The organism is Virgibacillus sp. GM2-2 (assembly GCF_055329585.1).
Map to the genome: position 1 here is coordinate 1 of NZ_JBUZWC010000019.1, position 57,671 is coordinate 57,671.

The window sequence follows — 57,671 nt, forward strand, 5'->3', positions numbered from 1 at the left end:
CTCACCAGCCGCCCGCGGAAAGCGACTGCCCGCAGCGGAAATCAACGTTGCTGTTCCCCTAACGTGAATTTTCACTAGTTCGCACTTTACCAAGAAAACGATACTAAAGGGTTCGTTGCTAATACGTTTCATAATTATCTAGCTGGATGATCACATTCGTCACATAAATTACCATAGCAATCTGCTTTTTCATTCATGTCATTTCCGCATTGGTGACACTTTTTCTTTGGTAATGTTCTAAAAAACTCAATGACATTTTTCATGTGTATCCTCCTTTAAGTTGATAAGTGTATTGTATTATAACAGTATGCAAACAGTCAATAGTGTGTTACAACAATTTATAAAAAGAGGTGTTTATCTAATGAAATGTACAGTAATTGGTTTTTGGGGTGGATTTCCCGCAAAAGGCGGAGCCACATCATCGTATTTATTCGAAAAAGATGGATTTTCGTTAGTAGTAGATATGGGGAGTGGGGCATTATCTACTGTACAAAACTACAAGCATGTTATGGAGATAGATGCTGTTATATTGTCACATTACCATCATGATCATATTGCTGATATTGGTGTGCTTCAGTATGCTTGGCTTGTCCATTCCTATCTTCGCGAGGAAAAAGAAATTCTGCCAATCTATGGTCATCAAGAGGACATGGAAAAGTTTAAATCGTTGACACATGAATGCACAGAGGGAATCCCATACGATCCAAACAATGATTTAAAAGTTGGTCCGTTTAACATAAGCTTTCATCGTACCAACCACCCAGTACCTTGTTTTGGTATGCGAATAACAGATGGTCAGGACATTGTTGTTTACACTGCAGATACATCGTACAAAACGGATTGGGTTACCTTTGCGAAAGATGCAGACTTGTTAATCACAGACTGTAATTTTCACGAAAATCAAGATGGCAGTGCAGCGGGACACATGAACAGTAAAGAAGGTGCGACCATTGCAAACGATGGAAACGTAGGCGAGTTGTTATTGAGTCACCTTCCACAATATGGTGATACAGCAGATTTAATTAAAGAAGCAAAAAAATATTATCCTGGTAAAATTCAACTAGCAACAACAGGGTTAGTATGGGAGAAAAATAGGAGTTAACCTTTGAACAGATAGGACTTTTCCATTACAATTAACGATAGAAAGAAACAAACGGGAGGTATTTTCGACATGAAATTTATTGATAATAAAGGAATAACAGATCCAAGTATTAACCTCGCTTTGGAGGAGTATGTATTACAAAACTTTGGTGAAAAAGATACATATTTATTGTTCTACATTAATCGACCATCGATTATCATTGGTAGAAACCAAAATACAGTCGAAGAAATAAACACAGAGTACGTTGACAGCAATGGAATTAAGGTTGTTCGTCGTCTTTCAGGAGGGGGAGCAGTCTATCATGATGAAGGCAATCTAAACTTTAGTTTTATCACGAAAGATGATGGGGAAAGCTTCCACAATTTTGCAAAGTTCACGAAGCCTGTTGTTGAAGCGTTAAACAAGCTTGGTGTTCCAGCAGAATTGAAAGGACGTAACGATTTAGTTGCAGATGGTCGTAAAATTTCAGGAAATGCACAATTCTCTACAAAGGGACGCATGTTTAGCCATGGTACCTTAATGTTTGATTCCGAAATCGAACACGTAGTTTCCGCACTAAATGTAAAAAAAGAGAAGATCGAATCAAAAGGAATCAAATCCATCCGAAGTCGTGTAGCGAACATTTCCGAATTTCTTGAAGAAAAGATCGAAATGGCTGAATTCAAGGATCTCATTTTACGTTATATTTTCGATGTCGAGGATGTAAAAGATGTACCACGTTATGAGTTAACAGATAAAGACTGGGAAAATGTACATCAAATCTCTAAAGAACGTTATCAAAATTGGGATTGGAATTATGGTAAATCACCAAAGTTCAATACGCAGGTTTCTCATAAATTTGATTCTGGACTAGTTGATGTACGTTTAGAGGTTAAAAAAGGAATCATTGAAAACTGTAAAATCTATGGCGATTTCTTTGGTTTGGGTAACGTTGAGGAAATTGAAAATAAATTGATTGGTGTAAGACACGAACGAAAAGCAATCGATGAGGCATTAGAAGGTGTCGATATTCCACATTATCTAGGCAAGATTTCAAAAGAAGAATTTATTAACTTAATTTATTAATTTAACGTCGGTTAAGCATGCTTACATGTTTATCCGGCTTTTTTAATGAGCAAAAAGTGTATGAGCTGATTAATTTTTGAAGTTACCACAGAGCTTGATAATTGCTTCTAGCGAATAAATTTAGGTAAGCGGACACCATGGCCCTTATTCGTTCAAAAATAGGCAGAATACGAATGTTCGCGGACACACGAGACCTTATACGGTCAATAAGTAGTAATTTTATCTTGTTTTTACTTAAATAAGGTATTCTGTGTCCACTATCGAACTTTCACCAGGAAAGACTTGTCGCAGCATAGTTCTAAATGGACCTAGTGACGACAAAGTCTTTCGCCATTAAAGTGGCGATAAGTCAGACAAGTTTTACTTGAAATTTATTTGTCTGTATTTTATAATAAATATGAATTTTAACATAAAAATGAATGACTATTCATTCATAAATCTAGGGGAGGCATGAAGGTGAATTTAAGTAATCAATTAACAAGCATTGCCGGGCAACAACCTAATAAAACTGCGTTTGTTTTTCAAGAAAAAGAAACTACATATATGGAGCTTGAGGGTGCGGTGACAAAATTTGCGTCACGTTTGCGTGATTTAGGATATAAAAAAGGTGATCACATTGCATTAGTAGTTGGTAATAGCCCATATTATGTAATAGGTTTATATGGTGCTCTGCGACTTGGTGCAGTTGTTATTCCGATCAACCCATTGTACACTCCTCATGAAATGACATATATACTTCAAAATGGTGATGTAAAAGCGGTTATTACAATGGATGTCTTGATGGAAAAGTTTGAAGCAATCGCTGATCAACTTCCTTCTGTGGAACACTATATTTCTTGTGAATCTGGAAAAGAAGTTTTATTTGATGGCTTTTCATTATTACCTAAATTGAAATCGTTTTCAAAATTAATTGCTGAGGGTAGCTTGGAATTTGATGCTCCAGAACTTGATCAGCAAGAGACAGCTATTATTTTATATACATCAGGAACTACTGGAAGCCCTAAGGGTGCAATGTTATCCCATGAAAATTTGTTTTCAAATGCAAAAGATGTAGCTGATTACTTAAAAATCAACGGTAATGACCGTGTAATTGCTGCACTACCGATGTTCCATGTCTTTTGTTTAACTGTTGCATTGAATGCTCCATTGATGAATGGTGGTACCGTGCTAATAGTTCCGTCCTTTTCTCCGCAAGAGGTGTTCCGCATTGCTAAGGAGCAAAAGGCATCTGTGTTTGCTGGAGTACCAACGATGTATAACTATTTATTACAAACTATTTCTGGTCACGAATCCGATTTCTCCGGTATTCGCTTATGTATTAGTGGTGGTGCGTCGATGCCGGTTGCATTATTAAAACAGTTTGAGCAGGCATTTCAAGTTAAGGTATCAGAAGGCTATGGTTTATCAGAAGCTGCTCCAGTTACCTGCTTCAATCCGCTAGATCGTCCGAGGAAACCTGGTTCAATTGGCACGAACATTGTAAACGTTGAAAATAAAGTTGTCGATGAATTTGGCGAAGAAGTTCCTGTAGGAGAAGTCGGTGAATTAATCGTTAAAGGTCCTAATGTGATGAAAGGTTATTACAAGATGCCAGAGGAAACAGCTGCAGCTTTAAAAGATGGCTGGTTGTATACTGGGGACATGGCTCGGATGGACGATGAGGGATATTTCTATATCGTTGATCGGAAGAAGGATATGATTATTGTCGGTGGTTATAATGTCTACCCAAGAGAGGTTGAAGAGGTACTTTATTCACATCCAAGTGTTTCTGAGGTAGCAGTAATCGGTAATCCCGACTCGAATACAGGTGAAGCTGTTATTGCTTTCGTTGTGTGTAATGATCCAAGCTTACGTGAGGATGTCCTTATTGAATTTTGTACTGGCCATTTAGCAAAATACAAAGTGCCGAAAGAAATTGAATTTCTTGATGAGTTGCCGAAAAATACAACTGGAAAAATACTCCGGAAAAACCTTCGTTCCAAAGAGAAAAGTGAATAGTATTAGTAAATCATGCAGGTATTGGACTGCATGATTTTTTCTTCATATAGTATGAAGGTCTCTTATTTCAGGCACAATAAGTATCAAAAGCGGAAGCGCCTGTTTAATGAAATAGAAGCCATAACCGCATTTTGGCAATGGGTGTTGAAGCTGATGTGAGAAAAAGGAGGACTAATTAATGAAGAAGAAGAGAGAGGAAATACCGACATACACCATTTTAAATCCAGAATTTCATGCTCCGGAAAATGTGACAACCGATGTAGGGGAACTTCAGCAATCTGATGAAGAAATTTCTCCACAAAATGACAACCTTCAAGGATAAGATATTTTTTTCATAACGTCAGAAATTATAAATTATGGTAAACCTTATAAGGAAAAACTTCGGCATCCGCTATTAAGGACGAGGCGAATGTCGAATTTTTCTAAAAAAAATGTATTTTTTTAGTTACTTATTCCTAAAAATTTGGTAAATTAAGTTATAAGCTTCTTTCTTTTCGTTTTTACCATTGAGAGGATGAAAAAAATTGAGTAACTACTATTACCCTTCATATGAAATTACTCCATTTACAATGGCTGTTTTATCGAATTATGGAAAAAGTGAGGAGTACTCTACATGTGTGTTAGAAACCCAAGAAGAATTTTTTGTAGAGTCTTCTCCTACCAAACTGATTGACTACGCGTGTAAGTCATTCGGCTCCAGTCTAAAAGGCAGACAGGAAGGTACTAGAGACATTAGTAACATTACACACAAAGCACCAATTGCAATTGATCCAAGCAGCGGCATGTATTTTTTCCCCACCATTTCTCCTACAAGCGCTAAATGCTCCTGGATTGCCCATTCTCATATCGATCAAATGAAAATGGCGGATAATCATGATACAGAAATTTTGTTTAAGAATGGCAAATCCATTATCGTCGATGTTTCCTATGGTTCGATGCTGAACCAAATTCAACGCACAGCTCAATTTAGGTATATTCTTGACAATAGGATTAAGTATTTGCGGAGACAAGGTCCTGCTGCTGATATGGTGGCAGAGCCTTATGCATAAGTTCCTGTACGATCGTTTCTACTTTTTTCCGGATGGCGGGGTTAAAGTAATTGCGTTTTTCTTCCCGACCATGACAAAGAAATAAAAAGGACGAAAACGAATCATTCTTATTTAGCGTAACAACACGAATTTTTTTATTGTGCATGGTTTTTCGTAATTCTTTTCGTTCATTGAGTGCTGCAGTATTCATTTTTTCTAATAGCTCGATATAGGGTTCTTTTATTTTAAAAGCTCCTTTCTGGACGTGATGAATATCTTGTTGAATGACAACTATTGCCATCGAAAGAAACAGAAACCGTGATGCTAACTGAAAATCCTCATCATTAAGGTAGCGCATCGTATCTCCCCCTTTAAAAACGAACATTTGTTCTATTTTTATTATATGCCAGGTAAAGCAAAAAATACACTATTAAATTTTGGAATTTATAAAAATGAAAAGATGGAAGCTGATAATTGATTTATCTATGCAGATTTGTTAGTTTACTTTACAATAAAATTAGTTAGACTAGGGTATACAGAAAGATAAGCATTTGTTTGGAACGAGGGGACAGTATACATGCAATTGCAATTTTCGGATTTCAGTTTAGAAAACTTAAAACTACTAATGGAGCAGGATAAGTTAGACGACTTTATACAAGGCATGTTAAATAATTATGAAAGCTTAGGACCGTTACCAGGTCTGTTATTTCCATTCCTTGAGGCATTTTTGCCATTTCTACCTTTAGTCGTATTTGTCTTCGCGAATTCAGCGGCATATGGACTACTAGAGGGCTTCTTATTATCATGGGCGGGATCGAGTGTAGGTGCAGTATTTGTGTTCTTGCTCGTACGACGGCTTGGTGATAAGCGCATATTTAAAGCAATACGAAGAAATAAGCAAGTTCAAAAAGTAACAGCATGGTTTGAGAAACATGGATTCGGACCATTATTTCTATTAATGTGTTTTCCATTTTCACCATCGTCTATTATTAATGTTGTAGCTGGTTTATCAAAAATAAGCATCCAACAATTTGTACTAGCTGTTTTGCTAGGGAAATCAGTAATGATTTTTACGATGGCATACGTTGGAGCAAGTATCGCGTCCTTTGCGCAAAATCCAACGAAAACCATTGTTGTAGCAATATGTATTACAGCTTTTTGGTTGATTGGAAAATATGTTGAAAAACGAATACAAAAGAAAACGTTGGAAAAAGAAGCGCGTGAACAAGCATCAAATGAGGATTAAATACAATTCACTTCGGGTATAGTTTAAGGTAAATTAAACCTTGGAGTGAAACGTATGAAACAAATAAATTATCGACGCTTGCTACCAGTAGCATTTTTTGCTATCGTCATCGCGTTACTATTTAAATCATATCTGTTTACGAGTTACGTAGTTGATGGTGAGTCAATGGAACCAACGTTACATGACGGTAACTTGATGATGGTGAACAAAGTGGCATATGATTTGCAGGATGTTGAACGATTAGATGTGATTGTTTTTCACAAAAATAAGGAAGCAGATTATGTGAAGCGAGTCATCGGCCTTCCAGGCGATACCATAGAGTATAAAAATGATAAACTTTACGTAAACGGAAAATATGTAAAAGAAGATTTTTTACATGAGTTAAAAAAGAAAAGTGATGTAAGGCCATACACGAAAGATTTTACACTAGAAGAAGTTACTGGAAGAACAACAGTTCCAGACGGAAAACTTTTTGTAATGGGAGATAATAGACCAGATAGCTTGGACAGCCGATCGTTTGGGTTTATCTCGAAAGAACAACTGGTTGGTAAGGTTGACATAACCTATTGGCCGATTACGCAAACAGAAATGGGACTCGACAAATAGCTATTATAAAAGCTCTGCCTTTGATAAAATAAAGGTAGAGCTTTTATTTTTAGAAGTGTGCGGTGTTACTTAGGGATGCGTGCGCAGTTATCGGACAGAGGATTCGCTATTTGCTCAGAAAACACTATTTTTAACATGCTATCGGACTCCAGATACGCTATTGCATGAAAAAAGCAATAAATCACCTATGAAATCGTCTATTAGCGAATCCTCTGTCCGTTAAATCGATAATATCACGAGATTTAGCCGAATAACAGATCCTGAGTCCGCATGAGGCGTACCGATCCGGCAGAAAATAAGTAATTTCATTACTTTGCATTCTAAAATGGTTTAAAATCATAAATCAGTAAGTCTCGGCGTTGTACGGCAACCCTCTACATAGCCGATTTTGATGTTAAAGCTGAGAGGAGAATTCACATGGGATTACGGTTCATATTAGGACGATCCGGTACGGGTAAAAGTGGTCGAGTCATCGACGAGATCAAAGACAAATTAATTGATGATCCACAGGGACCGCCCATTTTTTATATTGTTCCCGATCAAATGACTTTCCAGCAGGAATATGAATTATTCCAGCAGGAAGGTATCGAAGGAAGCATTCGCGCACAAGTGGTTAGTTTTTCTCGACTTGCTTGGCGTGTGTTACAAGAAACTGGTGGAGGAACACGTCAATTTATCAGTTCGCTCGGTATCCAAATGATTCTCCGTAAGATCATTGAGGAAAAGGATTCGGATTGGAAAATTTTCCAGAAGGCATTAGAGAAGCACGGTTTTTTGGAACAGCTAGAGAATGTGATTACGGAATTCAAACGTTATCAGGTAACGCCTGAAGTATTGCAAATGCAAATTGAGCATCTCAATCAGTTCGTACATAAAGAACGTGGTGAGGAGGCGTTAACCAAAAAGCTAGAAGATTTACACTACATCTACCAGGAGCTTGTCTATGCGTTACAGGGGAAGTATGTCGATAGCGAGGATCAGCTACAGCTATTAGCTGAAAAAATCTCGGAAGCTACGTTTCTAGAAAATGCGGAAATCTACTTGGATGGTTTTCATCGTTTTACACCGAAAGAGCTTCAAGTGTTGGAAGCATTGATGAAGAAATGTGCTTCGATCACCATCACGTTAACTGCTGATCGTGTGGAGGAATCGGAACTGTCCGAGCTCGATCTGTTTTATCAGACTACGGAGACGTACCATGTGATAACAGCAATCGCAAAAGAGAATGGTATTTCGGTAGATGAGCCCACGATACTTGACCCGGCTAACGGTAAATTCAAGGATCGAGCCTATTTTGCTCATTTGGAGCAACAGTTTGATAAGCGTCCAGCACCTGTTTATCGCGGTGAAATTCCGATCATGATTGCCGAGTCGGTTCATCCACGTGCAGAGGTTGAAGGGGCGGCCCAGGAAATTGTTCGCTTAGTGCGTGAAGAAGGCTATCGCTACAATGATTTGGCGGTTTTTATCCGACAAACGGATGTGTACCACGATCTTATTGCAACGATTTTCGGGGACTATGATATTCCTGTATTTATTGATGAAAAAAGAACGATGCTGAATCATTCGTTGATTGAGTTTATTCGGTCAGCACTTGAAACGGTGGACAGTAATTGGCGCTATGACACGATCTTTCGTATGTTAAAAACAGGGTTTATTCCGGCTTCAGACGAAGAATATCCACTTACAAACGATGCCATTGATGAATTAGAGAATTATGTGTTGGAATATGGTATCCGCTCACGTGAGCGTTGGTTTGGGGAAAAGGAATGGATTTTTCAACGGTTCCGCGGGTTCGATAACCTTGCACAAACCGATAAAGAAAAAGGGATGCAAAAACGGATTAACGCCTATCGAAAGCAGGTAGTAAAAGCAGTACAAGCTTTTGATGAGGATATACGTGAATGCGAAACCATCCACGATCGCTGTACAGTCATTTATACCTGGTTAGAAGGACTTCGTGTACCACAACGGCTAGAAGCGATGCGCACGCAATTTGACGAGTCTGGACAGTTGGAAAAAGGCAGGGAACAGGATCAGGTGTGGAATGCTGTGATCCAGTTGCTCGATGAAATGGTTGAAATTGCTGGAGATGAGAAGATTACCTTAGCCATATTTCGTTCCACATTAGATGCAGGATTTGATTCGTTAAAATTTGCCCACGTACCACCGAGCATGGACCACGTGACAGTTGGTACGATTGATCGTTCCAGAATTAGCGGGATTAAGTGTACCTTTTTATTAGGGGTGAACGATGGCATCTGGCCGATGAAGCCACAAGCGGATGGTATGATCAACGAGCAGGAAAGGGAACTATTATCTGGACAAGGGCTCCAACTAGCAGAAAGTAGTACACGCAAGCTACTCGATGACTGGTTTTACATGTATATCGCCTTTACATCGCCGAAGGATCGATTATGGATCAGCTATCCTTTGAGTGACGAAGAAGGTAAAGCAAAAATGCCTTCGCAAATGATTAAGCGTGTCGAGGATCTTTTCCCATATTGCTGTGAACACGTCCTATTGCAGGACCCGGATGAATTATTCCATGCCGAACGATTCATCACGACACCAATCAAAACCCGATCAGCGTTAACGTCACAATTAGCGCGGAATCGAAAAGGCTATCCGCTGAAGCCGATTTGGTGGCATGTGTTGAATTGGTATATTAAAAACCACGAAAAATATAGTACAAGCTATATGACCTTACAAAGCTTGTATTATCAAAATAAACCGGTGAATCTATCGACTGAAACAATAAACGAACTGTATCCGAAGCAAGTGAAGGCGAGTGTTTCAAGACTCGAAATGTATTATCGATGCTCGTACCAGCATTTTGCCAAGTACAGTCTAGGACTCGATGACCGTAAAACATATAAGCTTGACGCTCCAGATATTGGTCAGCTTTTCCATGAAGCTTTGAAGAAAATTACCGAATGGGTGCAAGCGGAAGGTAGAAATTTTGCCGAGTTATCGAAACGAGATACGGATGGCTACGCCCACCGAGCGGTTACGAATCTAGCACCAATTTTGCAGCATCAAATCTTGCATAGCTCGAATCGATATAAATATATTCAACAAAAATTACAAGAAGTGATTGCACGTGCAAGCTTTATTTTGAGTGAACAGGCACGGCAAAGCGCGTTTTCACCAGTGGGTTTAGAGCTTGGATTTGGTCCGAACCAAACGTTGTCGCCAATTACGCTGCCTCTTTCAAATGGCTTTGAACTGATGCTAAGAGGAAGAATTGACCGTGTGGACCAAGCGTTGAACCAAGAGGATTTGTTTTTGCGAATCATAGACTATAAATCTAGTGCAAAAGGGTTAAATCTAGTAGAGGTTTATTATGGGTTAGCGTTGCAAATGCTAACATACCTGGATGTTGTGTTGTCACAGTCGGAACAATGGTTGGGTAAAAAAGCGACACCAGCGGGCGTACTCTATTTCCATGTCCACAACCCAATGATCTCTGGTAAACAACGCATGCCAGATGACGAAATTGAGAAAGAAATTTTGAAGAAATATAAGATGCAAGGCTTGTTATTATCGAGCGAAGATATTGTAAAGCTTATGGATCAGTCGCTTGAATCTGGTTCGAGTCAAATTGTACCAGCAGGCGTGAAGAAGAACGGTGGATTTTATAATCACTCCAAAATTGCTGACAACGAGACATTTGCAGGTTTGCAAAAGCATGTCCATCAATTGATTAGTCAGGCGGGTATTGATATGACGAATGGTGGGGTTCATCTCAATCCGTACCAACATAGTCAAAACATCGCATGCACATTTTGCGACTTCCGATCCGTTTGTCAATTTGATCCAATATTGGAGGAAAACAATTATCGTAAGCTACAGGATTTCAAGGAAGAAGCTATCTTAGCAAAACTTCGCAACGGAGAGGGGGAGAATAATGGTTAATTGGACAAAGGAACAAGAGCAAGCTATCTATACAGCAGGAAGTGATATGCTTGTTGCCGCAGCGGCTGGTTCTGGTAAAACCGCTGTGCTTGTCGAACGAATTATTCAAAAGTTAATTAACAAGGAAAAGCCAGTCGACATCGACACGCTTCTCGTTGTGACATTCACCAATGCAGCGGCACAAGAAATGCGAAACCGTGTTGGGCTAGCACTAGAAAAGGCATTGGCACAAGATCCTGCCTCTAACCATTTGAAAAAGCAACTATCGTTATTACAACGGGCATCAATCTCCACTCTCCACTCATTTTGTTTGGATGTAGTACGGCAATACGCGTATTTATTGGATATTGATCCAGCTTTTCGGATCGCGAACGACATGGAAATTGACTTGATCAAACAGGACGTTATAGCGGATCTTTTTGAAGAATGGTACGGAAAAGAAGGAGACGAACAGCAACACTTTTTCGATGTAGTGGATCGTTTTTCTAGTGACCGAAGTGACGTCGAAGTGGAAAATCTCGTCCTGGATTTATATACATTTGCCATGCAGAATCCGTGGCCAATGAAGTGGCTTGATCAACTGGCAGATATATACGATGTACCCGAAACATACGAGGAGAGTGACCTTGCCTGGTTGTCGATTATTAAACGAGAAGTGAAAAGCCAGCTTGAAGCTGTTGAAGCGGAAGCGAATAAGGCACTAGAGCTTACCAACCATCCGGAAGGTCCGTATAACTATGCGGAGGCGATAGAAGCTGACCTTGCGATGGTTCGGGAAGCACTCTCCAATTGTGAAACGTGGGAAGCACTGCAAGCCTTTATGGTTGGAAGTTCGTTCCAAGCATTTTCCAGAAAGAAAATGGAATGCGATGAGGAACTGAAGGATAAGGTAAAAAAACTCCGTGAAGGTTATAAAAAACGTTGGAACGAAATGAAGGAAGGCTGGTTTACGCGTAATCTTGCAAGCCATGTGGAGGATATGCGCGAGCTTGCGCCAGTCATTAAGCAGTTGACAGAGCTCGTTAAGGCATTCAGTGACCGTTTTGCTGAACAAAAGAAGGAAAAAGCAATCGTTGACTTTTCCGATTTAGAGCATCATTGTTTAACACTGCTAGTTGATGAAGCATCTAACGCAGATAACCCAATGCCATCAAACGTTGCTCGGCAGTTTCAACAAAAATTTACCGAAGTCTTAGTGGACGAGTACCAGGATACAAACTTGGTGCAAGAGACCATCTTGCAGCTAATTAGTGATCGTACTGGTGCAGGGAATATGTTCATGGTTGGCGATGTGAAGCAAAGTATTTACCGATTTCGCCATGCAGAACCAACGCTTTTTATTCAAAAATATAAGCAATTTCACGATACAGACCACCCCGGTCAGCGGATTGATTTAGCGAGTAATTTCCGAAGTCGTGAACATGTGTTAGTCGGTGCAAATTATTTATTCCGCCAAATTTTGGATGAGAACCTAGGTGAAATTAGCTATGATAAAGACGCAGAATTGATCTATGCAAATAAATCGTATGAAGATTTTCCATATGATTCACCTGAGCCGGAATTAGTCATCATTGACCGAGAAACAGATGACGAATCGAACGAAGAATCCGAGGATGAAAATTTTCAGGACTTGGAAAAAGCGCAATTAGAGGCTAGAGCTTATGCGCAAAAAATCAAGAAATGGGCAGGGCAAAACGGCAATCGACCGTTACAGGTTTTTGATAAAACTACAGGAACACAGCGAGATTTTCAATATCGCGATGTTGTCATTTTAATGCGTTCTATGACGTGGACATCGACAATTGTCGATGAACTGAAAAAACAAGGTATTCCCGTATATGCGGAGCTATCAACTGGATATTTTGAAGCAATTGAAATCAAAGTCATGCTTAGCTTTTTGAAAATAATCGATAACCCAAGACAGGATATTCCACTAGCTTCGGTGTTACGTTCTCCAATAGTAGGGATGAACGAAGAGGAACTTGCAGCTATCCGGTTGGCAGATCGGCGAAATGGTTATTATGATGCGCTTCTCGCTTATCGTAAACAACATACAAATGATTTAGCCAAAAAAGCATCACAATTTTTAACTCGTTTGGAGTCATTCCGGATTGCCTCTAGACAGGGTGCTTTATCTGAATTGATCTGGCAAATTTACCGGGAAACCGGGTACTACGATTTTGTCGGTGGCATGCCTGGGGGACGTCAACGGCAAGCCAATTTGCGTGCGTTGTATGATCGTGCACGTGGTTATGAAACCACTTCGTTTAGAGGACTATTCCGGTTCTTACGGTTCATTGAACGAATGGAGGAACGCGGCGAGGACCTAGGTGCAGCACGGGCTTTAAGTGAACAAGAAGACGTTGTTCGCATCATGACGATTCATAAAAGTAAAGGACTCGAGTTTCCAGTTGTCATTCTAGGTGGCATGGATAAGCAATTTAACATGCAGGATCTCAAGCAACGTTATTTACTGCATAAGGATTTGGGGCTTGCGAGTAAGTATATTGATCCGGTGAAGCGGATTACGTATCCAACCTTACTGTATTATGCATTTCAAAAAGAAAAACAGCGCGAATTACTTGCAGAAGAAATGCGCGTCCTTTATGTTGCACTAACCCGTGCTAAAGAAAAACTAATCATGGTTGGTAATGTGGCTTCCTTTGAAAAGAAACAAAAGAAATGGGAAAAGGTGCTTGATCACGAAGAATGGGTGATGCCAACACATTTACGAATTGAGGCAAAGTCCTATCTTGATTGGGTCGGTCCTGCATTAATCCGCCACCAGTCGAGCGAAGTATTGCGAGCAGAAGATGTAAATGAAGTCGTAAATAATGAAGTGAAGCTCGATCCATCTAATTGGAACATAGCTGTAATGCATGGTAGTGAACTTACCAATCTGGAAGATGTAGTTACCGAAGAGGATGTGAATCTAAAGGATTACATTCAAAACTGGGAACCAATGGACCTAAGAAACGAGGAACTAGATAAAGAGGTTGATGCTAAACTCTCTTATCTTTATCCGTATTCACAAGCCGCATCATCGCGTGCAAAACAAACCGTAACGGAGATCAAGCGTCAACGGGAACAGAAGGATGAATATAGTGCTGATCAGTTGGTTCGTTCTTCACGAGCACCAATTGTGAAACGACCAATTTTTATGCAAAAAGGGAAAACCATCACAGCTGCTGAAAAAGGCACCGCGATGCATACGGTCATGCAGCATTTACCGTTAACAAAAGAGTGGACCGCTCCAGAAGTCGAGGCGTTTGCTGAGCGATTGGTAGATAAGGAAATCTTAACACCTGATGAAGCGGAAATCATTGACGGTAATGTGATTGCAGCATTTTTGCAGAATGAGATTGGCCAGCGGATGCTTGCCTCGGAAGAAGTTCATCGAGAGGTGCCGTTTAGTTTAGCATTGTCGGCAAAAGAGATCTATGCTTCATGGGAAAGTAATGTCGATGAAAAAGTACTTGTACAAGGGGTTATTGACTGCTTGATACCGACTGATGACGGATTAATTATCCTTGATTATAAAACGGATGCAATTGAAAAAGAAGTATCCGATAAGGTGAAGGAACAACTAATCAAACGTTATCAAACACAAATGGATCTTTACCGACAGGCAGTTGAACGGATTTGGAAAAAACCTGTGACTAACGTTTATTTGTATTATTTTTCGAAAGAGTTGTTGGTGGAGGTAAAGTAGGAAGTGTTAAATGGCGTAATTCTGTAAAAGGAATTGCGCCATTTTTCATTTGTAATTCTTGAGTTTATAGATGTTAATTCTTGTTGTAATTCTGGGGTTCGGTTGAAAAATTTAAATGATTCTCTCCTATTATAAAGACTATTCCGATAGGCGAAATAGTTCAAATTATTAATTTTATCTGAAAAATAGGTTAAAATAACTATTTCCTTCCAATTACATAAATGTTACAATTATGTTACATAAAAGAGAATATAAAACAAACAGCATCGGAGAGTACTGAATGGAATCAGCTAATCTTCGGTGCTGTTTGTTTTAAAAAGGGTAATAGGGGATTTGTTTTTCCAGCTTGTTTAGTACATTAATGTTTCTCATAAATTGAAAGGGGTTTCAATAATGGATTGTAGCACAAACTGTGAAAAAGTATTCCTAGAAACTTATAAAAAATTATATTACACAGCACTAAGAATAACAAGAGATTCTAATTTGGCAGAGGATATCGTTCAAGATGCATACGTAAAGGTTCAAAAGTACAGTAATACGGTAAAGGATATAAATAAAACAGAAGCGTGGATATTTAGGATAGTTCGAACTACCGCTATTAATTCCTTGAGAAAGAGAAAAAGATGGTGTGAATTAACAACATCCGATGAATTGCTTAATGTTTGTACTGTTCAAGATTCTCCAATTGAAACTAAGGTTGAAACGGCAGCAACTCAAGAATTTATATTAAGTAAAATCCAAGAATTGGAACCACAATATAGAAAGGTAATACAGTTAATGTATTTTGATGGATTGAAAATAAATGAAATTGCAGAACTGCTTGAAATTAGCGCTGGAACAGTAAAATCCCGACTATATAGATCTAAAAAGAAATTAAAAGAAAAAGTGTCTAAAATAAATATTTAGTATTTTGGGAACCTTTTAATAACGTAAATTGTCATTATATGTGAAAAGGAATTATCTAACAAAAAATTACATTGAGGGTTGATCCTATGATTCTAGTATTAAATCTATTTTTCATTTTACTTGTCGTAATTACCTTTATACTGTTTAATACACAGTTCCATAATCTTAAAGAAGAAATTGAGTATTTACCAAATGTAAAATCAGGAAAGCAGAAACAAGTTACATATCCGTTAATCGGAGAAAATATAAACAATTTTATACCTAATCAGCTACGTTCTGTTGTTGCTACAAATAAAGAGACAATACTAGTAATCTCTTCTAGGCATTGTCCATTTTGTCCAGAACACTTCACTAAATTTCTAGATGCTAATTATTCGGTGTCAAAACCGTTTGTGAAGATAGAGTTTGATAAAGAAATCAGTAAAGTTGTCATTAATGAGTCAAAATATAAAGATTTAAAGTATAGTGATATATCTGCCACAGGTACTCTTATTAGTAATTTGCGAATTAGTGGTTTCCCGACATATGTCGTTTTAGACTCCAATGCTGTGATTATAGACCACATTGAGTATACAAGTGGAATTATAAGGAAGTATCTTGATAAAAATAAGGAAAACGTACAATCAGAAAAAGGACAACTTATAGAGCAAGGTGTTCATTAATTTGAAAGCGCTAACAACTCTGTTTATTAGCTTATCACTCTTTATAGAAGAGTGTATAGCTATTAAATATAAAAAATATTACTAAAGGAGGAATATCTATGGCAAAAGATGAAAAATTTGCTCCAGTTTGTACCTTTACTCGTTATGAGTACCGTTGTGATTATGATTGCTATGACAACTCAGGTTCTACATATCGAGTGGAAGTTGATAGTGGAACAGGATATGAGTGCTCTAGTAGGGATTACGTTGGGCACTGCGATTGTGGGTAATTAAGCATTAATAAAAACCAGAATATTTTTGGGTGAGCAAACTGACTTAAATAAGTCAGTTCTTGCCCCAAACATATCATACATAAAACGTATTTTTACAAATTTTAAACCGAGGATTGGGATTATGAATAATTTTATTGATGCATTCAAATATATTTGGAATGGATCAAAAACATTTGTTATCATTTCAGCATTTATAAAGGTAATTGAGGGGATACAACCATTAGTTGGCCTCATTGTTACAACCAGATTGGTAAACCTAATATCGGTATCCATACAAAGCAAACAAATAGATCTTAAGGAAATAATCTTGCTATTGTCTATACAGCTAATTTTAATGTTTGTTCCATCGGTCTTAAATATATTTATGGAATTTTTAAAATTAAAAGCTGAAATCGAACTAGATTATTTTGTTCAATCAAAGATCTTCGGGAAAATAAAGAAAGTGACATATAATCTTTTTGATTCCCCAGACTTTTATAACCATTTGAAACGAATTAGAACTAATAATATAGGTAAAACAATGCTGACACCTTATTTGAATTTTTTATCAATTTTAGCAGGAATTATTACTGTTGTTACTACCTTCGCTTTTCTTTGGTCGATTCACTATGGCATAGCGATTTTAGGTCTATTAACTGCAATTCCAGTGTTGGCAGTTCATACAAGCTTTGGTAAGAAGAACTTTAATTTAATGAAAAAACAAACTTCCCATATGCGCGAATTAGATTACTTGACAAGTCTACTCCAAGACAAAGATTCTGTTAAGGAAATCAGAACTTTTTCTTTACATGAATACCTATTTGAAAAGTGGAAGTCTATTTTTAAATCAAATAATTATGAAAAATTACAACTTAATAAAAGAAATCAGTATTATAAAATATTTTTGCAGACATTTACTGTTATTTGTTATGGTCTAGCATACGTTATAGTAATTAAATTATTATTAAATCACTCATTAAAGATTGGAAGTTTTGTCGCCATTCCACAAGCAGTAAAAAGCGTGCAAAGCAGTGTGTCGAGCATCTCAATCAATATAGCAAATATATATTCTATGAAGTTGTACATTCAAGACTATTTCGATTTTATTGATTTCCAGGAATCAGAGGGTGAAGTTAAAAAAGAATTACATAACGATCGAAAATTCCCTGTAATTTCAAATAAAGGAATTTCCTTTAAAAATGTTTCTTTTTCATATTTTGGTACCGACAGAAAATCATTAAATAATATTAGTTTTTCAATAGCTCCGAAAGAAAAAGTTGCAATAGTAGGTGAGAACGGTTCAGGAAAGACTACACTTGTTAAATGTCTCTTAGGTCTATATCAAGTAAGCGAGGGAGAAATATTAATAGAGGGTACCAACCTCAATAACTTCGAATTGTATGATTTACGCAGGAATATAACTGCCCTCTTCCAAGATTATGTTAAATATAATTATTCTGTACATGAAAATATTGCATTTGGTAACGTGGAAACCATAAATGATAAAAATTTAACAAAAGAAATCGCCAAAAACAATGGAGTCGATGATTTTGTTAGTACCTTTAACAAAGGCTATGAAACAAGGCTAGGAAAGGTGTTGGGCGATGGTGAAGAATTATCTGGTGGACAGTGGCAAAAAATAGCCCTTGCAAGAGCATTAATTCGCGATTCACAAGTAATAGTCTTTGATGAACCAACAGCCTCTTTTGATCCAATTAGTGAGTATAAATTTTACAGCGAATTTGCGGAGAAAACGAAAAACAAAACTGTTATATATATTTCTCATAGAATGTCTACCGCAAAGTTGGCTGATAAAATAATTATTATGAAAAATGGACGAATCGTAAATGTTGGTACACATAATGAATTAATCAATAATTGCAGAGAATATAGTGAAATGTATCAAAGACAACATGAAATGTATGGGTAAGTAAAAGCTTACAAAGAGGTGATTAGTAATGGATGAATTTTCGTTATTCTTACGAGTGATTATAGCTATACTTTTTTTAAGTACTAGCATTTCCAAATTAAAAAATGTGGAGAAACATTTTATACTAATAAAAGATTATGAGATATTACCAAATAAAATTGTCAGGCCATTTGGATGGATTGGATTAATAATAGAGTTTGCAGTCGGACTGTTCCTTTTAACTGGTTTCTTACTTGAAGTTGCATATCTAGCATCTATATTTTTAATGATTCTTTACAGTGTTGCTATCTCAGTTAATCTGCTAAGAGGAAAAACATCTATATCATGTGGATGTGGTGGGATCGCAGGGGACTTCAAAATTTCTTGGGTACTTGTTTTTCGCAACATAATTATTATTTTTATTTTACTGGAACAATACTTGTCACCAAAAATCCTAGTAAACATTGATAATTTTACTTTAAACCCTGGATCCTATATTTCAACAAAGGTTCTATTAATCTACTCTTTTTCAGTAATAATAACACTCTTTTATATAATTAGCTCAAAATTAATGGAATTGAAGTCAAATGTTTTCAAATTATTAAACTAGTAAATGGGGTTGATTACATGAATAATTTATTCTTAGTTTCAAGTATATTAATCTGGATAATATTAATTGTACAGTTAATATTTATGTACAAATTAACAAAGACCGTATCAGAGTTCTTAGCTAGATTTAGAGTTATTAACGGAAGGGTTCAACCGAAAAAAAGCCTAAGGATTGGTGAAAAATCCCCAGTATTCAAGACAACCAATCATAAAGGTGAAAAAATTCTTTTCAATCACCACTCTAAGAATGACTCTATATTAATTTTCTTAAAATCATCTTGTTCTGTCTGTGAAGGCATTACTCAAGACTTTCAAAGGGTAATTGATCTTAATTCTTCTAAGAATAATTTGTTTGTTGTAGGAGATAACGTAATTTCTAAAATGGAAGAATATAAGGATAACCACGAACTAAGTTTAATTGAAGATCTTAGATTGATTCAATTTTTTGAAGTCGAGTATGTACCTTACTTTGTTTTAATAAATAAAGAAGGAATAATAATGAGACAAGAGGCAATTAAAAGTATAAATGATTTGTTAAAAAATATAGGGAGCATTACAGGAAAGTTATCGGTATAAATAAAATGTTATGAAAAACTAATACGTATTTTAAGGAGGTGATATAAATGGCTTCAGGCGAACAATATGTACCAGTGTGTACCTCGACACATATTGAATATCGATGCGATTATGACAGATGCGATATACGTGGCACTGGTTCTCATTACCGTGTCGAAGTTGCTGATTCGGCTTCTTTTGAATGTTCGACTAGGGACTACGTTGGACATTGCGATTGTTAGTTTAGCATAGGAGAGCAGAGCATGAACAGGCTTTTAGATAATTGTTCATGCTCTATTTAATTTGTACATATAACATAAAGTATAATTAGTAATATTATTTGTTAAAAGTATAATATTATAAAAGGTAATTTTCAAACAAATTTTATTACGTTTAACCAAGGGGGAGATTAGTGTGATGCGATTAATATGGAGGAGTTGGTGGCGGCACAAAGAGCGATTAATTTTGTTAATAATTGGGGCATTGATAATCAGTTCTGGATTAAGTTACATGCTGGGTTTATCAGAAACAAGTAAAGGTACAATTGTTGATACGTTACGGAAGAACTGGGAGGCACAATATCATATATTAGTTCGTCCTCCAGGGAGTCGTGGTGTAACAGAAAGTGAGGATTTATTATCTCCAAATTATTTAAGTGGTTTATCTGGAGGAATAAGTCTTGAACAATGGAGTACGATTAAAGGGATTGGTGATGTAAATGTTGCTGCCCCTCTTGCCGTAATTGGTTATTCGTCTTATTTTGTTAAACATGCGCCTAAAGAATTGCAAGAACTTTCATCAGACTACATATATAGGAGTATATTTATTAAAAATGAAAATAACGGTTACCGCACAGATAGTTATACACGTAGCCTTTATTTTTCCAATAAGTTTACGCATAATGATGGTAACATATATGCTCAACCACTTAGTGGTGTCGGTAAATTCGGTCTGAGTGGTACTATGCTTTTGGCTGGAATTGATCCAAATGAAGAGAAAAAATTGGTGGGTCTTAAACAGGCTGTGATAAATAAAGGCCAAAGTCGTTATTTCTCAAAAAATGATCAAGTTAGCACCACCTATTCTGAAGCGGAAAAAGATGATAAATATCCTATTCCAGAACAGCAACATACGACTATGCCTGTATTATTAAATAGCAACATATATAGTGATACCACTTATAATTTTGTAATTGAGCGATTCAAACTTTCTGAGGAACAAAAAGAAAAATTGAAGAAAAAGATGGAGAAAGGTGACGTTATTGAGTACCTTGATTCATTTGAAGGTGAAAGAGTAAATGAAGTAACTTTTAATTCCCAGGATAACTATGCATTAGCTATTAACAGTGAAATTGGAAAAACTTTAACTTCAAAAGAAATAACGGAAGCAGGAGTAGGTGAATCATTATCGCTTCAAACTGGACCGGTCACTTATGAACCTGTTAAGAGTCCATTTCCGGAAAGATGGAACTATGCTTATGAAGTTAAATCAGTAACAAACCATTTTAAGAATCAATTTAAAAATATCTATGCAAGTTCAATCAATGGTTACCGTGAAATAACTATGATCAATGATTTTTCTGATGAACACTATTATGACCTAAAAAGATATATAGAGCCTTATTTTATCGGTGTTTATGATTCTACTAAGCTGAAAACTGCAAAAAATCCGTTAACTAAGCTACCAATGCAAACGTATCGACCTCCTAGCGCTGAACTTGTTATAGACAGTGAGGGAAATCCTGTTAATCCACCAGTCACCGTTAATCCGAAAGGTAGTCCAGGAGGATTTTTATTAGAACCACCAACGATGTTAACAACAATCGAAGCTGCATCCCAAATACTAGGGGATAAGCCAATATCATCCATAAGGGTAAAGGTTGCTGGTGTTGAGGAATTATCTGAAGAAAGTCAACAAAAGCTAGAAGAAGTAGCAGAAGAAATTGAAGATAAAACAGGTTTAATCACAGATATAACTTTAGGATCATCACCACAACCAACGTTATTACACATACCAAAATCAGGGGAACTACCTGAACTTGGATGGGTACAAATGCCGTGGATTCACTTGGGGGCATCTTATACCATTTTCCAAGAAACAAAAGTTGGGTTTTCGGGTGTAATTGCAAGTGTCATGCTAGTAGCATTAGCGTATGTCTTTGCTACCAATCTCGTATCCTTCTTAGCAAGGCGAAAAGAGTTTGCCATATTGCTAGCTGTAGGCTGGAAACCATCCCAGCTCAGACGAATGATTTTTGTAGAATCGTTATTTGTTGGTGTGTTTGTAGCAGTTGTTGCTTGGACAATTGAAGGCATTTACTTTTATCAGAACCCTGACAGTTTTTCGTTGTTTAAACTTGTAATAGTTGGTTTACTCGGATTGCTGATATACCTTTTAGGAGCAGTGGGTCCAGCATTCTTAGTAACACGGTTATCACCATACGAAACAATGAAAACAGGTGAAATACGACGAACTGCAAGAAGAATATCTCGCTCTTCGGGATTGTTCGGAATGTCGTTTAATCATCTGTTCGGAAAGTTTGGTCGCAATATCATGTCTATTTTTGCAATGGCATTTCCGACCATGCTGCTGGCATTTTTCCTATTTGTTTCACTTCGGTTAAAAGGTGTATTGTATACGACTTGGTTAGGGCAGTATGCAGCACTACAAATAGAAAGTTCTCATTATATTGCGATGGGAATTGCACTTGTTATTGCGATTTTAACTACTGCTGAAATCATGTGGCAAAACATAGTGGAACGAAAACCAGAAGTTGCACTACTAAAAGCTACAGGATGGCGTAATGGCAACGTCCGAAGGCTTGTTATATTAGAAGGTTTATGGACTGGAGTTGTTGCAGGTATTCTTGGAGTGGTGCTTGCAATCGGTTTAATTTGGTTTATGTATCAACAATTGCCGCAAGATTATATTTGGATACTTGTTGCTACTAGTGTTGTGCCAATGGTAGTAGGAATACTCGGTTCAATTTTACCGGCGGAAATTGCCGTACGTGTGTTACCGAATAAGGGTTTAAAAGAAGGTTAGAAATCATGTTGGGGATGAATAATGGTGTTCATCCCTTAAGTTACAGAGATAAAAAGGATGTCTTATTAACTGGGGGGAGTTAGTATGATTCGTTTAATTTGGAGAAGTTGGTGGCGCCATAAAGAGCGACTGATATTACTAATTATCGGCGCATTGATCATTAGTTCAGGATTAAGTTACATGCTAGGATTATCTGAAACGAGTAAAGGTACGGTTGTGGATACCTTGCGTAAGAATTGGGAGGCACAGTACCACATATTAGTTCGTCCACAAGATAGTCGTGGGATAACAGAGAATGAAAATTTGTTATCTCCAAATTATTTAAGTGGGTTGACTGGTGGAATTACCCTTGAACAGTGGAATACAATTAAAGAAATAAGTGACGTTGACGTAGCTGCTCCATTGGCAGTAATTGGATATTCAAACTATCGTGTATCACGAATACCTAGTGAGTTACAAGAATTATCACAAGAATATATATACCGTAAATCTGCAATTATAAAACAGTACAACGGTCATAAAACTATAACTGATAAGTGGGATCCAGACTATTATAGTCTAAACGGTACGACTCTTATAAAAGAATTCCACGGGATATTTCCTCTTAGTGACCTAAGAAGTATAAATACTTACGGTAATATTTTGTTAGCAGGAATAGATCCAAGGGCAGAAGAGAAATTAGTTGGTCTCAAACAAGCAGTAATTACCGATGGCAAAAGTCGTTATTTTACTGAAGAAGATAAAGCTACCACTGTACATGAAGAAGCCGAAATAGATGATGAATATTCTGTACCTGAGCAACAAGAAACTAGATTGCCCATATTGTTAAATAACAGTACATTCATCCGTACCACCTCTAATTACACTGTTGAGCGAATTAAACTTTCAGATGAAGAGAAAAAAATACTTAAAGAAAAAAAGAAGGAAGGTAAAGAAGAGGTAAAAGCGTATCTTGACACGCTTGAAGGGGAGAAAGTAAAAACCTTTACCTATGATTCAAAAGATAATTATGAATTACTTATTAGTGAATTATCTAGTAAAGCAATTGATACAGAAAAGAAAAAATCAGCGCAACATGTGGAAGTTGAATTAGACAACAATTTGACCCTTAAAACTGGACCTGTTTCATATAAACCAATTAAATCCCCCTTTCCAGAGAAGTGGGAATTTGCGTATGAAGTGAAACCTGTAAAAAATCATTTTAAAAATCAATTCGCTGAGGTTCATAAAAATTCAATTAATGGATATCGTAAAATAACTATGATTAATGATTGGTCGGACGAAAATAGATTAAGTTTAAAAAAGTATATTGATCCTTACTTTGTAGGTACTTACGATTCCACAAAGTTAAGAACTGCGAAAAATCCTTTAACCAAGTTACCAATGCAAACGTATCGCCCGCCTAGTGCAAAATTAGTAATTGATAATGAAGGAAATCCGGTTAATCCACCAGAAACGATAATCCCAAAAGATAGTCCAGGTGGATTTTTGTTAGAGCCACCAACCATGTTAACAACTATTGAGGCGGCAGCACAAATAATTGGAGAAAAACCAATTTCATCAATTAGAGTTAACGTTAAAGGTGTAGATGAACTTACTGAAGGTAGCCAACAAAAACTTGAAGAAATCGCAAAAGAAATAGAAGATAAAACTGGATTAATTACAGACATTACACTAGGATCATCTCCCCAACCAACATTATTACACATACCTAAGTCAGGTGATATCGCAGAACTCGGCTGGGTGCAAATGCCATGGATTCACTTAGGCGCATCTTATACAATTTTCCAGGAAACAAAGGTTGGTTTTTCTGGCATTATTGCGAGTGTAATGTTAGTTGCTCTTGCATATGTATTTGCTACGAATCTAGTCTCGTTCTTAGCAAGGCGAAAAGAGTTTGCCATATTACTAGCTGTCGGCTGGAAACCATCTCAGCTAGTGCGAATGATTTTTGTAGAGTCTTTATTTGTAGGTGTGTTTGTAGCTATTGTTGCTTGGACGATAGAGGGTATTTACTTTTATCAGAATCCAGAAAGTTTTTCGCTATTTAAACTTGTCATTGTTGGGTTACTCGGATTGCTGATATACCTTCTAGGTACAATTGGTCCAGCATTTTTAGTAACCCGATTATCACCATATGAAACAATGAAAACAGGTGAGATACGTCGAACTTCGAGAAGAATATCACGATCTTCGGGACTGTTCGGAATGTCGTTTAACCATCTTTTTGGAAAATTTGGCCGGAACATCATGTCTATTTTTGCAATGGCGTTTCCGACCATGCTGCTGGCATTTTTCCTATTTGTTTCACTTCGATTAAAGGGAGTTCTTTATACAACATGGTTAGGTCAATATGCAGCCTTGCAAGTGGAGACTTCCCACTATATTGCCATGGGTATTGCGTTAGTGATTGCTGTGTTAACTACTGCTGAAATTATGTGGCAAAACATTGTAGAACGTAAGCCGGAAGTTGCGCTCTTAAAAGCTACTGGCTGGCGTAATGGTAACGTTCGAACACTTGTTATACTAGAGGGTTTGTGGACTGGAGTAGTGGCAGGTATTCTAGGTGTAGTGCTTGCGATTGGCTTAATCTGGTTCATGTATCACCAGCTGCCGCAGGATTACATCTGGATACTTGTTGCGACTGGTGTTGTACCGATGATAGTAGGGATACTCGGTTCTATTTTACCGGCAGAAATTGCGGTACGTGTGTTACCGAATAAAGGGTTAAAAGAAGGATAATACAAGGGGGATCTTTCATGAGTACAGGAATTGAATGTGTGGATTTGGAAAAGTCGTTTAAAGGAGACGGTGTTACAACCAACGCGGTTACGGATGTTAATTTGAGTTTTCGAAAAGGTGAATTTACGGCAATCGTTGGGCCATCCGGTTCGGGCAAATCAACGTTGTTAAGTTTGATTGGTACACTCGACAAACCGTCGTCTGGTAAAATTTTATACGATGGAAAAGAATTAAGTAGCATGAAGAAAAAAGAGGTAGCTGATTTTCGTTTCGAGCATATCGGATTTGTTTTTCAGCAGTTTCATTTGCTACCGACGTTAACCTCGCTTGAAAATGTCATGTCACCGTTGTTTACTAGGAAGGTGAAATATAATAAGAAGGAACGTGCACAAGAGGTATTAGAGCAAGTAGGATTGGCCGATAAGATGCACTCACTTCCGTCACAGTTGTCAGGTGGGCAGCAGCAACGTGTTGCAATTGCGCGAGCATTGGTGCACGAACCAGATTGGTTACTTGCCGATGAGCCAACCGGGAACTTGGATACCGAATCCGGTCAGATTATTTTTGATATGATCAAAAACTTGAACACGGAAAAAGGCTGTGGTGTCTTATTTGTAACACACGATCCGGCAATGGCAGAAAAAGCGGATCGGGTAATTGAAATGAAAGATGGAATTGTGATTTCGGATAGTGCTGAATTGACAGTATAGGTAATGAATTGGGACTGTTGGTAATATGTCTCCATAAAGTAAAATTAATATGTATAAACTGGCGTAATCCCTAAAAGTGGATTACGCTTTTTATACGAGTGGATTGTTTGTAATTTTTTAAACATTTTATATCATTTTATGTTATTATTATTTTTCGGAGTGGAAAGGAGTGGTCGGAAATTGAAACGTATCATGGTAATGGGAGTTTCAGCTGGAGTTGGGAAGTCTACCTTTGCTAGGCAGTTAGGCGAAATACTGGACAGTGACGTCTATCATCTAGATGCTTATTTTTGGAAACCTAAATGGGTACAAGCATCATTGGAAGAGTTTGGAGATAGTCAACGAGAAATTGTTACGCAAGATAAATGGATCATCGAGGGGAACTACAGCAATACCTATAACATTCGTGCCAAGCATGCTGATACGATTATTTATTTGGAGCTTCCTTTGCGAGTATGTCTGTATCGCGTGTTCAAGCGATGGATTCTTAATATTGGAAAGAACCGACCTGATATGGGAGAAGGTTGTACAGAGAAACTAGACTACCAATTCATTAAATTCATTTGTACCACTTACTTTCAGCGGAAAAGGAATATGGAAACTAGATTCAAAGCTTTTCAGAGAATAGGTCCCGAGAAAAAAATTGTTAGATTGAAGAGTAAGCAGGAAATTCAAGCGTATTTGATTTCGCAGAGAACGATTGATCAGAAAAAATGATTGGAGGAATCCATGGACAAGCCAAAAGTAATTATGAATATTTTTTTCATCCATTGATGGAGGAATTACTACGAACTATCTAGAACAATTGGAGAACAAGGGCATTACGTAACAGTGGAGAGCACGTAGATTGGATGAAACTAGATTGGGAGTGTAAAGATGACTAGAATAGGATTTGTACGTCATGGTTGTACAGCATGGAATAAAGAAAGAAGAGCGCAGGGGAATTCGGATATCCCCCTTGATGTAGATGGCCTAGCGGAAGCGGAAAAGCTTGCTGAACGACTCGGTGGTGAGGAATGGAATATTATCTATTCGAGTGATTTACTAAGAGCAAGCCAAACTGCTGAAGCGATTAAAAGGAGAATTGGAAAAATTGATTTACATTTGGAACCACGATTGCGTGAAGCTAGTGGAGGTCAAATTGAAGGAACGACGGAAGATGAAAGAGTTGAAAAATGGGGAAATAAATGGTGGGAGATTGATCTTGGGATAGAAAATCATGAAAGTATAGTTGCCCGGGGGCTACCGGTAGTTGATGAGTTGGCACAAAAACATGAGGGGAAGAACATCTTAGTAGTTAGTCATGGATCGTTTATCAAGCATCTTCTTAAAGAATTGTTGCCACAGGTAGAGGAACAGTCTCTTCATAATTGTTCGCTGACTATACTTCAGAGAACGGAAGATGGCTGGGAGTTGGAGTTACATAATTGTACGAGGCATTTGGTTTAGTGTGGCTGTAATGAAAATAGGATTAAATTTACTATAAAAGAGACTATAATGGTAGTATTATATGGAAGAAGGTTAAAAATTGATGAGGAGAGGTAGCCATGTCAAAGTTTGATACCATTACTAACTTAAAAAATGAATTAGATCAATTGAGACCACTTCCTCCAGAGGCACTTAAGAATTTATCTGAAGTTTATAAAGTTGAATGGACATATAATTCCAATGCGATTGAAGGGAATACATTAACGCTTAATGAAACAAAGATTGTACTTGAAGAAGGGTTAACCATTGGTGGAAAAAGACTTCAAGAGCATTTAGAAGTTATTAATCATTCGGAAGCTATAGACTATGTGGAACGTTTTGCTAAAAGGGATCAACCTTTAACCGAAATGATAGTAAAGCAAATCCAATATCTAATTTTGAAAAACATTGATGATAAAAATGCAGGGAACTATCGAGAAGTGAACGTTCGAATTTCAGGTAGCAAACATACACCCCCGCATTTTCTTCAGCTTTCGAATGAAATGGAAGAACTTTTTACTTGGTACACAGATCATAAAGAAAAACTACATCCTGTTGAATTAGCCGCATTATTCCATTTCAAATTTGTGTATATACATCCATTTTCCGATGGTAATGGACGAACTGCGAGATTGTTGGTGAATTTAATTTTAATGATGTATGGATACCCTCCAGCAATTGTGAAAGCTGAGGATGAACAACGATTACGTTATTATGAGTCGTTAGAAACAGCGAGTAGTGAACAAAATTTAGCGCCTTTTATTCAATTAATTTCAGATTGTGTAGAAGATAGCTTGAAAACATATTTGAGCGCTGTTAGATAGTCGAAAGGTAGAAGAACAAGTGTCTTACTTTGTTCTTCTACCTTTTTAACTTATTTAGTCTCTTCTACATAAATCCTATGTTCTTTAAAAAATTGGGAGAGCTCCTCACCAGTAGATTGTTCCATTATCCGGATAAAATCTGCAGTCGTTGCGATTTTGAATTTCATTTCATGAAAATATTGTTGCATGCCTTTATAGAAAGCATCATCCCCAAGTTTTTTTCGCAGTTCATTCAACGACTTCGCTCCATAATCGTAAATGACATCACTGTACATTTTTAAGCCGTCCTCCTCAGCGTACTCAGCAAAAGCAGAAACAGGGGAGGTTAGGTGACAGTACTTTTTTCCGATAGCACGTACCCATTTAAAATTAATTTTGTCATCATAGAAGGCTACATAACTAGCAAATGTCGCAAACGATTCATCCAACCATGGTTCATCATACTGATTATTACCAATTGCTCCATAGAACCATTGATGAGCAACCTCATGTTCAGTCGTATGATAAATTGCAAACTTATCACTACTGTTTTCTGAACCTAAATCTATCATAACTAATTGTGGATATTCCATACCTAACCCTTCTTGTAACTCAACACCAATTACATCAAGTTCCTTCCATGGATATTCCTCAAAAAGTTTACCGTAAAGATCTAATGAATAGATGGCTCCGTCCTTCATATAATCAGCGTACTTGGAGTTTTTTTCACTGTAAAAAACATTTACTTTTACTCCGTTGTACGAATAGGAGTCTTGATTGAAAGATTCATTCATCACAATCGCAAAGTCTCGAACATTTTTCGCTTGAAAATGATGGACTGCCTTTTCATCCTTTATTGTTACTTCACCAGCTTGTTGGCCAGTAGTTGCAATTTCTAGACCCTTTTTTGTTTTTAAAGTGACATCAAAATCACCAGTTACAGAATAGAAGGACTCTCCAGAAGCAAAGTATGGATCCAGGTTCCACCCTTCGTTATCATAGACTGCGAGAATTGGAAACCAGTTCCCTAATGAAACGTGGGTTCCAGACCAACCAAATCGACTTTTTTTCTCGGGGATTGTTACGGTGAAATCCATTTTTATCGTTGCTTTTTCTTTAGGTTTTAAGGAAATATTAGTGATGTCAAGCTTAGTTTCCTTTACATCGTATTTGCTAGGTCGATTGTTATACTGAACATTGCTTACTTGTATACCCCCCTCGTCAAATTCCTTGGCATTTGGCCACAAATTGAAGTAGAGGTGTTCAAGTGTTTTGTCGAGGTTATTAACAAAATTCACACTCATGGTACCAGTAAGCTGGTGAGACTCATCATCGTAAGTCACATCAATTTTGTATGTAGGATCGGAGGGTCCGTATTTAATTTGTTCTGTTTTGAGTGGTGTTGTCATTGGGGTGGTGTTCTTAGTTTCTTCTTGAGTTGTAGGGTCTTTTTCTTTAGTTAGTGGATTTGTGTTATCTGTGCATCCAGTGATTAGAATAAAGGTGATACAAAATACTATTGTTAAGCCTATTCGCATTTAAACATTCCTTTCATGGAGGGCAATTTATTATTATACGCTTTAAGTGTTAAGAAAGTTTCGTTTTTTAAGTGACTGGATAATCAATCATGATTATAGATTCAACAGAAAACAAGTATATTTTTCATGAAATGTTAAAAAATAGCTTGGAACAGGTTAATAGAAGGGAGAAATCCGATGCCAATTGTTGAATTAAACAATTCGTTGTCAACGTTTTATGAGTCATTAGGGACGGGCATTCCTATTGTTTTCATTCATCCACCACATATGGGCCATACCGTTTTTAAGTATCAGCAAGAACTGTCCGATCGTTTTCAAGTAATTACATACGATATTCGGGGACACGGTCGAAGTGATCATCGTGATTATGAACTTACCATTCCTGTACTCACTAAAGATTTAGCAAATTTTCTAGATGCGATTGAAATTAAAAAGGCTGTTATTGTTGGTTATTCAGCAGGTGGTTCGATTGCACAAGAATTCGCACTAACGTATCCAGAACGTGTAAAGGCGCTGATTCTTTCGGGTGGTTTTCCAGAGATCAGTACAATAATCGCAAAGCTTCAATATCAATTTGGAATGTCTCTAGTGCGAAATGGTCGAAGTAAACTGTTGAGTAAATTGTTGGCTTTTTCTCATAAAGTTACGAAGAAAGATCAACAGGAACTTTTTCATGAGTGTTTACAAGCTCACCCACGTAGTGCTTATGATTATTATCAGACAAGCAGGTATTACAACTGTACGGAACGTCTTTATCGTCTTCAATGTCCATTGCTTCTGGTTTATGGGAAGTTTAGCCATTTTCGTCCTTATTTAAAGTTATACGAGCGACATGTTCCACAATCGAGAAGTGTGCTCGTTAGTAAATCGCTTCATCAAGTACCGATTAAACGTCATCATGCATTTAATCATGCGCTCATAAATTTTATAAAAAACATTAGGTAACGTAAATCTCAAATGGGGTTTACGTTATTTTTATACTTTTATTGCTTTATCAGCAGTAAATGCTATAATTAGTAAAAATTATAAATAGTTAAATTTTATTGACGGAGGAGAAAACAGTGAAATTAGCTGAAGCATTAATAAGAAGAGCGGATAATCAAAAACGTGTGGAACAGTTAAAACATCGATTAGGAAATAATGCGAAAGTACAAGAAGATGAATCCCCATCTGAGAACCCAAAAGAGTTAGAAAAAGAATTGGGTAGTGTACTAGAAGAATTACAAAAGTTGATGGTGGGGATTAATCGAACGAATCACGAAACAGCGTTTAATGAAAAGATATCACTTGGAGATGCACTGGTTGAACGTGATATTGTAGCAAAAAAACGAAAGGTATACAGTGAATTGGCAGAACATGCGGCGTTAAGGCAGGATCGCTACTCGAGGACCGAAATTAAATATGTAACCCCATTTAATGTGAAAGAGCTCCAGAAGCAAGTGGATGATTTAGCCAAAAGATACAGAGAATTAGATACGAAAATACAGGAGTTAAACTGGCTAACCGATTTGATTGAATAAGGTAGATGGTAGCAATTATAGAAAAGCGAGTACAAATACGTTTAATTACTTCGTTTAAGGCATGAGTTTTGGGGTAACTCTAGAGGTTCAAGTCCTGTCTAACCATTCATACCCATAATTGTCACAAGCGAACATACGAATGTAACAGTTTACAACCATGTGCTGATTTTTATAATTGTGAGGGAGGGAACGGGGAATTTTTATGCAAAATCTGCTAGAGTTTGTTTTCGGAAACAGACTCTAGCTTAACTACCTTCTGAAAAGCTGGATATAGGAAATAACCAAAAGTAATACCTATGACATTTAAAATCAAATCATCTACATCTAAGCTTCCTCGCTTTGTTACATATTGAAGTCCCTCGATTACCCCCACCGAAACAATAGAAATCGTCAACAAAAAAATGAATGAAGGAATTCCTCGCATATAACGATAGATCAATCCAAAAGGAATAAATAAACCAATATTAGCCGCTAAATTATAAACAGCAATTACGAATGCGACGTTACCTGAAAGATAAAACTGTATGGTCTCAAATGGGACTAAATTGATAGATTCATAACCTTGATCAGTTGGTCTAAAAAATAACAGAACAAATAACGATAGGCAATAAAGGAAGGTAACAATGTAAAAGGTATACTGCGATATCTTAATTTCTGTTCTGGTAAAGAAACAAGTTAGGAATAACAGAAGAAAAGTATAACAAAACCAAGTGACTCCTATCACAAGTGGGTGTAGATAGTTTATTAATTCCATCCATATAGGCAACAAAGTAAAGAATAATAGTTGGGTAAGTATGAGCAGATACACAATTGTCTTTTTCATAATTCCTCCAATGGTTGAACGTTTACTACTTTAGCTAATTTTATAACATTTGACATGGTTTTTCACGATGAAATTTAAAAAAACGAGACACGTGGATTCAACCTCGTGTCTCTATTTTACGTCTAGCTATGTGTTTTTTATCAAGCATCGAAACCAATACTGTGCCAAGCGACAATATAACGAGGAAGCCTCCAACAGTTGCGGTTTGTTCAATTGAAACCTGCTCAATGACGACACCACCGATCAATGAGCCAACAGCGATACCAAGATGTAAAGCAGAATTATTCAAGCTTTGCTGAATGTCTGAAGTCTCAGGTGAAGCTTCAATTAGATAGCTTTGCATGGCCGGAGTTATCGCCCAACTCATCATTCCCCAAACAATTAATACAGAAACAAATAGTGGGAGGAAAAACGTTGAATATGGGATAGAAAAAATTGCTATTCCAAATAAAATGATTGAGCCTAGAATGGTTCGTTTTGTCCCCATTAAGTCTGCCAGCGTACCGCCAAATCCTCCGCCACTTACCGCTGCGATACCAAAGATCAGGTAAATAATACTTATCCAGCTTCCTTCCATCCCCATGGTTGTTTTTACAAATGGGGTTAGATATGTGTACAGGGTTGTATGTCCTGCCAAGAATAGAAAAGTCGTGCTTTGTGCAAAAAATATTTTCCGATCTTTTAAAGTAGCCAATTGTTTTCCAATTGCAATAGATGGCTTTGGTTCAACTCTTTCCATAAAGAAATAAATTGCGATGATAGAAAGAATCGTTAAAAGGCTAATCAAAATAAAAGGGGCTCGCCAATTAAATGCATTGCCTAATACTAAGCCGATTGGGATACCTAAAACAAGTGACGCGCTAACACCCATTGATACAATACCGATTGCCCGTCCCCGATACCTAGGATCCACAATATTTGGTGCAATCGTTAAACACAAAATAATTAATAATGAGCTACTTAAAGCGGAGATAATGCGTCCAAGAAATAATATGCTATAGGAAGGGCTGAAAACGGTTATGATATTCCCCAATAAAAATATGATTAGCGAAATTAATGTAAGCCGTTTCCGTTCAATTTTAGCAGTAGCGATTAATAAAATCGGCGAAGCAATTGCAAAAATTAATGAAAAGATGGTAATTAGGTAACCTGCTTGTCCAAGACTCACATGTAAGTCTGTTGCAATTAAATCTAATATTCCACCGATAATTAACTCGACCATCCCAACCACAAAAGAGATGATCATTAATACGTAAACTCGTTTGTCCATATCTAGTCATGCTTCCTCTCTGCTGATGTACCATTACCATACTAATCGTGATTACTCTGGAAAACAAGTAAAAGTGTTGATGTAAAAAAAACGAAACTGACGTAACAGTTTTACAAAGCTCGTCTTTTTCACAAATCTCATCATAAAAATAATGATGAGGTGATTATAGAATGAAAAAATGGATGGCCATTTTAGTTATAGCAGCAACATACGTGGGAACAGTTGTCGGAGCCGGTTTTGCTACAGGAAAAGAGATTGTTACGTTCTTTAGTATTAATGGTGCGATTGGTGCAATTGGGATTGCGATTAGTGGAGTTCTGTTCATCGCTGTTGGAACAAAAATGATGATTATTTCAGCACGGATCCAAGCATACTCTTATCAAGAGTTTAATACGTATTTATTTGGAAACAAGATTGGTAAATTGGTGAACACGTTTATTTTTATTGTGGTTATATGTATTACGTCTGTTATGCTGTCTGGTGCTGGAGCAGTGTTCCACGAACAACTGGGGTTACCGTTTCAATTCGGGATTATGATAACATTAGTTTTTTCTTACATTGTTTTATTAAAAGGGTTAAAAGGTTTATATGCGATTAATTCTTATATTGTGCCATTAATGATTTTATTTAGCCTATTTATTGCTGGATCTATTTTCCATTTATATCCTCAGGAATTGTTAAATCAAATTATTCCAGAACAATTGCCAGAGCGAATATCATGGGCTGTTTCCCCATTAGCTTACTCAGCATTTAACTTGTTGACAGCACAAGTTGTGCTTGTGCCTTTAGGTAAAGAGATTCGTGATGAGACAATACTAAGAAGAGGTGGATTTTTAGGTGGATTAGTACTCACGCTTCTATTACTTGGTAGTCATTTCTCTTTATCTGTTTATCCGGAAAACTTCGCTTACGAAATTCCAATGGCTGAGCTTGTAAAGGAGTTCGGTACATTTATTCATGTCTTATTTTTGTTTATTATTTATGGAGAGATTTTCAATTCAGTAGTGGGGAATATTTTTGGAATCACACGCCAATTAGAAACGACCTTTCATATCCGTTATCAACATGCTATTTTACTTATTATGTTGGTCGCTTTCATAATTAGTCAGATTGGATATAGTGACTTGTTAGCGTTCCTGTATCCGCTCATAGGGTACATTGGCCTGTTATTACTTACCATTGTTTTAGTAAAAAAAATGCCAACGAGATAAAGGAGGATTTCCATTGTATATAGAATATATATACTAGTAGTTAAAATAGAAAGGAAGTTAAGGAATGAACGCGGGACCTATAAAAGAGAATAAGCGATTGCTTTGGATAGATGCGGCACGAGGGTTTGCGATATTTGGTATTTTTATGGTCAATGTTGGTGCTTTTTCAGCACCATATTTTATGCATGGTGGGGAAGCGGAGGCATGGCCAAATGAAATTGACCAGCTAGTTCAAAGCATTATCGACGTTTTTTTCCAAGCAAGCTTTTATACGTTATTTTCATTGTTATTTGGATTTGGTTTTCAGATAATGATTGATCGACTACGAGAAAAAGGTGGGGCTGTTTATACTGTATTATTACGAAGAATGCTTATATTAATTGGATTTGGACTCATTCATGCATTCTTAATCTGGTTTGGCGATATTCTACTATCATATGGCATCATTGGACTTTTTCTGTTGTTATTTGTGAAGGTCAAAGATAGGACGCTTCTTATATGGGCTGTACTATTAATGGGCGCAAGTGTAGCCTACTATACCATGTTCTTATATTCGGTTCGAGAATTTCTCGGTTTTGTCGATCGTGGGGGTATTCAACAGGCTATTGTCAATTATCAAAGTAATAGCTTAACGCAAATTTGGGCTCAGAATTATCATGATTGGGTATATGCAAACGGAGGAATTTCTTACTTATTTTTAACTGCAACGCTACTCCCGTTATTTTTGGTAGGAATGTTTATTGCACGAAAAAGGTGGTTGCATGATTTAGAGCAATACAAGCGCGTATTGAAATGGGGATGGTTGTTAAGTCTTGTTTTCTTCCTGGCGCTTAAACTTGGCCCATATGCGTATGGGAATCCGATCTGGTTTTCATTCGTGCAAGACAACATTGGTGGATCAGCATCTGCATTATTTTATATTTTCACAATCGGTTTATTAGCAAGGTCTAAATTTGGGATGAAATTAATTAAACCTTTCGTTTATGTTGGACGTATGTCACTCACCAACTATATATCCCAATCAATTATCATGTTTATTTTATTTTATGGTGTAGGATTCGCAATGTATGGGACGATTAGTCCAGCAGAAGGTATATTACTTGTAGTGATTGTTTACACGTTACAAATTTTTGGAAGCAAGTGGTGGTTTAGCTATTATCGATTTGGTCCGTTAGAATGGATATGGCGAGGATTAACTTATCGAAAATTGCAGCCTTTTCGGAAGGAAGAAAAGAAACAAGAGGTTTCATGAAAAACAGGCTGCTTTTTAAACAGGTTGTTTTTTGAAACAAATAATATGTATAAACTACGACATACTGCTATGTTGATTTCCGCTCCGAGCAGTCGCTTTCCGCGGGCAACGCTTCAGTCTCCTCGGAAGAAAATCACTTCCTCCGGGGTCTTCAGCTGTTGCTCGTCGTGTTACAAGGAGATTCATTGATGCTTCACTCCTCGCAGAAAAAGATTGCTTTTCCCGCAGGAGTCGACTGCCCTCCGCTCCAATCAACAGCCACATTAGTGGAAGAAATACACGAAGACTCCTGCGGGAAAGCGAAGTGTTGAGACCCCGCAGTGAGCGGTTTTGAGATGAAGGCCGACTAAAACCGTCCTTTGCGGACAACGTCGGCATACCCCTCGCCGGGGCAAGGAGGCTCAGCGCAAGCCCGCGGAAAGCGTAGTGTATTTCTGCATCGATATATTATGTTGCAGTAAAGGTTAAAAAGCAACCAAAAATAAAAAAAACTAAAAAATGCGAACCTAATCAACATAGGTTCGCATTTTTTTATTATCCTTTTAATACATCTTTGATATGTCCGATTGCCCAATCTAGGTCATCTTTTTCGATAACTAGTGGTGGAGCGAAGCGAATTACATTTTCGTGTGTTTCTTTACACAGTAATCCCTTTTCTTTTAATTGTTCGCAATAAGGACGCGCTGCTTCATTTAGTTCCACACCAATGAATAATCCTTTACCACGTACTTCTTTTATTGCTGGATTATCAATCTTTCTCAATTCATCCATCATATAATTACCAAGCTCAAGCGAGCGATCAGCTAGCTTTTCTTCTTCAAGAACCTCTAGAGATGCAGTTGATACAGCACATGCTAGTGGGTTACCCCCGAATGTTGAACCGTGAGAACCAGGGTTGAATACACCAAGTATGTCTTTGTTTGCAACGATACAAGAGATAGGGAATACACCGCCGCCTAGTGCTTTACCAAGAATAAGAATGTCTGGTGTTACATCTTCCCAATCACAAGCAAACAATTTACCGCTACGTCCAAGTCCTGCTTGGATTTCATCAGCAATGTACAATACGTTGTTTTCTTTACAAACATCGTATGCCTCTTTTAAAAATCCTTCAGGAGGCATAACGATTCCAGCTTCACCTTGGATAGGCTCAAACAGGAATCCTGCAGTGTTTTCATTGATAGCAGCTTTTAATGCGTCAATGTCACCGTAAGGAATAATTTTGATACCAGGAAGCATAGGTCCAAAGCCGCGCTTGTATTCCGCTTCTGATGATAAGGAAACCGCTGTCATTGTACGGCCGTGGAAGTTACCTTCGCAAGCGATGATCTCTGCTTTGTTTTCAGCAACGCCTTTTACATCATATGCCCAACGTCTTGCTGTTTTCACTGCTGTTTCAACAGCTTCAGCTCCTGTGTTCATTGGTAGTGCAGCTTCTTTGTTTGTTAATTTACAAATCTTTTCGTACCATGGACCAAGTTGATCGTTATGGAATGCACGTGACGTTAATGTAACAGCATCCGCTTGTTTTTTTAACGCGTCGATAATTTTCGGGTGACGATGCCCTTGGTTAACTGCAGAATATGCGCTTAGCATATCCATGTAGCGGTTACCTTCTGGATCTTCAACCCATACGCCCTCAGCTTTAGCTATAACAACAGGAAGGGGATGATAGTTTTTTGCGCCGAATTCCTGTGTTTGATCGATAATTTGTTGACTAGAATGTGTCATATTATCCCTCCGATATAAAAAATACAATTCATGATTAGTATAACAGTTTTTATGATGAAATGTCCCATGTTTTCTCGTTCATAATTTGTTCAGATGAATTTCTCTATTTTCCATGATATGATAAGCATATGAAATAGGAATTAGAAAGGAATGGAAAAAATGAATACACATTTACATGTAACAGCATGGGCATTAGCGTTCATCCTCTTTATCATAGTTGTAGTATTACGCAATTCTGGCAATGATAAAGGCGCAAAAATTGTACATATGATTTTAAGACTAGACTTTTTATTGATTTTATATTCAGGTGGAATGTTACTTTCCAATTACTTCGGTGGCAGCCCGATGATGGGGGAAGCAATTTTTAAAGGGTTAGCTGGTATTTGGGTGATCTTCGCAATGGAAATGGTTGCAAATAAAATGGCTAGAAAAGAAGCAACAAAAAGCTGGTGGATTCAGTTAGTAATCGCTGCTTTGATTACAATAATTTTAGGTTTCGGACGTTTACCAGGTGGATTTGCATAAAACATAAATTACCGTGTATCTCTAGAAAATGGGATACACGGTTTTTACGTTAAAGAAAAAACCGAACAAGACGTTGTGTCTCATTCGGTCTCCAATACATTACTTCGTTAACTTTTCTACAACTGCATCTATTGTTTTTTGAGATGCGATTAAGCCTTTGTTTGTCCAGAAGCTTGGATCATTCATGATATACACTTGATCATTTTGGGATGCTGGAATACTTTGCCAAACATCACTCTTTTCTAAAGTTTCCAGACCTTGCTCGCCTTCAAGTGCTAACAAGAAAACATGGTCCGCTTTCAGTTCTGAAAGTTTTTCCATCGAAATAGGATTCCATTGTGCTTGTGCCTCGCCTAGGCTCCCCACGAATGGAGGTACTGTTACCCCAAGTTCGGAGTATACCACCTCAGCACTATGGCGATTTTTTTCAAAAAGGAAGAATTGATCGCCAGCTACCCAAATCATGGCAACGGATTCATCACCGATAGATTCCGATAATTTTTTCTTTGCTTCAGCTACTTTTTCGTCATACGCAGTTAAAACTTCTTCAGCTTTCTTTTCTTTGCCTAAAATCTTACCGAAAACTTCTATTTGTTTGCGCCAATTATTTGTTACGTCTTCAGGCATAACGTATGTTGTTGTAATTTTTTGATAATCCTCTAATGACCCTTCGTAGCTTTCAAGATTATTCTCTAAGATAAGTAAATCAGGGCTATGTTCTAAAACTTGTTCCTGTGGCAAGTTCCATTCAATTCGTGGTACATCTTTAAGTTGTGGTTCTAAATATTGTTGAACACTTTTTCCGATTGACCACTTCGCCACTGGTGTTACCCCAAGGGATAAAAGTGCGTCTTCATGGTAAGGTGCGATGATCCGTTCTACGTCAGCTGGGATGGTAACTTCTCCATTTGCACCTTCAACCGTTACCTCTGAACTGTTTGTTTCTTCAGAACTAGTTGATTCAGTATCTTTTGTATCATTGCCATTGCCGCACGCTGCCAGTAAAACTGCGAAAAATAATAGTGAGCATACGAGAAGCAACTGTTTTTTTGTAAATAATTGCATATGTAATTCTCCTTCAATATAAAATAATATTACTGATGGTAATGATAATCATTTTCAGTTAAAATGTCAATATAGGAAATGTGAAATTAGAAAACTTGGCTTGTCGCCAAGGTCTAATCTCGAAAGCCTTAGTTGTTCTTATACCGGTATCCATAAAAATAGATTTTGAATCAGTGAAAATAAGAACATCCAAAACATTGCAGAGTGAACGCATAACGTCTATACTTTTATTGATAATGATTCTTAATCAGTCGTAAAACGTAAAGTCAGGGGAACCATCATGATCAGTACTATAAATCATTCTTTATTTTGGAAAACTATTATAAATATATTCGCCATCCTAGCGTTGATTTTTTCTATCGGCTTATCCGTTTCCTATGGGGCAGTAGACATTAAATTATCAACGGTTTGGCAAGCTGTATTTCAATTTAATCCGGATATGACATCGCACCAGGTTATTCAAGAGTTACGTTTACCGCGTGCTTTTGGTGCAGCATTAGTTGGTGCATTCTTGGCGGTATCTGGAGCTATCATGCAAGGGATGACTCGTAATCCGTTAGCTTCACCCTCCATTATGGGTGTAACGAACGGTGCGGCGTTTTTTCTTGTCATTATGCTAGCGTTCTTTCCTAATGTATCTAATTTAGGATTAACACTCGCTTCTTTTGCTGGGGCGGGTGTTGCCGTCATTCTTGTTTTTATGGTTGGTTCCTACTCAACTAGTGGCTTAACACCTGTGAAGCTTGCATTAGCGGGTGTGGCTATTGGAACATTGCTCAGTTCTGTATCGTCAATCATATCCCTTCATTTTCAGCTAGAAAAAGAAATGGGATTTTGGTTTGCTGGAGGATTGGCTGGAACAAATTGGACATCAATTCAAATTCTTCTCATTTCAGGTGGAGTAGGTTTATTTTTGGCGCTTCTTATTGCAAAGTCGATTACGATTCTTAGTCTAGGTGAAGATATTGCGTCGGGACTAGGACAAAACAATCTACTGATTAAAGTCTTAGGTATTCTTTCTGTACTAATTTTAACGGGAGCAGCTGTATCCATTGCAGGAACTGTAGGTTTCATCGGACTTATTATTCCACATATCACACGATTTATTATGGGAACAGATTATCGATGGATTATTCCATCTACAGCAATATTTGGTGCACTGTTACTTGTGCTTGCAGATGTAGTTGCTCGTCTAGTTAATGCACCGTTTGAAACGCCAGTTGGGGCAATAACTTCGTTGATAGGCGTGCCATTTTTCCTCTATTTAGCTCGTGGTAGTGGGGGTGGAAAATAATGACTCCTGAACAGAGCATGAAGAAAAGAAGATTTTTTACGATAATTGTTGGGTTAATAATTAGTATAGTAGTTATGTTTTTTGTCAGCCTTAGCACAGGTGTTATCCAACTTTCACCTGGAGATGTGTTACATACGTTAATGGGTCAAGGAACCGATAAACAGGAATTAGTGCTATTTGAATTCCGCTTACCAGGAATTGTCTTGGCATTATTAATTGGTGCAGGTCTTGCAGTTTCAGGAACCATATTACAAGGAATTACACAAAATGACCTAGCAGACCCGGGTATTCTTGGGATTAATACAGGAGCAGGTTTGGCAATCGTTTTATATATCTTCTTTTTGCAAGATAGTCTAGCATTATCCAATACACTTTCTGCCTTTATAATGCCACTTTTTGCTTTAATCGGTGCTATATTTGCCGCATTTATAATCTATGTGTTGGCATGGAAAGAAGGAGTTAATCCAATTCGATTAATTTTAGTTGGAATTGGTGTCAATGCAGGATTCAGTGCAGCATTAATTATTTTCCAACTGAAAATGGACCCACAAGACTTTCGGCAGGCTACTGTGTGGCTAGCAGGTGATATATGGAGCGCTGATTGGAATTTTGTGATAGCACTATTACCATGGATTTTAATTCTTATTCCGTTCACCCTACATAAAGCAAATAGCTTAAATGTATTAAGTTTAGGTGATGATATTGCTGCTGGTTTGGGTACCAATGTGGAACGCGAGCGAAGAATTCTGTTACTTGCTGCCGTTGCACTGGCTGGTGCATGTGTGGCTGCAGGTGGAGGCATAGCGTTTTTAGGTCTTGTTGTTCCACATATTGCACGGCGTATTGTCGGACCAACACATCATCGGATCATACCGTTAGCGACATTAATTGGAGCACTTCTATTAATGGTATCAGATACAATCGGCAAAACAATTTTAGCACCTACTGAAATACCAGTCGGAATTGTTGTTGCTATATTAAGTACGCCTTATTTTATCTATTTATTAATGAAAACAAAGTAAGGAAAGAGGAGATAAATATGGATCGTGAATTAGAGCTATTTGATGTAACGATTATCGGTGGAGGACCTGCAGGATTGTTTTCTGCTTTTTATAGTGGTATGCGGGAAATGAAAACAAAAATTATTGAACATTTACCTTTTCTAGGAGGGAAAATTCCATACTATTATCCTGATAAAGTAATTCGTGATATAGGTGGAATCCATGCCATCACTGGAGCAAAATTTACCGAGCAAATGATTGAACAGGGGAAAACATTTAACCCTACAATTGTTCTTGAAACAAAGGTAACAGAGCTTGATCACTTGGATGGTGGGAATTTTTTATTAACGGATCACAATGGTAACAAGCATTACACGAAAACAGTGATTATCGCAGCAGGATTTGGACCATTACAATCTGTAGAACTTGATTTACCAAACGCACCACAATACAAAAACCATAATTTACATTACCATGTCAGGGAAATGGAATTGTTTCGCGACAAAAAAGTCGTCATTTCCGGAGGTGGAAACTCAGCAATCGATTGGGCAAACGAATTGGAACCTATTGCTGCACAAGTAACATTATTACATCGGAGAGATGAGTTTTCCGGCCATGAAAGCAATATTACGAAGATGAAAAATTCCTCTGTACGAATACTAACATCAACGGTCATTGATCAACTGCACGGAGATGGACACCGTTTGTCTTCTATTACAGTTCATAACGCTGAACAAGATAAATATGAAACGATAGAAATTGATGACCTTGTAGTGAATCATGGTTTTATTGTAGACTTAGGTCCAATTAATGATTGGGGCTTGGAAATGAAAGACGGAACAATTAAAGTCGATGCCAATATGCAGACTAATATTCCTGGGATTTTTGCAGTAGGTGATTTGGCAAACTTTCCAACTAAACTTTCATTGATAGCAGGAGCGTTTTATGAAGGACCTATCGCTGTAAATAGTACTAAAAAGCATATTGTACCAAATAAAGAATTACAAAAGTTATATTCTACACATGTAGAGGCGTTTAAGAAGTAAATATGAAGGTTTTCTAACAATTATGCTTCGTCCATTGATTATTCGCTAAAAAACGTAATAATAGTAGAGGAAAATATTCTAGCTGAGAGGACGTTTGTATGAAAAAGGCAACACTAATATCGATCATCTTTCTTCTTATGATCGGTGCAAATCCTGTTGATGCAGCAGAAAAACCGATAAAAGAAGAAGTCATCTATTCGATCGTCGTTGATCGATTCAGCAACGGAGATCAATCAATTGATGAACAGGTGAATATAGAAGATCCAACAGCCTACCATGGTGGGGATATACAAGGAATTATTCAAAAATTAGACGATATAAAAGCAAATGGCTTCACTACCATTGCATTATCACCGATTATGGCGAATGCTCCAAGTGGTTACCACGGCTACTGGATTGAAGATTTTTTCACGGTTGAAGAGCAATTCGGCACGCTGGAAGATATGAAAAAGCTTGTTGAGGAAGCACATGAGCGCAACATTAAAGTTGTACTTGAATTCGTTACAAGCTATGCAGCAAAGACAAATCCATTGGTTGATAATCCAACGAATATTGATTCATCAAAAACTACCGATACACGATGGCTAGATGAAGCAGTTCCTCTAAATTTAGAAAGTACGGAAGTGAAAGAAACATTATTCAAAGCTGCAACTTACTGGTTAGAAAAAACAAATATCGATGGTTATAAACTTCATGCAATTGATCAAGCCACTCCTGCATTTTTAACCGATTTTGTTCAGCATGTAAAAGAGGTTAAGCCAGATATTTATTTACTAGGGGATGTATTACAAGAAAATGGATTAACAAACGAATACCTTGATTTAGGAATTACACTAATTGAAAATACTGTTCTTCAAGATTCGATCGTTAACGTTTTTACCAATGTAGGTACCCCGGTAAGTAATATTTTTAAAACGTGGAAGGAATCGGGAATGCGTGAAGGTCTTGTTTACGTGGATAATGCCACTACAGAACGATTTACACGAAAGATAGTCGAAGGACGTTTAAATCCCGAAACTACGTGGAAGCTAGCATTAGCATATTTATATACTTCTCCAGGGGCGCCAATAGTTTTTCAAGGATCGGAAATCCCGATGGACGGTGATACACCAGAGGAAGTATTACAAATGGTTCAATTCAATAGCGGAAACGAAACAATAAAAGGTTATTTAGAAAAGTTATCAGCAATTCGAACACAATTTCCTGTACTATCCTATGGAGACTTCCAATTGGCCGGATCGAATGGGGCAATGAGTGTGTTTAAACGAACCTATCAAGATAAAACAATGTTTATTGCTTATAACAACGATATCGAAACAAAAACAGTATCAGTGAAAGATATCCCAGAGGGAATGCAGTTAAGTGGACTTCTAGGCGATTATATTGTCCGGGAAACTGCTCAGAACGAATATAAAATTGCACTTGATCGTGAAACAGTGGAAATTTTTGTGTTAGAAGAAAATAAAGGGTTAAACTGGATATTTATTAGTATGGTCGTTGGGATATTTGTTGTTTTCGTAGCAGGAATAGTAGCATTAAGCTATAAACAACGTAAAAGAGAGAAAGCACTAAAAAAATAGGTGCTTTCTCTCTTTTTCTTCTATAATCTTTTTAAGTGTTTTTATCAACTTATCTTGTAAACACGACGATGTTTTCTCTACTTCCTGGGAATGTCTACGACGCAGAGAAGCCGTTATTTCACTAAATTCACCCGTTTTTAGACATGAACCGGACACCAGGGACGCTATTTACGTATAAACACAATGGAATCACTGCGTTTTAACAAAATAAAGAACTTAGTGTCCGCAAGTATCCAAAATTTGCCCATTTTTGTACAAATAGAGGATCTTATGTCCGCTCGCAAAGGAGTATTCTTGCTCGTCACGCGCTGAAATGTTAATTTGGCAATTATTATAGGTTTACTAAAATCATTTTTAGAGATCAAAGTATCTACAAAATCTATCCATTTACGATAACGCCTCCATTGATATGAATCATTTGTCCAGTAATATAACTGGAATCATTACTTGCAAGATAAACGTATGCTGGGGCAAGTTCACTAGGTTGTCCTGGTCGTTTCATTGGTGTATTTCCACCAAAAGATCCAACTTTGTCCTTGCCGAAAGTAGAAGGAATGAGTGGTGTCCATATAGGTCCAGGAGCAACCGCGTTCACACGAATTCCTTTTTCCACTAGAGACTGTGACAATGATCGGGTAAATCCTGTAATTGCCCCTTTTGTCGCAGAGTAATCTATTAAATCATTACTACCCTGGTACGCAGTAATCGAAGACGTGTTAATAATTGAACTTCCTTCTTTCATATAGGGCAAAAGTGTTTTTGTCATCAAAAAAGAACCGAAAACGTTGGTGCGAAATGTTTTTTCTAATTGTTCAGTAGTAATATCGGTGAAATTTACCTGTGGATGTTGTTCGGCTGCATTGTTTATTAATATATCCACTTTTCCAAAATGGCCTAACGTTTGAGACACAGCTGTTTCACAGAATGCTTGGTTACTAACATCACCACTTAAAAGTAAACATTTTCTGCCCGCATCCTCCACAAGCTTTTTTGTTTCTTTTGCATCATCGTGTTCATCCAAATAAACAATTGCGACATCAGCGCCTTCTTTTGCGAAATGGATACTAATTGCGCGACCAATACCACTGTCTCCACCAGTGATTAACGCAACTTTTCCGTTCAGTTTGTCTGCTGGTTTATAATTTTCATCCAAGTACGTTGGTTCAGGATACATGTTGGATTCAATGCCAGGCTGTCTACTTTGTTGTTGTTTTGGGGGTGTTTGTGTGTCGTTAGAATTTGTCATATTACGTTTCCTCCTAAAGGTTTGATTTATAAACCTTTGTACCCCAAGAAAATCATTTCAATCAGATTTTGCTAATTTTATTTTCCTACATCCGGAAAATCTATCGTTTTTATAACCTTTTCTTGTTGTAGGTTATATATTTTCATGGATTCAAATGATAATGTATACAAATAATTATCTACTGAGACCATTCTTTTTGTTTGAGCTTCCCAATTAGGCTCGGCTATATTTGCTTTTTGGTGTGTTACAGTGTCCTTTAACTCGATACCGTTCTTGGGTGTTATCGTATAGAGGAAAGCACCTTCGTATACAAATGATTGGTCAAGATAAGTCATATCTCCTTGCTGAACTGTTTTAGACTCAAAGATCGATGCGGGAAACCCGAATAAATTTTTCGTTGGATGTTGATATAATGCATGGTGATTTCGGTTGATTTCCGAATACGATCCTGCACCTCCAATAATTTCATGATCTACTTCAATAGGCTGTGTAACGTCACTTACATCGAATAGAGATAGTTTTAACCCTTTTTGTTGAATCTGTGGCTCACCGGTTAGCTCTGATCTAACAACTTCTGTGTGTTGACCAAATCCAATTACATAATCGTCACCCAATGGATGTAGGTAGTTGCTAAATCCTGGAATCTTTAATTTACCAAGAACTGAAGGCTTTTTTGGATTTTTTAAATCAATCACAAAAAGGGGATCTATCTGCTTGAATGTCACCATATAAGCGACTTCATCCATAAAGCGAACACTATAAATTTTTTCGTCGGGTGCCAAGTTTTCAAGTGACCCAAGCTGCTGAAGATTTTGGTCAAATGTATATATATTGTTTGTCGTTGGTTCTTTTTGAAATTGGCTACCACTCGTTGTCGCAACTCTAAACGTTTTTTTATATTCATCCATAGCAAATTGATTCACAAGTGTGCCATTTACTTCTGTTGATGCATGGTAAGTAATAGCTCCTTGGTCGATTTGGAATTGGTAAATTTTAGTATTGGTATTTCCTATTGGTATTGGCATAATTTCGGATGTGCTAGTTGTCGATTTCTGAGTTATTTTTTCTAGTTTGTTAGTGGCAAGGTATAGGTTATTTTCAGACATATAAACGTGATTGGAATCACCGAGGTATGCTTCCACGTTAGCTGTCTTACCCATGTCTGTTAGGTCAATAGCTGCAGTGATTAGAAAACTACTACCGGTTGATTCAGGTAAAACATACAGATCATTAAAATTGATTGGACGGTATTTATTACTTACTGCGCTATCTTTAAAAGTAGGGCGTTGTTTCTTTGTGTTCTTGTTTTGTTTTTGACCTAGGATATGCACAGGTGGGTAGCTGTTTGCAATTATATATAAATGGTTATTCGTGAGTCTTGAGGCATGTAATGAACCATCGAAAGTTATTTCTCGCAATTTCTCAGGTTTCCGTATGGTGGAGATATCATAAATATAGGCAGTGGTTTGGCTATTGGGCATTATTTGCAGTTGGGCACGTGCTTGTTTGTCTGTTGTAACCGGCTTGCGTGAAGTAGTTCCAATCGTAATTAATTTGTCTTTAGATACATAAATTTCTATTGGACGGAAGTCTTTTTCTTCTATAACACTTAGTACTGAACTATTTTTTTGTTTAGCAGAAGAGATAATAATGTCGTTTGCTCGAGCAAAAAAGATATACTCTCCAGCCGTTTTGACGATATCTCCTTCATTAACATCTTGTTCCTGCACATTTGTAGAAGAGGCATTTGTTGTTGCAGACTCTAATTCCGCTGATATAGTTTGGTCCTGTCTAAGAATGGACATTTGGTTGCCAGCTCTTTGTTTTAAAAGTGTTTCCAAGTGTTCAGCGTCTTTAATCGAAGGCAGTTTTTCATCAACAACTATTGCATTATTTTTGGGTTGTTCCACGGCATCTGTTGATTGGAACATATACATACTAACTGCAAGTATCAATACTCCAATTCCGCTCATTATCCAAATGGGTTTTTTCATAGATATTCACCTCGTCTTTTTTAGATAGACGACTTTGAAGATATAAAGTTACAAAAAAACTGGATCACGCTAATTCGTGAACCAGTTTATCCTATCTAGCAAAAAACGAAACCTAAGCGGACATCAGATCCCTTATCCGAGTAAAATTAGGGCCTATGTGCCTGTTTGCGGACTGAGGATGCGCTATTTAATAAAAAGCACCTGATTTCTATCTGTTTTCACAATATAACGCATCCTGAGTCCTCTTAACCTATAAAAAAGGTGTGAAAAGTAAAAATAACGGCTTCTGTGTCCGCTACAGAGTAGTCTCTGACAGCTTGATTATTTTTTAGTTTATCCTGAAATCTTACTTATTCTCACTATTCAAGAAAAATAAAGCCAATGTTCCAGGGCCTGAATGTGCACCAATAGCTGAGCCAACCATTTCAATTTGAATGTCTTTTGGCTCAAACTTGTCCTTAATTAGTCCAGCTAATTTCTCTGCAGTTTCCAAATCATCTCCGTGACTGATACCAATTACCTGGTTTGAAAAATCTGTTCCACGTTCATCCATGATCTCGATGATACGGGAAAGCAGCTTTTTGGAGCCTCTGATTTTTTCCAATGGAATCAATTTACCATCATCTACATGTAAGATTGGTTTAATTTTTAATAATGTACCAACAAAAGCCGCAGTTTTGCTAACTCGTCCACCGCGATATAAGTATTCTAAGTCATCTACAGTAAAAATATGTTCCATATGTTCTGCATGGTAGGTTGCAGTTTCAATAATTTCATCTACAGTGGCACCTTGTTGTGCAAGTTGGGCAGCTCGAATAATAACTAGTCCGATTCCGAGTGATGCACATTTTGTATCAATTACATGAATTACAGCTTCAGGGTAATCCTCTTTAATTTCTTGTTCTACTATTTTCGCTGCTTGGAAAGTGCCTGATAATTCGGATGATAATGCAAAATAAACTAAGGGTTGATTTGCTTCAGCATATGATGTAAAAATGGTTTTAAACGATTGTTGTGAAGCTTGTGCCGTTTTAGGGCTTTTCCCATCACGCATAGCATCGTAAATTGTTTTTGGCGTGATTGTCTTTCCGTCTTCATACTCTTTTTCATTCAATTGAACGGTTAACGGTACCATTTCAATACCATATTCGTTATAATGTGTTTTTGACAAATCACATGCAGAATCGGCAAGTATTTTGACATTCATTCCATTCACCTACATTCCTATAAAATTCTTATATTTCTTTCAGTTTAATGCTAGTATATGGGATAGTCAAAGTATATTTTTCACAGGTGAGCTTTCTTACTGCATAGACGCAAGAAGGCTTTCGCCATAAAGGCTTGCGAAGCCAAGTTTTTCTAACAAAATTTCAGTAAAAGATGTTGCAACAAGGAGGTAGCCATGTTCTTATTCGAATCAAAACGTATTCTTATTGTTATTTTTGGATCGTTGCTAAACGCGATTTCATTGAACTTTTTCCTAATTGGAGCCAATGTATATGCTAGTGGATTTACTGGCGCAGCACAGCTCATCTCCAGTGTATTTAATGACGTACTAGGGATAAGCTTAAGTACTGGTATTCTTTTATTTATCCTTAATATTCCGGTGGCGATCTTGGGCTGGTTTAAAGTAGGAAGAGGATTTACGATTTACAGTGCCATTTCCGTCCTGTTTACAACGATTTTCTTAACCTTTATCCCAGTAATTGAGTTGTCTGAAGATATCATCCTAAATGCAGTATTTGGCGGTGTAATCGGTGGTATAGGTGTCGGGATAACATTAAAACTTGGTGCATCAACTGGTGGTATGGACATTGTAGCAATGGTTCTTTCTCGAATGAAGGATAAGCCGATTGGAACTTATTTCTTAATTTTAAATGCTGTAATCATTGCAATGGCTGGTATCCTTTACAAGCCAGAGAACGCTTTGTATACGATGCTAACATTATACGTGACAACGTATGTGATTGACGCAATTCATACTCGTCACGAAAAGGTAACTGCTATGATTATTACGCACAAAGCTGATGAATTACAGCGTGCGATTCATAATAAAATGGTACGTGGAATTACAATAATTCCAGTAAAAGGTGCTTATTTAAAAGAAGATAAAAATATGATGTATCTTGTTATTACAAGATATGAATTGTATGATTTAGAACGAATTATAGGCGAGGTAGATCCAAACGCCTTCACAAATATTGTTCAAACAACAGGTATTTTCGGTTTCTTTCGAAGAGATAGTGTCTAAGTGGGTTCCGCTTCCGATCGAGGGAGCGGTTTTTTCTATATTAGAAAACTTGGCTTATCGCCAAGGATTCATGGCGAAAGCCTTAGTTGCCCTTTTACTTTCCTACCAGTACAAAAAAGACAGCAAATGTTGGCTGCTGTCAGTCAGTCGGATGGAACTATGTATTTTAGTATCCGTGTTTTTCAAATACTTCTTGTACGCGAGGGGTTAGGTTGTCCCATTCCGCATCAAATTGCTTGTTTACAGTGATAAAATTTTGATACCCAAAAACATTGTCTACACCTTCAAGTTGCATTAAATCATTCAGTATTTCGTGTTCACTTGTATCACCTGGCATTACGGAGATACTATTTGTTCCTTCAAAAATCAATTTATCAGTTGTAAATTTCAATGCGTTCGGATTCGGTGTTGCTTCTGCTCTTACTCCCATCAATAAACCCTCCTAATTCTCTACTTAGGTCTATATTATCAGATGACAACAAATTAGAAAAGCGCAAGTAACTTGAAGGTGAATGATAAAAAGTACCTGGCCTTGTTAAAAGGACCAGGTACCAACGTTAGTGTTAATTTCCGAGTTAATTTCTATATTAAGGAAGAAATCGTACACAACGCAAAATTTATGCGGATTGTGGTGACTAGCTAGTTTGGTTTTTCGATTTAAGTTGCTGTTCTAATTGTTGCAGCTGTTGTTGTTCTTCAGGTGAACAATCAGATTTAGCAGCTTGAATCGCATTGTGTGCTGCTTGTTTTTCTTGTTGGCTCGCAGCACCTTGCATATTAGCTAAGTTTGAGACGGCATTTTTGGCTTGTTGAAAGAGATTATTTCCCACCTAAAACCCTCCTACAGTGTGGTTATCAGCTTCCTCACGTTTTCTTTCTGAATCACTAAATCGTGATCGATAAGGAAAACGTTCGGAATGCTGTTTGACGGAAGTTGCACCTTGCTGAGTAAAACGCTTTGATTTGCTCTTTTTGCTCAACGTAAATCCCCCCAGAGATTTCTTTGATCCTTAGTGTAATCTAAGTGAAAAAAGAAAAGTGAACGCTTGTTGCGCTCACTTATAGTATGGACGGCTATTATATTTATATTGATGGAAAATAACAGAAATACTTTCAAAAAATGTTCGGTGGCCAGTAAAATGAACTCAAACCCACCACTGAATGGAGTTTCACTTTATGACGTTTTTACTTGAAGCTTTAAATATTCCTCAAGAAATAAGCCGATACCGTCTTCCTCGTTCGTGCGGGTTACATGCTTAGCAACTGCTTTCAGCTCATCGATCGCATTACCCATAGCTACTCCAACGTCCGCATATTCAATCATTTCTAAGTCATTATCTTCATCACCAAATGCAATTATTCGCTCAACAGGTATGTCAAAATAATGTGCTACTTTTTGCAATCCAACTGCTTTGTTCATTCCTTTTTTGACAATTTCAATGATGTTCCAGGGAGCTCCCCATTTGCGGTGTTCGATCAATTCAGCATGATAATCATCTAAGTGTGTACGAATTTCTTGAATATGCTCTTCTTTTGGATGGATAAGGATGGACGTTGGATCTTCTTTTAATTCGTTTTTTAAGCTACCAATCGTAAACGGAGAATCGTTGTCGGTTGCTTGAAAAATGCTAATAATGTCTTCGTTGTACTGATCAAGGTAAACTTCGTCTTTTACTTCTGCAAGTATGTTGTGTACATTAAGCTCATAACATGCATCAATAATCTTATGGGCGGTTCGAATAGGTAGTGGATTATGTAATGCGTCCCATTTATCATCAGTTGGGTGATGGATTAATGCACCATTAAAATTAACCATTGGTGTATCTAATCCTAGGCTATGATAATAATTAATACTCGCGCGATGTGGCCTTCCAGTAGCAATTACTACAATATGTCCTGCATCCATAGCTGAGAGGACAGTTTGTTTTGTACGTTCACTAATTTTTTTGTTATCCGTTAATAGCGTTCCATCTAAATCGAGCGCTATTAAATGTCGTTTATTTTCCATAAGCTTCACCTCGTATGACCTTAGTTTATAGGGGACAATCTCCATTGTAAAGCATTTCTTGTTTGTTTAGAAAACTAAAGACCAGGAGCACTGTAGGTAAATTATATTTACAAACAGCCACGTCCAGCTCCAGCGCCCAGCAACTAGCAAACTTCACGCTCCTCCACTGCGATAAGTCAACATCGGCTCGTCCCTCACCGTGTTTCCTATATCTCATTTCGGAGCCCTCCAGTTTGTACGTTGCTAACCGGGCGCTTACGCTTTTGCTCTTTCATGCTTGCAAATTATGCTTTGTCAGGACTATCATTAAATAAATATACTTCCTAAGGAGAAATATTCGATGATCGGGATAAATAATAGAAAATTTAACAAAATTCCAGCATTAGTTATTGTTGATACAAAAAAAGAAAATGAAGCATTACCTGTTGTCCTATATCACCATGGTTTTACGAGTGCAAAAGAACATAACTTACCACTAGCCTTTTTATTAGCGGAAAAGGGATTTCGTGTCGTGCTACCGGATAGTGAATATCATGGTGAACGTGAAATTGAAATTTCGTCTATAAAAAAACAAATATCATTTTGGGACATCGTTATGCAAAATGTAAAAGAAACAAAAGAAATTTACGATGTTTTACAAAAAGAAAATGTAATTGCCGATGATCGTTTTGGTATTGCTGGGACAAGCATGGGTGGAATCACAACTGCAGCTACGTTAACACAATACCCATGGATTAAAGTAGCGGCTGTGTTGATGGGTTCACCTAAAATTACTACCTATGCAAAAACGTTGGTGAATAGTTTTAAACGCATGGGGGATTTGCCTGTTACCGATGAGATGATTCAATATCTTTTTGAATCGCTAAAGCAATATGATTTATCCGAACAAATGGAAAAGCTGAACAATCGTCCGTTATTGTTTTGGCACGGAGAAAATGACTCGGTGGTACCTTTTGACCATTCGTATACGTTTTATGATGAAGCGAGAGAACTTTATCAAAATAAGGATAATATTCAATTTTTGAATCAAGCGAATCAAGGACATAAGGTAAGTCGTTACGCTATTTTAGAAACGGTAAAATGGTTTGATAAGCACTTATAGAGGATGTTCAAAAGGTCCGGTGAAAATGACACATCGAATTTCTTCGTTGGCTTGCTTTTCCGTTCCTTGGAAAAGAAAAACGCTTTTCCTGCGTGCTAGATCGTTTCCTCACGTATTAATAGCATACGTTCCGGTACTCAAAGCTACGCTGCCTCGAACTTCTTGGTCCTTTTTATCCTCCTTTTTGAACACGTATTTAGCAGTTTGACGGGCAGTAATACGCCCTCATTAATTTTGCAAAAGAATTAGGGGAAGATAAGAGAGGGATTTAACTGACCGTAAACGCCCGATACTGTTCAACTATCATTCAGTGGGGAAAAAAGGCACTCCCACTAAATGAAGTTTCACTTTATAGGCAATCAATTTAAATTTTGGCTGAAATATGTTTAAATATAAATAGGAAAAGTGAGGAGGGCTTATATCATGGAAGAAGCATTAAAAGATAATATGATTGGTGCACTTGAGAACGTAATTGATCCAGAACTTGGGATTGATATCGTGAATCTTGGTTTAATATACAACGTGGACTTAGACGATAATGGACTTTGTACCGTTACGATGACACTAACTGCTATGGGGTGCCCACTTGCAGGACACATCGAACAAGACGTACGTCATGCATTGTCTGACATTCCTGAGGTAAAGGAAATCGAAGTTAATATCGTATGGAATCCTCCATGGGGCAAAGATAAAATGTCTCGTTACGCAAAAATCGCACTTGGCATACCAGATTGATCGATTCAATAATTCGCACGTTGATCCGTTAAAATCGTATTATGAAGTAGATTGAACTCGGTTTCGTGTGATTTTGAATGCGTTTTATTGTGATGAAAAGGGTTGGTTCATAGTTATGGATCATCCCTTTTTATTATTTAAAAATAAGGGAATGTATGATATGAAAATCATTCAAGTAGTCGGATACAAAAATTCTGGGAAAACGAGCTTGATTAAGCAGCTTGTTGAACTTTTTTCTAGAAAGAACCTCGTAGTTGGTACATTGAAACATCACGGCCATGGTGGAGATATCGATTTACCCGAAAGCAGGGATAGTACAGACCAGTTTGAATCAGGCGCCTTTATAAGTGGGGTGCAAGGAGAAACAATTACGCAGCTTACACTACATAATCTTCACTTTAATCGACTAATTGACATCTATTCGACGTTACCAATTGATTTGTTGTTAATTGAAGGCTATAAACAAGCAGATTATCCTAAAATTGTCTTGGTAAAAAATAGCGATGATTTATCGCTTTTTGAGGATTTATCTAATATAATTGCAGTAGGAACAACTGGATTTTTAAAAACACAAAAGCACTCATCCTTTGATATTACGAAAAAAGAGAACATAGTTGAATTAGCATACATAATAGAACAATTGAAGGTGTAAGCATGGACAAGCAATATTGGGTTACAGATAAAGTACTAAATGTGAACGATTGTGTGACAAAGGTAACGCGAAACGAAGCTGGAGCAATTAATACGTTCATTGGTACGGTAAGAGAGTTTACAAAAGGAAAACGAACATTATACTTGGAGTATCAAGCATACACATCAATGGCAGAAAAGAAACTTGCACAAATTGGTGATGAAATTGCTTTAAAGTGGGAGAATACAGAAACTGCAATTGCACATCGTGTTGGACCCTTAGAGATTTCAGAAATAGCTGTTGTGATTGCTGTTTCAACTCCACACAGGAATGATGCGTTTGAGGCAAGTAAGTATGCTATTGAACGAATCAAGGAAATTGTTCCAATTTGGAAGAAAGAACATTGGGAAGATGGAACCCTTTGGATTGGTGACCAAAAAGAAAATAAATCGTACAAAGAGAGCCTTCCAAATAAGGAGGATATGCAAAATGATTAACGTATTATTTTTTGCTGAACTTCGCGAAGCAATTGGTCAAGATAAAATCACGATAGAAGCCGATGATATAACGGTCAAGGAACTAAAAGACAGGTATTTAAAGGATTATCCATTGGAGAACCTCGATGGATCCATGGTAGCAGTAAATGAGGAGTACGCTGAAGAAAATAAGCTGCTTAGAAGTGGCGATGTTATTGCCTTTATTCCACCGGTAAGCGGGGGATAATAATGAAAATTTCTAGCTTTCATCGCTAGAAATTTTTTTGTTATCTACTGTTTTTTTCGACATGTGGGAGAAGTAAAACGCATGCATAATTTTGATGATTGGACGGGCAAGCAACTGAACGCTTCCGATTATGAAAAGAATGGTTCCCCCTGTTTGGGTTGATTCGAATAAGAACAAAATACTACCAATTAAAAACTCTAATCCAAGTGTTAAGTCGTTCATCAATGCAAAAAAACGGTACTTTTTGTTGAACGAAATTTCATATGTTCCAATATGAAAATCAATAAATTTATCCTCGTCTTCGATTTTAAACATTATGAAAGCCTCCATTTTTACGTTTACATTTCCTATTCCCTAGCATAGTGTTCTACTAAACAAAGGGCTATCATAATAAATTTTTCTAAGCATTTATCACGCATAAGTAACTAATTGAATAGTCTAGTTGGTGAGGAGGATGAATATGAAAAATAATTATAATCACCAACATATATACGATTTATGCAAAAAACATATGCACTCTTATGTTCTTGCTGAAACGAACGATGGTAATAAAATTGATGGTATTATAACTGGGTTAGATGATGATTATGTATACATTGCTGTTCCAAATGATCAATCAAATCATCACGGATACCGCGAAGAAGATCGACAGTTTGGTTATGGATATCCAGGTTATGGTTATGGACCAGGATACGGTTACTATGGGCGTCCAAGAAGATTTAGCCGGCTAGTACTTCCGCTTGCTGCACTAACCGCATTAAGTATTTTACCATGGTATTAATGAACTCGAATCATACACAAAACCCTTGCCAACTTTTAAAGGCAAGGGTTTGTGTAAGTAAGATTGTTTTCGAGTATATGTTTATGCTTCGCTATCGCCTTTAAGAACACCTTCAGATAAGATGAAGGCCGCTACTGAAAGGATAATAGCTAGTATAAGTGAATGCATCATATTAAATGCACCCCCACCCATACTTGTTAAAATATACGAAAGAACACCGCTTAATAGTAATGACCATATAAATGTCAATAAAAAACGCATGATTAACACCTCATTTTTCTACATTTCCATGTCTAGTTTACCAAATACATGTTGAAATGAAAAGTGGATTTTGAAGAATATTACGTAGAGGATGGTTATTTATGACTATTTGTGTAACAAACTGTTTGCACTGGATAGGGTTCCATCTTGTGAATCGATTATTAGAAGAAGGAAATGCTATCGATGGATTAGCGACAATTGACTCAGAAGGGGAGGAAGAGCGTTTGTTCATGTTTGGCCGAAATAGTTCCTTCACACTTTATAATGATGATAGGGAGTTGAAAGAAAATACGTATACTGAACTTATTTTGTTAGATTATAGTAAAGTACCTTCTGTTTGTGCAGACAAAACATATAATTTAGTAGATGATTTACAAACATCTAATTTTATCAACATAAAATTGCCGCTTTTGTTCGGTGAATGGATGCCGATGGACGAAAAAGGGATATACGAAAGTGGACAATATATTCCATTTGATTCCGACAGATTTCAAAGAGAAGCTATTTATATTGGTGATTTTATTGACTGTTTTATGCAATGGAGAAATGTACCAGAAATGCCAAGATACATTTCATTATCAAAAGAAAAGAAATTACAGAAGGAAGATGAAGCAATTGAAAAGAAATTATTTATCAGGGAAAATAGACCTATAGAAAAGCAGGTCAATAACCTGATTAATCACTATAAAAAAGTGAAAAATAGCAATTTGTAAAGTAAACGTAATAATTAATTTCGTTTACGGTTAATGCTTTAAGCGATACAATAAGTAATAGGATGTAGTGATATTCATGGATTGGGAGTGCAAATGTTGAAGAACTTATTCGTCATATTCCTTATTATTTCAGGCTTTCTATTACTATCAGCATGTAACGACTATCTAGAAACAGGGCAAATTCAAAATGTAGGTATGCTAGTAGAAGGTACTGTAGATGATCAAGCTTGGGGACAAAAGGGCTATGATGGATTGAAAAAAATAGAACAAAGGTTTGACGTGAATGTTTACTACAAAGAGGGTATTAAGACCCAACAAGAAGTAAATGATGCAGTTGATGAATTTGTTAACGACGGTGTAAATCTTATTTTTGGCCATAGTAATACATATGGGAAATATTTTATCAACATCGCTAAATCCTACCCAGATGTGCATTTTGTTTATTTTAATGGAGGCTATCACGCGGAAAATGTTACTAGTTTAAATTTCAACTCACATGCTATGGGCTTTTTCGGCGGAATGGTAGCAGGTAAAATGACTGAAACTAATCAAATCGGTATTATTGCTGCTCATGAATGGCAACCCGAAATAGAAGGTTTTTATGAAGGAGTTAAATATCAGAATCCTGAAGCAGAGGTACACATTGACTACGTAAGAAGCTGGACTGATACCGAAACGGCTTTGGCTATGTATGAAAACATGAAGAAAAATAAAGTTGATGTATTTTATCCAACTGGTGATGTATACAGTATTGATGTCATACAACGTGCGAGTCGAGAAGGCTTGTATGCTATTGGATATGTAACAGATCAGTCTTATATTGATGAAAAAATGGTATTAACGAGCACGGTACAACATGTGGACAAGCTTTATACATTAGCTGCTAAAAAGTTTGACAAGAAAGAACTGGACGGAGATATTCTAGTATTTGATTTTCAGGATGACGTCATATCACTTGGTGAATTCAGCCCACTTGTGCCAGAGGATTATCAAGAAAAAATAAAAGATACAATTGAAGAGTATAAAGATACAGCAT

General features: G+C 37.2%; 55 protein-coding genes (1 of these 55 running past the window's edge). 39 read left to right on the top strand and 16 right to left on the bottom strand.

The window, feature by feature from the left end; translation table 11 throughout:
- Positions 1-134 precede the first annotated feature (134 nt).
- Positions 135-263, bottom strand: a complete 129-nt coding sequence (gene yhfH / locus ACY9Z2_RS16765) for a protein YhfH (protein WP_463610817.1) — start codon at positions 261-263, stop codon at positions 135-137.
- A 98-nt stretch (positions 264-361) separates the two neighbouring features.
- Between yhfH and ACY9Z2_RS16770 the strand changes: the two genes are divergently transcribed.
- The 5 genes from ACY9Z2_RS16770 (at position 362) to ACY9Z2_RS16790 (ending at position 5,214) form a co-directional block, all read left to right on the top strand.
- On the top strand, positions 362-1,102 hold the full coding sequence (locus tag ACY9Z2_RS16770; protein ID WP_463610818.1) for an MBL fold metallo-hydrolase: 741 nt from the start codon (positions 362-364) through the stop codon (positions 1,100-1,102).
- 69 nt (positions 1,103-1,171) lie between these two features.
- Positions 1,172-2,167, top strand: a complete 996-nt coding sequence (gene lplA / locus ACY9Z2_RS16775) for a lipoate--protein ligase (protein ID WP_463610819.1) — start codon at positions 1,172-1,174, stop codon at positions 2,165-2,167.
- A gap of 456 nt (positions 2,168-2,623) precedes the next feature.
- On the top strand, positions 2,624-4,165 hold the full coding sequence (locus tag ACY9Z2_RS16780; RefSeq protein WP_463610820.1) for a fatty acid--CoA ligase family protein: 1,542 nt from the start codon (positions 2,624-2,626) through the stop codon (positions 4,163-4,165).
- 178 nt (positions 4,166-4,343) lie between these two features.
- Positions 4,344-4,487, top strand: coding sequence for a hypothetical protein (locus ACY9Z2_RS16785; protein ID WP_463610821.1), 144 nt, complete (start codon positions 4,344-4,346; stop codon positions 4,485-4,487).
- 202 nt (positions 4,488-4,689) lie between these two features.
- Positions 4,690-5,214: a competence protein ComK gene (locus tag ACY9Z2_RS16790; protein ID WP_463610822.1), complete on the top strand. Its 525-nt coding sequence runs from the start codon at positions 4,690-4,692 to the stop codon at positions 5,212-5,214.
- On the opposite strand, the gene ACY9Z2_RS16795 is transcribed toward ACY9Z2_RS16790, so the two are convergent.
- Entirely contained in the window at positions 5,156-5,551 is a 396-nt protein-coding gene (locus ACY9Z2_RS16795) for a YhjD family protein (RefSeq protein ID WP_463610823.1), read from the bottom strand. The genes ACY9Z2_RS16790 and ACY9Z2_RS16795 overlap by 59 nt on opposite strands.
- A gap of 219 nt (positions 5,552-5,770) precedes the next feature.
- Between ACY9Z2_RS16795 and ACY9Z2_RS16800 the strand changes: the two genes are divergently transcribed.
- The 16 genes from ACY9Z2_RS16800 (at position 5,771) to ACY9Z2_RS16875 (ending at position 28,355) form a co-directional block, all read left to right on the top strand.
- Positions 5,771-6,439, top strand: a complete 669-nt coding sequence (locus ACY9Z2_RS16800) for a TVP38/TMEM64 family protein (RefSeq protein WP_463610824.1) — start codon at positions 5,771-5,773, stop codon at positions 6,437-6,439.
- A gap of 54 nt (positions 6,440-6,493) precedes the next feature.
- Positions 6,494-7,045 (top strand): signal peptidase I, encoded by a 552-nt coding sequence (lepB, locus tag ACY9Z2_RS16805; RefSeq protein ID WP_463610825.1) that lies wholly within the window; start codon positions 6,494-6,496, stop codon positions 7,043-7,045.
- A gap of 417 nt (positions 7,046-7,462) precedes the next feature.
- Entirely contained in the window at positions 7,463-10,963 is a 3,501-nt protein-coding gene (addB, locus tag ACY9Z2_RS16810) for a helicase-exonuclease AddAB subunit AddB (protein ID WP_463610826.1), read from the top strand.
- Positions 10,956-14,675: a helicase-exonuclease AddAB subunit AddA gene (gene addA / locus ACY9Z2_RS16815; RefSeq protein WP_463610827.1), complete on the top strand. Its 3,720-nt coding sequence runs from the start codon at positions 10,956-10,958 to the stop codon at positions 14,673-14,675. The genes addB and addA overlap by 8 nt, the downstream gene beginning before the upstream one ends.
- A gap of 393 nt (positions 14,676-15,068) precedes the next feature.
- Positions 15,069-15,581 (top strand): RNA polymerase sigma factor, encoded by a 513-nt coding sequence (locus tag ACY9Z2_RS16820; RefSeq protein ID WP_463610828.1) that lies wholly within the window; start codon positions 15,069-15,071, stop codon positions 15,579-15,581.
- A gap of 86 nt (positions 15,582-15,667) precedes the next feature.
- The gene (locus tag ACY9Z2_RS16825) at positions 15,668-16,243 is read left to right on the top strand and encodes a thioredoxin fold domain-containing protein (RefSeq protein WP_463610829.1); all 576 of its coding nucleotides are present in this window, start codon (positions 15,668-15,670) and stop codon (positions 16,241-16,243) included.
- Positions 16,244-16,341: 98 nt separating this feature from the next.
- A complete protein-coding gene (locus ACY9Z2_RS16830) occupies positions 16,342-16,512 on the top strand; it encodes a hypothetical protein (protein WP_463610830.1) in 171 nt (56 codons plus the stop codon).
- Positions 16,513-16,540: 28 nt separating this feature from the next.
- Positions 16,541-18,424: an ABC transporter ATP-binding protein gene (locus tag ACY9Z2_RS16835; RefSeq protein WP_463610831.1), complete on the top strand. Its 1,884-nt coding sequence runs from the start codon at positions 16,541-16,543 to the stop codon at positions 18,422-18,424.
- A gap of 28 nt (positions 18,425-18,452) precedes the next feature.
- A complete protein-coding gene (locus ACY9Z2_RS16840; RefSeq protein WP_463610832.1) occupies positions 18,453-19,013 on the top strand; it encodes a MauE/DoxX family redox-associated membrane protein in 561 nt (186 codons plus the stop codon).
- A 17-nt stretch (positions 19,014-19,030) separates the two neighbouring features.
- Complete coding sequence (locus tag ACY9Z2_RS16845) at positions 19,031-19,588, top strand: peroxiredoxin family protein (protein ID WP_463610833.1); 558 nt, start codon at positions 19,031-19,033, stop codon at positions 19,586-19,588.
- Between the two features lie 396 nt (positions 19,589-19,984).
- On the top strand, positions 19,985-22,612 hold the full coding sequence (locus tag ACY9Z2_RS16850) for an ABC transporter permease (RefSeq protein ID WP_463610876.1): 2,628 nt from the start codon (positions 19,985-19,987) through the stop codon (positions 22,610-22,612).
- An 84-nt stretch (positions 22,613-22,696) separates the two neighbouring features.
- A complete protein-coding gene (locus tag ACY9Z2_RS16855; protein WP_463610834.1) occupies positions 22,697-25,354 on the top strand; it encodes an ABC transporter permease in 2,658 nt (885 codons plus the stop codon).
- Between the two features lie 17 nt (positions 25,355-25,371).
- Positions 25,372-26,064 (top strand): ABC transporter ATP-binding protein, encoded by a 693-nt coding sequence (locus ACY9Z2_RS16860; protein WP_463610835.1) that lies wholly within the window; start codon positions 25,372-25,374, stop codon positions 26,062-26,064.
- Positions 26,065-26,244: 180 nt separating this feature from the next.
- Positions 26,245-26,781 (top strand): P-loop NTPase family protein, encoded by a 537-nt coding sequence (locus tag ACY9Z2_RS16865; protein WP_463610836.1) that lies wholly within the window; start codon positions 26,245-26,247, stop codon positions 26,779-26,781.
- A 159-nt stretch (positions 26,782-26,940) separates the two neighbouring features.
- Positions 26,941-27,513 carry a histidine phosphatase family protein gene (locus ACY9Z2_RS16870; protein ID WP_463610837.1) on the top strand — a complete coding sequence of 191 codons (573 nt, stop codon included), beginning with the start codon at positions 26,941-26,943 and terminating at the stop codon, positions 27,511-27,513.
- A gap of 98 nt (positions 27,514-27,611) precedes the next feature.
- Entirely contained in the window at positions 27,612-28,355 is a 744-nt protein-coding gene (locus tag ACY9Z2_RS16875) for a Fic family protein (RefSeq protein WP_463610838.1), read from the top strand.
- A 50-nt stretch (positions 28,356-28,405) separates the two neighbouring features.
- Here the strand turns inward: ACY9Z2_RS16875 and ACY9Z2_RS16880 are convergent, their stop codons facing one another.
- Positions 28,406-29,872: a M1 family metallopeptidase gene (locus tag ACY9Z2_RS16880; RefSeq protein WP_463610839.1), complete on the bottom strand. Its 1,467-nt coding sequence runs from the start codon at positions 29,870-29,872 to the stop codon at positions 28,406-28,408.
- Between the two features lie 177 nt (positions 29,873-30,049).
- Between ACY9Z2_RS16880 and ACY9Z2_RS16885 the strand changes: the two genes are divergently transcribed.
- The gene (locus ACY9Z2_RS16885; protein WP_463610840.1) at positions 30,050-30,817 is read left to right on the top strand and encodes an alpha/beta fold hydrolase; all 768 of its coding nucleotides are present in this window, start codon (positions 30,050-30,052) and stop codon (positions 30,815-30,817) included.
- 116 nt (positions 30,818-30,933) lie between these two features.
- On the top strand, positions 30,934-31,392 hold the full coding sequence (locus ACY9Z2_RS16890; protein ID WP_463610841.1) for a DIP1984 family protein: 459 nt from the start codon (positions 30,934-30,936) through the stop codon (positions 31,390-31,392).
- 214 nt (positions 31,393-31,606) lie between these two features.
- On the opposite strand, the gene ACY9Z2_RS16895 is transcribed toward ACY9Z2_RS16890, so the two are convergent.
- Positions 31,607-32,215: a VanZ family protein gene (locus ACY9Z2_RS16895; protein WP_463610842.1), complete on the bottom strand. Its 609-nt coding sequence runs from the start codon at positions 32,213-32,215 to the stop codon at positions 31,607-31,609.
- A gap of 97 nt (positions 32,216-32,312) precedes the next feature.
- Positions 32,313-33,485, bottom strand: a complete 1,173-nt coding sequence (locus tag ACY9Z2_RS16900) for an MFS transporter (RefSeq protein ID WP_463610843.1) — start codon at positions 33,483-33,485, stop codon at positions 32,313-32,315.
- A 170-nt stretch (positions 33,486-33,655) separates the two neighbouring features.
- Here ACY9Z2_RS16900 and ACY9Z2_RS16905 point away from each other — a divergent pair, with 170 nt between their 5' ends.
- Both ACY9Z2_RS16905 and ACY9Z2_RS16910 read left to right on the top strand, forming a co-directional pair.
- Positions 33,656-34,696: a YkvI family membrane protein gene (locus ACY9Z2_RS16905; protein ID WP_463610844.1), complete on the top strand. Its 1,041-nt coding sequence runs from the start codon at positions 33,656-33,658 to the stop codon at positions 34,694-34,696.
- Positions 34,697-34,760: 64 nt separating this feature from the next.
- Positions 34,761-35,948 (top strand): DUF418 domain-containing protein, encoded by a 1,188-nt coding sequence (locus ACY9Z2_RS16910; protein WP_463610845.1) that lies wholly within the window; start codon positions 34,761-34,763, stop codon positions 35,946-35,948.
- A 534-nt stretch (positions 35,949-36,482) separates the two neighbouring features.
- Here the strand turns inward: ACY9Z2_RS16910 and ACY9Z2_RS16915 are convergent.
- Positions 36,483-37,679, bottom strand: a complete 1,197-nt coding sequence (locus tag ACY9Z2_RS16915; RefSeq protein WP_463610846.1) for an ornithine--oxo-acid transaminase — start codon at positions 37,677-37,679, stop codon at positions 36,483-36,485.
- A 150-nt stretch (positions 37,680-37,829) separates the two neighbouring features.
- On the opposite strand from ACY9Z2_RS16915, the gene ACY9Z2_RS16920 reads away from it, so the two are divergent.
- Positions 37,830-38,204 (top strand): YisL family protein, encoded by a 375-nt coding sequence (locus ACY9Z2_RS16920; RefSeq protein WP_463610847.1) that lies wholly within the window; start codon positions 37,830-37,832, stop codon positions 38,202-38,204.
- Between the two features lie 99 nt (positions 38,205-38,303).
- Here the strand turns inward: ACY9Z2_RS16920 and ACY9Z2_RS16925 are convergent, their stop codons facing one another.
- Positions 38,304-39,269: an ABC transporter substrate-binding protein gene (locus ACY9Z2_RS16925; protein ID WP_463610848.1), complete on the bottom strand. Its 966-nt coding sequence runs from the start codon at positions 39,267-39,269 to the stop codon at positions 38,304-38,306.
- Between the two features lie 280 nt (positions 39,270-39,549).
- On the opposite strand from ACY9Z2_RS16925, the gene ACY9Z2_RS16930 reads away from it, so the two are divergent.
- The 4 genes from ACY9Z2_RS16930 (at position 39,550) to ACY9Z2_RS16945 (ending at position 44,190) form a co-directional block, all read left to right on the top strand.
- Positions 39,550-40,563, top strand: coding sequence for a FecCD family ABC transporter permease (locus ACY9Z2_RS16930; RefSeq protein WP_463610849.1), 1,014 nt, complete (start codon positions 39,550-39,552; stop codon positions 40,561-40,563).
- 17 nt (positions 40,564-40,580) lie between these two features.
- Positions 40,581-41,585 carry a FecCD family ABC transporter permease gene (locus ACY9Z2_RS16935; protein WP_463610850.1) on the top strand — a complete coding sequence of 335 codons (1,005 nt, stop codon included), beginning with the start codon at positions 40,581-40,583 and terminating at the stop codon, positions 41,583-41,585.
- A gap of 17 nt (positions 41,586-41,602) precedes the next feature.
- Positions 41,603-42,610 (top strand): NAD(P)/FAD-dependent oxidoreductase, encoded by a 1,008-nt coding sequence (locus ACY9Z2_RS16940; RefSeq protein WP_463610851.1) that lies wholly within the window; start codon positions 41,603-41,605, stop codon positions 42,608-42,610.
- A 98-nt stretch (positions 42,611-42,708) separates the two neighbouring features.
- Entirely contained in the window at positions 42,709-44,190 is a 1,482-nt protein-coding gene (locus tag ACY9Z2_RS16945) for an alpha-amylase family glycosyl hydrolase (protein ID WP_463610852.1), read from the top strand.
- A 379-nt stretch (positions 44,191-44,569) separates the two neighbouring features.
- Here the strand turns inward: ACY9Z2_RS16945 and ACY9Z2_RS16950 are convergent, their stop codons facing one another.
- The 3 genes from ACY9Z2_RS16950 to ACY9Z2_RS16960 all read right to left on the bottom strand — a co-directional run bounded on the left by ACY9Z2_RS16950 (position 44,570) and on the right by ACY9Z2_RS16960 (position 48,637).
- Positions 44,570-45,436, bottom strand: a complete 867-nt coding sequence (locus tag ACY9Z2_RS16950) for an SDR family oxidoreductase (RefSeq protein WP_463610853.1) — start codon at positions 45,434-45,436, stop codon at positions 44,570-44,572.
- Positions 45,437-45,513: 77 nt separating this feature from the next.
- Positions 45,514-47,430, bottom strand: a complete 1,917-nt coding sequence (locus tag ACY9Z2_RS16955; protein WP_463610854.1) for a beta-propeller domain-containing protein — start codon at positions 47,428-47,430, stop codon at positions 45,514-45,516.
- A gap of 346 nt (positions 47,431-47,776) precedes the next feature.
- Positions 47,777-48,637 carry a DegV family protein gene (locus ACY9Z2_RS16960; protein WP_463610855.1) on the bottom strand — a complete coding sequence of 287 codons (861 nt, stop codon included), beginning with the start codon at positions 48,635-48,637 and terminating at the stop codon, positions 47,777-47,779.
- A 195-nt stretch (positions 48,638-48,832) separates the two neighbouring features.
- On the opposite strand from ACY9Z2_RS16960, the gene ACY9Z2_RS16965 reads away from it, so the two are divergent.
- Complete coding sequence (locus ACY9Z2_RS16965; protein WP_463610856.1) at positions 48,833-49,681, top strand: YitT family protein; 849 nt, start codon at positions 48,833-48,835, stop codon at positions 49,679-49,681.
- A 166-nt stretch (positions 49,682-49,847) separates the two neighbouring features.
- Here ACY9Z2_RS16965 and ACY9Z2_RS16970 read toward each other — a convergent pair whose 3' ends face one another.
- The 4 genes from ACY9Z2_RS16970 to ACY9Z2_RS16985 all read right to left on the bottom strand — a co-directional run bounded on the left by ACY9Z2_RS16970 (position 49,848) and on the right by ACY9Z2_RS16985 (position 51,689).
- Positions 49,848-50,111, bottom strand: coding sequence for a NifU N-terminal domain-containing protein (locus ACY9Z2_RS16970; RefSeq protein WP_463610857.1), 264 nt, complete (start codon positions 50,109-50,111; stop codon positions 49,848-49,850).
- 205 nt (positions 50,112-50,316) lie between these two features.
- Positions 50,317-50,511 carry a DUF3813 family protein gene (locus tag ACY9Z2_RS16975; protein ID WP_463610858.1) on the bottom strand — a complete coding sequence of 65 codons (195 nt, stop codon included), beginning with the start codon at positions 50,509-50,511 and terminating at the stop codon, positions 50,317-50,319.
- Entirely contained in the window at positions 50,512-50,661 is a 150-nt protein-coding gene (locus ACY9Z2_RS16980; protein WP_463610859.1) for a hypothetical protein, read from the bottom strand.
- A gap of 194 nt (positions 50,662-50,855) precedes the next feature.
- Positions 50,856-51,689 carry a Cof-type HAD-IIB family hydrolase gene (locus tag ACY9Z2_RS16985; protein ID WP_463610860.1) on the bottom strand — a complete coding sequence of 278 codons (834 nt, stop codon included), beginning with the start codon at positions 51,687-51,689 and terminating at the stop codon, positions 50,856-50,858.
- Between the two features lie 340 nt (positions 51,690-52,029).
- Here ACY9Z2_RS16985 and yjfP point away from each other — a divergent pair, with 340 nt between their 5' ends.
- The 5 genes from yjfP to moaD all read left to right on the top strand — a co-directional run bounded on the left by yjfP (position 52,030) and on the right by moaD (position 54,880).
- Entirely contained in the window at positions 52,030-52,791 is a 762-nt protein-coding gene (gene yjfP, locus ACY9Z2_RS16990) for an esterase (RefSeq protein ID WP_463610861.1), read from the top strand.
- 423 nt (positions 52,792-53,214) lie between these two features.
- Entirely contained in the window at positions 53,215-53,526 is a 312-nt protein-coding gene (locus ACY9Z2_RS16995; RefSeq protein WP_463610862.1) for a metal-sulfur cluster assembly factor, read from the top strand.
- Between the two features lie 160 nt (positions 53,527-53,686).
- Positions 53,687-54,178: a molybdopterin-guanine dinucleotide biosynthesis protein B gene (gene mobB / locus ACY9Z2_RS17000; protein ID WP_463610863.1), complete on the top strand. Its 492-nt coding sequence runs from the start codon at positions 53,687-53,689 to the stop codon at positions 54,176-54,178.
- Positions 54,179-54,180: 2 nt separating this feature from the next.
- Entirely contained in the window at positions 54,181-54,654 is a 474-nt protein-coding gene (locus ACY9Z2_RS17005; RefSeq protein WP_463610864.1) for a molybdenum cofactor biosynthesis protein MoaE, read from the top strand.
- Entirely contained in the window at positions 54,647-54,880 is a 234-nt protein-coding gene (gene moaD / locus ACY9Z2_RS17010; RefSeq protein ID WP_463610865.1) for a molybdopterin converting factor subunit 1, read from the top strand. Before ACY9Z2_RS17005 ends, moaD begins: the two co-directional genes overlap by 8 nt.
- 12 nt (positions 54,881-54,892) lie before the next feature.
- On the opposite strand, the gene ACY9Z2_RS17015 is transcribed toward moaD, so the two are convergent.
- Positions 54,893-55,195: a YrhK family protein gene (locus tag ACY9Z2_RS17015; RefSeq protein ID WP_463610866.1), complete on the bottom strand. Its 303-nt coding sequence runs from the start codon at positions 55,193-55,195 to the stop codon at positions 54,893-54,895.
- A gap of 145 nt (positions 55,196-55,340) precedes the next feature.
- Here ACY9Z2_RS17015 and ACY9Z2_RS17020 point away from each other — a divergent pair, with 145 nt between their 5' ends.
- A complete protein-coding gene (locus ACY9Z2_RS17020; RefSeq protein WP_463610867.1) occupies positions 55,341-55,661 on the top strand; it encodes a hypothetical protein in 321 nt (106 codons plus the stop codon).
- Positions 55,662-55,742: 81 nt separating this feature from the next.
- Here the strand turns inward: ACY9Z2_RS17020 and ACY9Z2_RS17025 are convergent, their stop codons facing one another.
- Complete coding sequence (locus tag ACY9Z2_RS17025; RefSeq protein ID WP_463610868.1) at positions 55,743-55,922, bottom strand: DUF2929 family protein; 180 nt, start codon at positions 55,920-55,922, stop codon at positions 55,743-55,745.
- Between the two features lie 101 nt (positions 55,923-56,023).
- On the opposite strand from ACY9Z2_RS17025, the gene ACY9Z2_RS17030 reads away from it, so the two are divergent.
- Together ACY9Z2_RS17030 and ACY9Z2_RS17035 are read left to right on the top strand one after the other, a co-directional pair.
- On the top strand, positions 56,024-56,635 hold the full coding sequence (locus ACY9Z2_RS17030) for a hypothetical protein (protein ID WP_463610869.1): 612 nt from the start codon (positions 56,024-56,026) through the stop codon (positions 56,633-56,635).
- Positions 56,636-56,728: 93 nt separating this feature from the next.
- Positions 56,729-57,671, top strand: the 5' portion of a protein-coding gene (locus ACY9Z2_RS17035; RefSeq protein WP_463610870.1) for a BMP family ABC transporter substrate-binding protein. Its footprint extends 17 nt past the window's final position; only the first 943 of its 960 coding nucleotides appear in the window; it begins with the start codon at positions 56,729-56,731; the stop codon falls past the right edge of the window.

Coding starts and splice junctions, on each gene's coding strand:
- yhfH (WP_463610817.1), bottom strand. CDS start 263: ATGAAAAATGTCATTGAGTTTTTTAGAACATTACCAAAGAAAAAGTGT.
- ACY9Z2_RS16770 (WP_463610818.1), top strand. CDS start 362: ATGAAATGTACAGTAATTGGTTTTTGGGGTGGATTTCCCGCAAAAGGC.
- lplA (WP_463610819.1), top strand. CDS start 1,172: ATGAAATTTATTGATAATAAAGGAATAACAGATCCAAGTATTAACCTC.
- ACY9Z2_RS16785 (WP_463610821.1), top strand. CDS start 4,344: ATGAAGAAGAAGAGAGAGGAAATACCGACATACACCATTTTAAATCCA.
- ACY9Z2_RS16795 (WP_463610823.1), bottom strand. CDS start 5,551: ATGCGCTACCTTAATGATGAGGATTTTCAGTTAGCATCACGGTTTCTG.
- ACY9Z2_RS16800 (WP_463610824.1), top strand. CDS start 5,771: ATGCAATTGCAATTTTCGGATTTCAGTTTAGAAAACTTAAAACTACTA.
- lepB (WP_463610825.1), top strand. CDS start 6,494: ATGAAACAAATAAATTATCGACGCTTGCTACCAGTAGCATTTTTTGCT.
- addB (WP_463610826.1), top strand. CDS start 7,463: ATGGGATTACGGTTCATATTAGGACGATCCGGTACGGGTAAAAGTGGT.
- addA (WP_463610827.1), top strand. CDS start 10,956: ATGGTTAATTGGACAAAGGAACAAGAGCAAGCTATCTATACAGCAGGA.
- ACY9Z2_RS16820 (WP_463610828.1), top strand. CDS start 15,069: ATGGATTGTAGCACAAACTGTGAAAAAGTATTCCTAGAAACTTATAAA.
- ACY9Z2_RS16825 (WP_463610829.1), top strand. CDS start 15,668: ATGATTCTAGTATTAAATCTATTTTTCATTTTACTTGTCGTAATTACC.
- ACY9Z2_RS16830 (WP_463610830.1), top strand. CDS start 16,342: ATGGCAAAAGATGAAAAATTTGCTCCAGTTTGTACCTTTACTCGTTAT.
- ACY9Z2_RS16840 (WP_463610832.1), top strand. CDS start 18,453: ATGGATGAATTTTCGTTATTCTTACGAGTGATTATAGCTATACTTTTT.
- ACY9Z2_RS16845 (WP_463610833.1), top strand. CDS start 19,031: ATGAATAATTTATTCTTAGTTTCAAGTATATTAATCTGGATAATATTA.
- ACY9Z2_RS16850 (WP_463610876.1), top strand. CDS start 19,985: ATGCGATTAATATGGAGGAGTTGGTGGCGGCACAAAGAGCGATTAATT.
- ACY9Z2_RS16855 (WP_463610834.1), top strand. CDS start 22,697: ATGATTCGTTTAATTTGGAGAAGTTGGTGGCGCCATAAAGAGCGACTG.
- ACY9Z2_RS16860 (WP_463610835.1), top strand. CDS start 25,372: ATGAGTACAGGAATTGAATGTGTGGATTTGGAAAAGTCGTTTAAAGGA.
- ACY9Z2_RS16870 (WP_463610837.1), top strand. CDS start 26,941: ATGACTAGAATAGGATTTGTACGTCATGGTTGTACAGCATGGAATAAA.
- ACY9Z2_RS16875 (WP_463610838.1), top strand. CDS start 27,612: ATGTCAAAGTTTGATACCATTACTAACTTAAAAAATGAATTAGATCAA.
- ACY9Z2_RS16880 (WP_463610839.1), bottom strand. CDS start 29,872: ATGCGAATAGGCTTAACAATAGTATTTTGTATCACCTTTATTCTAATC.
- ACY9Z2_RS16885 (WP_463610840.1), top strand. CDS start 30,050: ATGCCAATTGTTGAATTAAACAATTCGTTGTCAACGTTTTATGAGTCA.
- ACY9Z2_RS16895 (WP_463610842.1), bottom strand. CDS start 32,215: ATGAAAAAGACAATTGTGTATCTGCTCATACTTACCCAACTATTATTC.
- ACY9Z2_RS16900 (WP_463610843.1), bottom strand. CDS start 33,485: ATGGACAAACGAGTTTACGTATTAATGATCATCTCTTTTGTGGTTGGG.
- ACY9Z2_RS16905 (WP_463610844.1), top strand. CDS start 33,656: ATGAAAAAATGGATGGCCATTTTAGTTATAGCAGCAACATACGTGGGA.
- ACY9Z2_RS16910 (WP_463610845.1), top strand. CDS start 34,761: ATGAACGCGGGACCTATAAAAGAGAATAAGCGATTGCTTTGGATAGAT.
- ACY9Z2_RS16915 (WP_463610846.1), bottom strand. CDS start 37,679: ATGACACATTCTAGTCAACAAATTATCGATCAAACACAGGAATTCGGC.
- ACY9Z2_RS16920 (WP_463610847.1), top strand. CDS start 37,830: ATGGAAAAAATGAATACACATTTACATGTAACAGCATGGGCATTAGCG.
- ACY9Z2_RS16925 (WP_463610848.1), bottom strand. CDS start 39,269: ATGCAATTATTTACAAAAAAACAGTTGCTTCTCGTATGCTCACTATTA.
- ACY9Z2_RS16930 (WP_463610849.1), top strand. CDS start 39,550: ATGATCAGTACTATAAATCATTCTTTATTTTGGAAAACTATTATAAAT.
- ACY9Z2_RS16935 (WP_463610850.1), top strand. CDS start 40,581: ATGAAGAAAAGAAGATTTTTTACGATAATTGTTGGGTTAATAATTAGT.
- ACY9Z2_RS16940 (WP_463610851.1), top strand. CDS start 41,603: ATGGATCGTGAATTAGAGCTATTTGATGTAACGATTATCGGTGGAGGA.
- ACY9Z2_RS16945 (WP_463610852.1), top strand. CDS start 42,709: ATGAAAAAGGCAACACTAATATCGATCATCTTTCTTCTTATGATCGGT.
- ACY9Z2_RS16950 (WP_463610853.1), bottom strand. CDS start 45,436: ATGACAAATTCTAACGACACACAAACACCCCCAAAACAACAACAAAGT.
- ACY9Z2_RS16955 (WP_463610854.1), bottom strand. CDS start 47,430: ATGAAAAAACCCATTTGGATAATGAGCGGAATTGGAGTATTGATACTT.
- ACY9Z2_RS16960 (WP_463610855.1), bottom strand. CDS start 48,637: ATGAATGTCAAAATACTTGCCGATTCTGCATGTGATTTGTCAAAAACA.
- ACY9Z2_RS16965 (WP_463610856.1), top strand. CDS start 48,833: ATGTTCTTATTCGAATCAAAACGTATTCTTATTGTTATTTTTGGATCG.
- ACY9Z2_RS16970 (WP_463610857.1), bottom strand. CDS start 50,111: ATGGGAGTAAGAGCAGAAGCAACACCGAATCCGAACGCATTGAAATTT.
- ACY9Z2_RS16985 (WP_463610860.1), bottom strand. CDS start 51,689: ATGGAAAATAAACGACATTTAATAGCGCTCGATTTAGATGGAACGCTA.
- yjfP (WP_463610861.1), top strand. CDS start 52,030: ATGATCGGGATAAATAATAGAAAATTTAACAAAATTCCAGCATTAGTT.
- ACY9Z2_RS16995 (WP_463610862.1), top strand. CDS start 53,215: ATGGAAGAAGCATTAAAAGATAATATGATTGGTGCACTTGAGAACGTA.
- mobB (WP_463610863.1), top strand. CDS start 53,687: ATGAAAATCATTCAAGTAGTCGGATACAAAAATTCTGGGAAAACGAGC.
- ACY9Z2_RS17005 (WP_463610864.1), top strand. CDS start 54,181: ATGGACAAGCAATATTGGGTTACAGATAAAGTACTAAATGTGAACGAT.
- moaD (WP_463610865.1), top strand. CDS start 54,647: ATGATTAACGTATTATTTTTTGCTGAACTTCGCGAAGCAATTGGTCAA.
- ACY9Z2_RS17015 (WP_463610866.1), bottom strand. CDS start 55,195: ATGTTTAAAATCGAAGACGAGGATAAATTTATTGATTTTCATATTGGA.
- ACY9Z2_RS17020 (WP_463610867.1), top strand. CDS start 55,341: ATGAAAAATAATTATAATCACCAACATATATACGATTTATGCAAAAAA.
- ACY9Z2_RS17025 (WP_463610868.1), bottom strand. CDS start 55,922: ATGCGTTTTTTATTGACATTTATATGGTCATTACTATTAAGCGGTGTT.
- ACY9Z2_RS17030 (WP_463610869.1), top strand. CDS start 56,024: ATGACTATTTGTGTAACAAACTGTTTGCACTGGATAGGGTTCCATCTT.